We start from the raw sequence: 57,269 nt of genomic DNA, 5'->3' as shown, positions 1-57,269 counted from the left end.
GATATTGATCATACTGGACGATCAGCTCGGCGCCTGGGGCGATCTTGACATCGTCGAACTATAACCAGCGAGTCTGCCCGGCAAGACTCGGAGAAATATGCGAGGACACAATGAAAAAGAGGATCATTCTCCGCTTTAAGAAAGATACCATCGACAAGCCCATCGTCTACCGGCTCGTAAAGGATTTCAATCTCATTTTCAATATCCTGAGGGCGAACATATACCCGAAGGCGGAGTCCATCATGGTGATGGAGGTGGAAGGCACGGAGGCAAATTTCAAGAAAGCGGTGAAATACCTCAAAGACCTTGCTATCGACACGGAGCCCATGGAGCACGACATCAACCGCGACGAATCGCGGTGCGTTCATTGTGGACTGTGCACAAGCGTCTGCGCCCCCGAGGCCCTGTACATACGGGACAGGAAGGTCATGAAGGTGGAGTTCGACTATACACGCTGCGTCGCCTGTGAACTCTGCGTAAAGGTGTGCCCCGTCAAGGCCATGAATGTCTCCTTCGAGTGAGGCCGTGCCGACACCCAGAATATATTTGGACAACAACGCGACGACACCCATCCATCCCCGGGTGGCGGATGCCCTGAGACCCTTCCTGAACGGGCTCTTCGGCAATCCTTCAAGCCTCCATTTCGCCGGACGGGATGTCAAGCATTCCTATGAAGCGGCCCGTGAAGACATAGCCGCCATGATCGGCGCCAGGGTCGATGATATCATCATTACGAGCTGCGGCAGCGAGGCAGACAACCATGCAATCAAGGGCATCGCATACGCGGCAGGGAAAGGCCATATCATCACATCCACGGTGGAACACCCTGCCGTCCTCAATTGCTGCAGATACCTTGAGACCAGGGGATTTGCCGTAACCTATCTTCCCGTCGACGGGCACGGCCTCGTCGACCCCGGGGACGTAAAGGATTCCATCAGGAAGGACACCATCCTTATCTCCATCATGTACGCAAACAATGAAACAGGGACCGTGATGCCCATCGGCGACATCGCCGCCATCGCCCGTGGAAAGGGGATCCCTTTTCATTCCGACATGGTGCAGGCGCTGGGCAAGATCGATGTGGATATCGGGGCCCTTGGCGTCGACCTTGCCAGCTTCTCGGGACACAAGGTATACGCACCGAAAGGCGTCGGGGCTCTCTATGCGCGTGAAGGCCTTCCCCTGGACAGCCTCGTTCACGGCGGCCACCAGGAATCGGGAAGACGGGCGGGGACGGAGAATGTCATCGGCATCGTCGCCTTCGGCAAGGCCTGCGAGCTGGCCAGGAGGGAAATGGTTGAAAGGAAGGGGATGATTGAGAGACTGCGAGGGCGCCTTCTCGACGGCATCCTGGAACGTATCGACCATGTGCGCCTCAACGGGCATCCCCTGCTCAGGGTCCCCAACACCCTGAATCTCAGCTTCGAGTTCGTCGAATCGGAATCGCTTCTTCTTGCCCTCGATATGAAGGGTGTGGCTGTTTCATCGGGCTCCGCCTGTTCATCGGGCTCCTCGGAACCCTCTCACGTCCTCCTGGCAATGGGCATACCCGGACCTCTGTGCCAGAGCGCCCTTCGCTTCAGCCTGGGACGGGACAACACGGAAGCTGACGTTGATTATGTCCTCGACATCCTCCCGGGCATAGTCGCCAGACTGCGCGAGATGTCACCCTTCTACAAAGGGTAGAAGGAAGAACCGTTTCAGGTTTCAAGGTTCAGGTTTCAGCCAAAAAAACCCGATTCTTTTACCTGTAACGTGGAACCTGGAACATGAAACCAACCTTCTTCATCCATACCACCGGCTGCAGAGCTAATCAGTGGGACACGTCAGTCATCGCGGGGAACCTCGCAAGGGCGGGTTACGCGCCTGCACCCGTGGACAAGGCGGACCTTGTGGTGGTAAACGCCTGTACCGTCACGGAAGGGGCCGTCCGGGACATACGCCGTTTCATCAGCCGTTTGAGAAGAGATAACCCGGGGGCGAAGGTGGTCCTCGCAGGCTGTCATGGACAGGCCTATCCCGATCACAGCTTTGGGGCGGACCTTGTTCTCGGGCAGGCGGAGAAAGTGTCGGCAGACCGGTATGCGGATCTGGCGGGCACCTTTGTCAGTCCGCGAGAATCGCTGGTCATGGAAGATACGCCGGAAGAGCCAGCCATGGCGGGCAAAACGCGGTTCTTTTTCAAGATCCAGGACGGCTGTGACAGGTTTTGCAGCTACTGCATCGTGCCCTACGCAAGGGGCCTGCCGCGCAGCAGACCCCTTGCAGAGATACTGGGCACGATGGAGACCCTGGCACGAAAGGGAATACAGGAGGTCGTCCTGACGGGTATCGAGATATCCGCCTGGCGAGACCAGGAAAGAGGGATCGGCGTCACGGAGCTTATCCGCCTCCTCGAGGATGTTCCCACCCCTGTGCGCATACGCCTGAGTTCCGTTGACCCCCTCATGTTCAACGAGGCATTCATCGAAACCGCCGCCGCCTCGCGCAAGCTGGCGAAAAGCTTTCACATCCCTCTCCAGAGCGGCTCGGATGCGGTGCTGACCGCCATGCGGAGACCCTATCGCCAAAGCGACATCAGAAGGATCCTGGACAAGGTCCTGGAAAAAATGCCTGACGCCGGGATCGGCATGGACGTTATAGCAGGCTTTCCGGGAGAGGACGAGGCCCTTTTCGAAGAAACCCGGGCGTTCCTGGATTCATGCCCTGTCTACTACCTCCACGTCTTCCCCTTTTCCTTGAGGCCGGGGACGGCGGCGGCCGTCATGGGCGGCATGATCGCACAGGCGACAAAGAAACAGCGCGTCCGGGTTCTCAAGGAAATCGACGCGCACAAAAGGGAAACCTTTCACCGCCGCTTCGCCGGCAGCCGGGCATGGATCATACCCGAGGGCAAGCGCTATCTTGGCCGATACATGCGGGGATACACAAACAACTATATGCCTGTCCATATTCCCTACGACAAAGAGCTTGAAAACAAGATGGTGCCGGTCAGAATAGACAGGGTAGAGGGTCCGCTTGTCGTGGGAAAGGCACTATGTGAAGATAATGACCAATGACCAAATAAACGAACAATCACCAGACATGAGATCAAGCCAGGGAGGGTTCTCTTTCATTTGGTTATTGTAATTTCGGCCATTGACCATTATCCTGTATTGATCGTTATCCTGTGATCCGGTCATTGTTCGTTTATTTGGTCATTGGAATTTGGCAAATTGGTTATTAATCTTCTTCGAGGTTTGTGATGTCCGCTTTAGGTGTCTCGATTCTTTGGTTCGCCAAGATCCTCAATGGCGCGCTTACCATCTACTTCTGGGTTATCTTCGCGCGCGCCCTATTTTCCTGGATACGGCCTAATCCCTATAATCCCATAGTGCGGACCGTGTACAGGCTCGTTGATCCCGTTACGTACCGCATATCCAGGATCCTGCCCACCCGGTTCGGCATGGTCGATATCGCCCCCTTCTTTCTCATGCTCATCATCATCTTTCTCCAGGAGTTCCTGACGAGGGCCCTCCTTCACCTTGCGCTCAGAGCCTAGGGACGCACCATGAATGTGGAGATCAGGGTCATACCGAATGCAAGAAAAAGGTCGATAGCGCGCACGCAGGCCGGCATCACCGTCAGGCTCACGGCGCTGCCCCTCGAAGGCAGGGCAAACGAAGAGTTGGTACGGTATCTCTCGGACATCTTCAAGGTCAAAAGGTCTGCGATCAGAATCCTCCGCGGCGAGAAGGCCAGACGGAAGGTCCTTGAGATCCCCATCGACGAAAAACTCCTCCAGACCCTTTTGGGCGAGACGGTATAAAGAGAGGTGGAAGTGATGGGCCCTTTCCCCCCCTTTGCCCCAAAACAGTCGGTCTCCGGCCTCGTTCCAACAAAAAGGCAAGAGTTACAACAGGTTAATTTGCTTGACAAGAAAATACTAAACTCTTTATATTATCTATCTTCAAAAAGAAGGCGACCTGTGTTGATACGACTGACAGAAATAGAAGATGTACTGGTCGTGAAGGGTGAGATGGATACTGCGCGATTCCCGAAGACTGATGATGACGCACTCAAGCTGCTTGCGCCGGTGAGCTACGAGCTCACCGTTGCAAAGTTCGACGATACCGTTACCGTCGAAGGGTCGATCAATTGTGAGGCGTCGCTCGCATGTTCACGGTGTCTCGAAGAGTACAACCTCTCACTGTCACTTCAGATGGCCATCAAGCTCACCCCGAAAAGCACGCTTCCCGATGCGGCGGATATGGAGCTTCATAACGACGACCTCGACATTTACTACTACGAGGGAGAAGAGGTAGACCTCGATCCCTTCGTTTACGAGGAGGTCATGCTCAACATTCCGGTGAGACCCCTCTGCAGCGAAGAATGCAAAGGCATATGCGCAACCTGCGGCAGGAACAGGAATACGGAGCCCTGCGATTGTCCCGAGGCACCCTCGAGTCTCCTCGGCGAAAAACTAAAATCTTTCTTACATTAGACAAGGAGTAGATCATGGCTGTACCAAAACGAAAAACTGCGAAGGCAAGACGGGACAAGAGACGCACACACTACACGGCATCACCCGTAGCGGTGGTGGCATGCCCGAACTGCAAAGAACCCAAGCTTCCTCATGCTGTTTGCCCCAAGTGCGGAATGTACAAAGGAAAACAGTACATAGCGGTCGAGGAAGCCTAGCTCAAGGATGATACGGATTGCCGTTGATGGAATGGGTGGCGACTTTGCGCCCCAGGAGATCGTAAAAGGGGCACAGTCAATTTCCCGCGAAGGCCTCGCTTCCATTGTCCTTGTCGGCGACGAACAAAAGATGAAACCCTTTGTGACGGACCATGCAAACCTTGAGATGGTCCACGCGCCCCTTTGCGTGGGGATGAACGAGGCCCCCTCGAACGCCCTGAGGAAGAAGAAGGACTCTTCCATGAACAGGGCCTTTGAACTGCACAAGAACGGTGAGGTTCAGGCCGTCGTTTCGGCGGGGAATTCCGGCGCGGCGATGGCATTTGCCATCTTCACCCTCGGCCGCATCCCCGGCGTCGACCGACCCGCGATCGCCACGCTCCATCCGCGCATGGGTGAAGGAATCTCCATCCTCCTTGACGCCGGCGGCACGGTGGACTGCAAACCGACGCATCTGGCCCAGTTCGCACTGATGGGCAATGCCTTCGTGTCCTCAGTCCTTGGAATAGCCTCCCCCAGGGTCGGCATTCTCTCGAACGGCGAAGAGGAAACAAAGGGCAACGAACTGACCCGGGAGGCACATGCCCTTATCAAGGAATTCGGCATAAACTACCTGGGCTACGTCGAGGGCACCGATATGTACAACGGCAGAACCGACGTGGTGGTAAGCGATGGTTTTGTCGGCAACATCGCCCTGAAGATAAGCGAGGGGGTCGCAGACCTGATCTTTGAATTCTTCAGGGAAGGTATCAAAAGAAGCCTGAAGGCACGAATCGGCTATCTCCTTCTGAAAGATCTGTTCAAGGAATTCCAGAAGAAAGCGGACTATTCCGAAACCGGCGGGGCACCGCTTCTGGGCGTCGACGGGGTCTGCATCATATGTCATGGAAAATCGAACGAAAAGGCCATGCGCAACGCCATACTGCTGGCAAAGAAGTTCGTGGAGAAAGGTCTCAGGGAATCCATCAACGAGACCATGCAGGACTACCAATCGTTGCAGAAAGTAAAGGAGAGGTAAGATATGGATTATTTTCTATCTGAGGACCAGAAGAGCATACAGAAGCTGGCGCGCAGAATAGCAGAGGACAAGGTCGTTCCCGTTCGTGCTGAACTTGATGAAACGGGACAGTTCCCCTGGGAAATAATGAAGAACTGCGCGGAAACGGGCCTCTTCGGTGTCAGTATCCCCGAGGCATACGGCGGCATGGGAGGAGGATCCTTCGAGAACTGTATCGTCGTCGAGGAACTGAGCAAGGCCTGCCTTGGCGTATCGGTAAGCTATGCAGCAAGCCTCCTTGGCGCCTACCCTATCCTGCTCGGTGGATCGGAGGAGCAGAAACAGAAATACCTGTCCCAGATAGCAACGGGGTCGAAACTTGCCGCCTTCGGACTCACCGAGGCCAATGCGGGCAGCGATGCCCAGGGCATCAGGACCGAGGCGAAGAAAGACGGTGACTATTATATCATCAACGGGACGAAACAATGGATAACGAACGGCGGCGAGGCCGAGATCTATACCGTCGTCGCCATGACGGACCGCTCCAAGGGCGGCAGGGGTGCCACGGCCTTTATCCTCGAAAAAGGCATGGAAGGCTTCACTTTCGGCAAGAAAGAGAACAAGTTAGGCATACGGGCATCGGCCACCCGGGAGCTGGTATTTCAGGATTGCAAAGTTCCGAAGGAAAATGTTATAGGTAGAGAAGGTCTGGGTTTCATCCTGACGATGAGGACATTCGACAGGACCCGCCCAGGGATAGGGGCGCAGGCGGTAGGGGTTGCCCACGGCGCACTTGACGCAGCCATACAATACGCGCGTGAAAGGGAACAGTTCGACAGAAAGATCATTTCCTTTCAGGCAATACAGCATATGCTCGCCGATATGGCAATACACGTGGAGGCGGCACGCGCTCTGGTATATGCGGTGGCGCGGTACATCGACAGCAATCCCAAGGATTTTTCCAAGGTGTCGGCCATGAGCAAGGTCTTTCCGAGCGACGTGGCCATGAAGGTTGTCGTCGATGCTATACAGGTTTTCGGCGGATACGGCTACATGAAGGAATACCCCGTCGAGAAAATGATGCGCGATGCAAAGATACTCCAGATATACGAAGGCACGAACCAGATACAGAGGAACATCATCGGACTGGAGTTGATCAAGGGGTCGGCATCGAAGAAAAGGTCATGACGTGAGATACTGATCTCGCGAGGAAACAATTCATACACCCGGCGAGTGAGGATAGATGAAAAAGATAGGAATAGTATTTCCGGGACAGGGTTCCCAGTACATCGGCATGGGCAGGGACCTTTACGAGAGGTTCGACTATGTTCGCGACATGTTCGCCGCCGCCGACAGGGTCCTTGGGTTCTCCATAACAGATCTTTGTTTCAAGGGCCCCGAGGATGAACTGCGTCAAACGTACAACACGCAGCCGTCGCTCCTTCTTGTCGGCTATGTCGTGCATGAGGTGCTGAAAAGGGAGGCAGGTATCCAGCCGTTTCTCGTGGCCGGGCACAGTCTCGGCGAATATACGGCCCTGCTGGCAAGCGGCTTTTTCACTTTTGAAGAGGCCCTCACAATCACCAGGAGAAGAGGACTTCTCATGGAAGAGGCATGCCCGAAGGGTAAAGGCGGCATGGTGGCGCTCATCGGTGCCGATATGGAAAAGATCGGACCCGTCCTCAAAGAGATCTCCCACGATGATTACGTGGCAGTCCCCGCCAACCTCAATTCGGCGGAACAGGTTGTACTCTCCGGCGACGCCGGGGCATTGAAGGAGGCCGTTGAAAAATTGAAGGGGACGGGGTACAAAAAGGCCGTCTTTCTCAATGTATCCGGGCCGTTCCACTCTCCACTGATGCAGGAGGCCGCGGACCGCTTGAAGGGCGAGCTTGCGGCGCTAGGCCACGGCCGTCTTTCCGTTCCCGTAGTCTTTAACGTCGACGCAACCCCCGGAAAAGATGCGGGGGACGTGGACGATAAGCTTTATCGCCAGATGTTTTCCCCGGTGCTGTGGGAAAGATGCGTCAGAAAAATGGCCGATGAGGGCGTGGAGGTCTTTATCGAGGCGGGACCCCAGAAGGTTTTGTCGAACCTCGTAAAACGGATCGTTCCCGCCGTCCCCTGTGTGAATGTGGAAAAATTCGACGAGATAGAATCGGCAAAGGGGCTTTTAGCATGAACGGAACAGTGACCATCATCACAGGCGGCGCCCAGGGTATCGGCCGGGCCATTTCGGAACTCATAGCCGATAAAGGCGGCGATATCGCCATCTTCGATATAATCGACGCATCGGAAACCATCGAGGCCATTCGGTCGAAGGGACGGCGCTGTGAGTTCTATACTGTAGACGTCTCAGATCTCCAGGCGGTCCAGGGGGCCGTCGATCAGGTCGTAAAGGACCTGGGAAAGATAGACAACCTCGTGAATAACGCGGGCATCACCATAGACAAACTCCTGGTGCGCATGAAAGAGGAAGACTGGGACCGGGTAATCAGAGTGAACCTGAAGAGCGTCTTCAACTGCACGAAGGCAGTCGTCAGGCACATGCTCAAGTCGGGCGGCAGCATCGTCAACATCTCTTCCATCGCGGGCGTCATGGGAAACCCGGGGCAGGCCAACTACGCGGCCAGCAAGGCCGGCATCATCGGCTTCACCAAGAGCGTCGCCAAAGAATATGCGGAGCGCTCAATAAGGGTCAATGCCGTCGCTCCCGGATTTATCAGAACGAAGATGACGGACATTCTCGATGAAAAGACAAAGGAGTCGATGTACGGAGCGATTCCGCTCAAGCGTCTCGGTGAGCCTGAGGACATCGCAAACGCTGTATATTTTCTCCTTTCGAAATACGGCAGCTACGTAACGGGGGAGGTGGTAAATGTTAACGGCGGGTTGTACATGTAAAGAACACATGACCGAAGGTAGACCGTCAGGGACGGATACCTTGGCAGTCTTTAAGGAAGTTTTCAATAAAACAAGGAGGTGGCTTAATGTCAGTAACTGAGAAAGTAAAAAAGATGATTGTGGATCAGCTCGGGGTAAGCGAATCGGAAGTTATTCCGGAAGCTAAGTTCATCGATGACCTCGGCGCCGATTCTCTTGATATCGTTGAGCTTATTATGGCACTGGAAGACGAGTACAGCATTGAGATCCCCGATGAGGATGCAGAGAAGATGGAGACGGTGGGTGACGCGATCAGATACATAGAGAATCGCCTGGCAGGCAAATAACTCAAAGAGGTGCCGGTTTGAAAAGAAGGGTTGTTATCACCGGTGTCGGTCTTGTAACGCCGCTGGGCGTGGGGATAGACAATGTCTGGAAACGGATCCTCAACGGAGAATCCGGGATCGCACCGCTAACGAGATTTGACAGTACACAGCATGATACCAGGATAGCCGGCGAGGTGAAAGACTTCAAGGCCGAGGAGTATGTTTCGGTCAAGGAGATGAAGCGGATGGATCTGTTCATCCAGTATGCCCTCGCCGCTACAAAAATAGCAATGGGAGACTCCGGTCTCGACGTTTCCAAAGAGGACGCCGAGCGGATCGGGGTGGTTGTGGGCACGGGTCTCGGCGGACTGCCGACCCTTGAGAAGTATCATAGTATATACCTGGAAAGGGGACCGGGGCGGATCTCCCCCTTCTTCATTCCCATGCTCATAGCCAACGAGGCGCCGGGCCATATTGCCATCCAGTATGGTCTGAAAGGGCCCAACCTCAGCATTGTGACGGCCTGCGCCACCGGTGCACATTCGATCGGTGACGCATGCAGGATCATCCAATATGGCGATGCGGACATGATGGTGGGCGGCGGATGTGAAGCAAACCTCACTCCGTTGACCGTGGGCGGTTTTAATGCAATGAAGGCCCTTTCGACCCGGAACGACGAGCCCCAGAAGGCCTCGAGGCCATTCGAGAAGGACCGCGATGGTTTTGTCGTGTCCGAAGGCGCCGGCATCGTCATTCTCGAAGAGCTTGAGCACGCCCGCAAAAGGGGTGCGAAGATCTATGCGGAGCTTGTCGGATACGGATACAACGGGGACGCGCATCATATTACAGCCCCCTGCCCTGACGGCGACGGGTTCATCCGCTGCATCAATATGGCGTTGCGCGACGCAGCGCTTGCGCCGGATGCGGTGGACTACATCAATGCCCACGGAACATCCACGGACCTCAACGACCAGACCGAGACGCTGGCCATCAAAAAGGTTTTTGGGGAAAGGGCGTACAAACTACCCGTGAGTTCGACAAAGTCCATGACGGGCCATCTTCTCGGCGCCGCGGGTGCAATAGAGGCGATCTTCAGCGTTCTGGCGATCAGGGACCGGGTCTGCCCTCCTACGATCAACTACGAGACGCCCGACCCCGACTGCGACCTTGACTACGTTCCCAATGAGGCGCGAAACCAAGATATCAACGTGGTTCTCTCCAACTCCTTCGGGTTTGGCGGTACGAACTGCGTTCTCGTCCTGAGGAGGTTTGAAGGATGAAGATAGCGATCGGCTCGGACCATGCAGGCCTCGAACTGAAAGAATACATAAAGGGTATTCTCGCGACAGGGGAATATGACGTGACGGACGTGGGGACAGACTCTCCGGCATCCGTCGATTACCCCGATTTCGGGTTTGAGGTGGCGAGACGTGTTGCCTCCGGCGAAGCGGACAAGGGCATACTCTTCTGTGGAACGGGGATTGGGATGAGTATCACGGCGAACAAGGTCAAAGGCATCCGGGCCGCCCTTGTTTTCGATCTCTACACGGCCGCGCAAAGCCGGAAACACCTCGACGCCAACGTGCTCGTCCTCGGCGGAAGGATAACCGGAAAGGGTCTTGCCGAAGAGATCGTGAAGTCCTGGCTTGCCGCGGAATTCGAAGGGGGCCGGCACCTCGGCAGGATCATGAAGATAGAGGCTTTCGAAAAGAATACAGACAGGTAAGATATGAAACTTGACGGAAAAGATAAGAAGGTGTTCGAGCTGATAAGGCGCGAACTTGATCGCGAGGAATACAGCCTCATTCTCATTGCTTCCGAGAATTATGTCGACGAAGATGTCCTTGCCGCCCAGGGCTGTGTTCTCACGAACAAGTATGCCGAAGGATATCCGTCAAAGAGATATTACAGCGGCTGCACGTATCTCGATGAGATAGAAGCCATTGCCATAGAACGTGCCAGGAACCTTTTCGGCGTCGAACACGCCAACGTCCAGCCCCACTCAGGCTCGTCGGCGAACATGGCCGTCTTCTATGCCGCACTGGAGCGGGGTGACACGGTGCTCGGCATGGACATCGCCCATGGGGGCCACCTGACCCACGGCGCAAAACCAAGCTTCTCGGGCAAATGGTACCGAGCGGTATCGTACCCGGTGTCCGGCAAAAGCGAGATGCTCGATTATGACGAGATAAGAAGCATTGCCCGCAGGGAGAAACCGAAGCTCATCATAGCAGGTGCCAGCGCCTATTCGAAGATCATAGATTTTGAGAAGTTCAGACAGATCGCCGACGAAGTCGGGGCCTATCTGATGGCCGATATCGCCCACATCGCCGGCCTTGTCGCCGCCGGGCTCCATCCCAGTCCGACGGGACACGCCCATTTTGTCACGACAACCACCCACAAGACCCTTCGGGGCCCGAGAGGCGGACTTGTCATGTGCAACGCCGATCTGGCAAAAAAGATAGACTCAGCCGTTTTCCCCGGGATCCAGGGCGGACCCCTGATGCATGTCATCGCCGCCAAGGCGGTGGCCCTGCAGCAGGCCATGACGGAAGAATTCAAGGAATATCAGCGCCAGATAATCGCAAACGCAAAGCACATGGCAAAGTGCATGGCGGACCTCGGTTTCCGCATCGTATCGGGAGGCACCGACAACCACCTCTTCCTCGTTGACCTCACACCGAAGAACGTAACGGGGAACGAGGCCCAGATAGCCCTCGAGGCGAGCGGGATCATGGTCAACAAGAATCTCATCCCCTTCGATACGAAAAGCCCCAATGTAGCAAGCGGGATCAGGATAGGGACGCCCGCCGTCACTACCCGCGGTATGAAGGAAAAGGAGATGGAGGTCATCTGCGAAATGATCGACTCCGTCCTCAAACGGCCCGGCGACACGTCATTCATGGACAGCACACGCGCTCGGGTGCGGGAACTCTGCAGGGGCTTTCCCTTTTATTCGCGTATATACGATATATGAAGAACCATCGTCCTGACTGGGGTTCCTATTTCATGGAGATAGCGCGCATCGTTTCCATGAGGTCGACCTGTTTGCGCCGCAACGTCGGAGCCGTCATCGTGAAGGATAAGCGGATCCTTGCCACCGGGTACAACGGAGCTCCTTCGGGATTGAAGCATTGCATCGAGGTCTCCTGCCTGAGGGAACAGATGAAGATCGCCCCCGGGGAACGCCACGAACTGTGCCGGGGGCTCCACGCTGAACAGAATGCGATCATCCAGGCGGCGTATCACGGCGTGTCGATCTACGGCGCTCATCTCTACTGCACCCACCTGCCCTGCTCAATATGCATCAAAATGCTCATTAACGCGGGCATCAGCGAAGTATATTACGAGGACGGATATCCCGACGCGCTTTCTTTGAGCCTTATCGAGGAATCGGATATTCTGCTCAGAAAGATAGAGCGGGTAAAGGTCAAAGGGCCTTCCGCCCGAAAGGTCCCGCCGGCCTCCAGCGGCCGGCTCACAAAAAAGGTATCGTCGGGCAGCAAGTGAAGATGACCGGGGTGGTCCTGTGAAGTGTCCCTTCTGCAATTACGTGGAAAGCAAGGTCCTCGATTCGAGGATGAGCAAGGAGATGGACACGATCCGTCGGCGCCGCGAGTGCCTTAAATGCGCAAAGCGGTTCACAACTGCCGAAAGGGTAGAGGAGGGACTGCCTCTCGTTGTCAAAAAGGACGGGAGGCGGGAGATCTTTGACAGGGAAAAGATCCTCGGCGGATTGAAAAAGGCTTGCGAAAAGAGACCCATCAGCGTCACCAATCTCGAGAAGATCGTATCCAGGATCGAATACAATCTTCTTGAGAGGGGCGAGCGGGAGATGAAAGCGACGGAGATCGGAGAAATGGTCATGGACGAGCTCAAGGCCCTCGATGAAGTCGCCTATGTCCGCTTCGCTTCCGTTTACAGGCAGTTCCGTGATATAAATGAGTTCATGAGCGAGCTTACCCAGCTCCTTTTGAAGAAGAACGAAGAGTGACCTACCAGTGAAAGACGAAAATTACATGCGCATGGCGCTCACTCTCGCCAGAAAAGGCCTCGGAACAGTATCTCCCAACCCTATGGTCGGGGCCGTTCTCGTGAAGGGCGCCGCCATAGTCGGCAAGGGGTATCACAGGAAGGCCGGATCTCAACACGCCGAAGTGGGGGCTATCGAGGATGCAGGCGCAAATGCCGTCGGCGCGACGCTCTATATCAACCTCGAGCCCTGTGTCCATTATGGCAGGACGCCGCCCTGTGCGGACCAGATCATCGCCGCCGGGATCAAACGGGTCGTCGTGTCTATGCTTGACCCCAACCCCCTCGTCAACGGCAAGGGAGTAGAGATGCTCCGCAAGGCCGGCATCAGTGTCAAGGTGGGGATGCTCGAGGAACAGGCGCGTCGTCTCAACGAGGTATTCATAAGTTCCATTGAAAAGAGAAGGCCTTTCGTCACCATGAAAGCGGCGGTGAGCCTCGACGGCAAGATCGCCACCAAGACCTGTGATTCCCGGTGGATCTCGAACGAGGAATCGCGGCGCCAGGCAAACCTCCTTCGCTGCATCAACGACGGGGTGCTGGTGGGAATCAACACCGTTATTTCCGACAACCCGCTTCTCGTGCCAAGGCTTAAAAGACCCAAAAAGATCCCCGTGAGGATCATCCTCGACTCAAAGCTCCGGATCCCCCTTGCCTGTGATATCGTCAAGACATCGGAGAAATACAGAACGTGGGTCTTTACGAATGAAGATTCCCGCACCGACAAGGAGACAAAACTGACGGCCCTGGGCGTCGAGGTCATCAGGGTGCCGAAGGATGACAACGGGAGAGCGTCGGTAATATATATCTGTGAGGAGTTGTATCGCCGGGAAATAACGAGCGTTCTCGTCGAGGGGGGTGGAGAGGTCAACAGCACCCTTCTAAGGGAAGGGCTCGTGGACAAGGTGGTGCTTTTTTACGGTACCATCCTCATAGGCGGCAAGGGAGCATTGAATCTGGTGGGAGGCAAGGGGATCGACTTCCTCAAGGACGCCCACAGGATCGACGTCGCCACCCTGAAAAGGCTTAAAGAGAACATCTATATAGAGGGATATGTTCACAGGAATCATTGAAGACATTGGCACGATCGCAGCGATCGAGAAAAAAAGCGGCAGCTGGGTCTTTGTCATCAAGACCGCCTTCGAGCCGGGCAGCGTCAGCGAAGGTGACAGCGTCAGCGTCGACGGGGTGTGCCTGACGGCAACCACCATCGCAAGCCGGGCCTTCAGCGTCGACGCCTCCCTTGAGACCCTTCGCCTCACGACCCTGAGAGATAAAACTCCGGGACAGAAGGTGAATCTCGAGAGGGCAATGACCGCCAACGGACGCTTCGGGGGCCATCTCGTGACCGGCCACGTCGACGGCGTGGGGACGATCTCGGACATACGCAACGAGGGGGATTCCATCGGGATAACTATAGAAATTTCCCCGGCCATTGCACGCTCCATCGTAAAGAAAGGCTCCGTGGCGATCGATGGAATAAGCTTGACAGTAAACGAACAAAGTGATAATAAATTCACTGTCAATATTATTCCGTACACCGCTTCCCGGACCACCATTCTCGAAAAGAACCAGCGGGATAAAATGAATATTGAGACGGATATCATCGGAAAATACGTGGAAAGTTTCCTGGCGAAGCGGGAGGGTAAAGGGATCGACCTCGATTTCCTTTCCCGTCACGGGTTTGTAAAAGGAGATTAGCATATGGCAATCGCAAGCATTGAAGAAGTCCTTCAGGACATACGTGAAGGCAAGATGGTCATCATCGTCGATGACGAGGACAGAGAAAACGAGGGCGACGTCATGATCGCCTCAGAAAAGGTGACGCCCGAGGCGATCACCTTTATGGCTCGGTTCGCTTGCGGGCTCATCTGCTTGTCCCTTACCGAAGAGAGGGTGAAAGACCTCGATCTTCCGCTCATGGTTCAGGACAACACTTCTCCTTACAATACCGCTTTCACTGTTTCGATAGAGGCAAAAGAAGGGATAACCACGGGCATATCGGCCTTTGACAGGGCCCGCACCGTGCAGGTCGCAATAGACCCCAAGTCTACATCGAGCAACATAACCCGGCCGGGGCACATATTCCCTCTCGCGGCCCGCAGCGGCGGTGTCCTTGTGAGGGTCGGCCATACCGAGGCATCCGTCGACCTTGCCCGGCTTGCGGGACTCAATCCTTCAGGCGTCATATGCGAGGTCATGAACGAAAATGGCACGATGGCACGCATGCCCGATCTTGAGGTCTTCGCCGAGAAGCATGGTCTCAAGATTGTCACCATAGCCGACCTCATCAGGTACAAGACGAAGAACGAAAAGCTCGTGCGCCGTGTGGCGGAGACACGGATACCCACCCGTTTCGGCGGCGAGTTCACTCTCATCGCGTATGAGAATGACGTGGATAAGAAAACCCATCTGGCCCTGGTCAAGGGGGACATAAACCCTGACGAGGCGGTGCTTGTGCGTGTCCACTCCGAATGCTTCACGGGAGACGTTCTGGGCTCCATGCGCTGCGACTGCGGGGAGCAGCTCCAGAAGGCGCTCAAGATGATCGAGCATGAAAAGAAGGGCGTCTTCGTGTATATGCGCCAGGAAGGACGCGGCATCGGCCTTGCCAACAAGCTCAAGGCATACAGCCTTCAGGATTGCGGTCACGATACCGTCGAGGCCAACATTGCGCTGGGCTTCTCTCCCGACCTCAGGGATTACGGGATCGGCGCTCAGATCCTTAACGATATCGGCGTGCGCAAGATGCGTCTGCTCACAAACAACCCGAAGAAGATAAAGGGCCTTGAAGGGTATGGACTGACGGTTGTCGAACGGGTGTCCATTGAAATGGTGCCGACGAAGGACAACATCGCCTATCTCACGACCAAGCAGAAGAAGCTCGGTCATATACTAAATAACATATAAGGGGTGAACATGGTACGAGAGGGCAAGCTCAACGCAAAAGGCTTCAGGTTTGCAATCGTCGTAAGCAGGTTCAACAGCTTCATAACGGACCGGCTGGTGGAAGGTGCGCTCGACGCCCTCAAGAGACACGGGGCCGATGAGGGCAAGATCGATATCTACCGGGTTCCCGGCTCTTTTGAGATCCCTCTGGCGGCCAGGCTGCTGGCAAAAAAGAAGGACATCGACGCCGTCGTATGTCTTGGCGCCGTGATCAAGGGGGCAACACCTCATTTCCATTATGTCGCATCGGAAGTGACCAAGGGGATCGCCCAATCATCCCTCGAATTCGAAAAACCCATATCCTTCGGCATAATCACCAGCGACAGCATCGAACAGGCCATTGAACGGGCCGGGACGAAGGCCGGCAACAAGGGTTATGATGCCGCCATATCGGCCATCGAGATGGTAAACCTCATCAAGGAAAGCAACTTGTGCGCAGACGGAAAGCGAGAGAGCTAGCCCTCAGAATGCTCTACCAGGTGGAGACGGCCGGGGAAGACTCCGACCGGGCTCTCACCAAGTACTGCTCGTTATTTCCGTACCAGGAAGATATCGTCGTTTACGCGAGGCATCTGCTTGCCGGCATCGGCTCCCATCAGGAACAGATAGACGGGTTCATCCGGAAGGCCTGCGACCACTGGAGAATAGACCGCATCGCCTACGTGGACAAGAATGTCATGAGGATTGGTGTATTCGAAATGATATTCTCCGGTGACGTTCCCCCGAAGGTCGCCATCGACGAGGCCATCGAGATGGGCAAGAAATATGGCAGCGAAGACTCCCGGGAATTCATAAACGGCGTCCTGGACAGGATCCTGAAAGACTTCTATTCGGAAAACAAAGAGACAGTTTAAGGTTTCGGGAAAAAACGAAAAGAGAGTTCCAGACTTCACGTTTCAGGCAAAGACAAAAAAGAAATGTCTTCCTTCTTTTTCTTGAAACGTGAAACATGAAATGGCCTTCCTATGCATATCGTTATCGACGGATATAATTACATCAACCGCATCAATGCCTCCTCGGTGCAAAGAGGGGCGTCATTGGACCTCCTGCGCAGGGAGTTCCTGGAAAAATGCGCGCGCTACAAGAAGGCCAGGTCCGCCCGGATAACCGTCGTCTTCGACGCCTACGACACCCCGTCGACGGGAAGACACAGCGAGAATTACAGGGGGATAGAGGTCGTCTATTCCCGTGAGGGTGAGACGGCGGACGACGTCATCATCGGCTGGATCCGAAAAAGGCCGGCGGGCCTCATCGTTGTCAGTTCCGACCGGGCCATCATAGACGAGGCAAAGACAAAGGGGGTCGCATTCCTCACTTCCGTAAAACTTGCCGAAATGATGGCCATGCCCGCCTTCGAGGAAAAAGATGACGACTACGAGGAAGGCCGCCACGCCAAAAAAGGCAACCCCCGCAAACTCCCCAAAAAGATCCGCAAGGCAGTGAAGGCGATAGACAAATTGTGAATTGGAACACCCGAACACCCTTTATCTCTTGGGCGGTTCGATCCATTCCCCTTCATTCTTGTAAGGGATAATAGTTGCCATGATCTCTTTTTTCTTTTCCTTGAAACGTTGCTTCATGCCGCGCAGCCATTCACGGTGAAGGAGCATATGCTCGGGAGGCCCCAGAATGCCGCCCTCTCTCTTCTTCACGAAAACACCGCCGGGACCCATGGCGAAAACACCGTGGCAGACAGTGCAGACGAAGCCTTTCGGGACGACGCGGATGATCTCGCATCCGCAAAAAGGGCATCCCCCCATCCTTCTTCTCTTTACCGGAGAAAACAGGGCCTTGCCCAGGCGCCTGGCACGGGCAGCGTTGGCCTTGTTCATGAGCGCCTCGCCGGGAAGCGCCGCCTTGATGGAGAGACTTGCCTTGACAGACAGCCCGAGGAAGGCCGCAAGGGTCTCGAGCATCTGGGGCGCCATCCCGATCCGCCCCGGCATTCCGAAAAAATTGAGGAGAATTGCCGGTTTGCCATAGGTCTTCTCGAGGACATTGAAGAAGAGGAACCCCCTGTCAAGAATGCTCTTGATGATCGCGTTGGCGCCAAGATAGTAGACCGGGGAAGCAACAATGAGAGCGTCGGCATTGGCTACCTCGCCAAGGAGGAAGTCCATGTCGTCCTCCACGGGACACTTGCCGCCCGTCACACATCCATAGCAGGCCCTGCACCCTTCTATTCTCAACGACGTCAGCCTGATGAGTCTCAGCCTGTGCCCTTCCGGGATATTCCGGGACAACTCCTTGGCGAAGGTCTCGCAATTGCCGAGCGTCCTCGGTGAAGCAATGAGTGCGAGGACTGTCCGTGTTGTGGGATCCATAGTTCTTCCGTCCTTGATCTGGCCTCTGTCGTTTTCTTATTGCACACCACGCTGTCAAAAGCAAGTGGTAAAGAGGGGGGCGGGGATTATGAAACCTTTTGTGGTCTTGCGGCTTCAGCGCAATCTTTGTTTTCAAAATACAAGGTTTTTCCTGCCTTTTCCCTGCTCCCTTAACCCTGAGCCCTGAATCCTGACTCTGAATAGCTGACAATATTGAAAATTAAGGCATTTCTATGGTAGAATATGACCTATGTCGAAAAGCTCCGGTCAAGGACCCACAAACAAGAGCATCATCACGGCCCTGGTGATCATACTCCTCGGCCTCTTCATCTTCCAGGTATACAACAAACCGAAGAAAGAACTTGAAAGCGTAGCCTTCAGCGATTTTTCCGAGGCGCTGCGCGCCGACAGGGTCTCCTCCGTCCTCATGCAGGGAAGAAGCATTACAGGAACCTACAAAGACGGTAAAGAGTTCAAGACCTTCGCGCCCGACGACCCCGACCTTGTAAAAACGCTCCGGGAAAGGAATGTGAAGATCACCGCCAAGCCCGATGAGGAATCGGGACTCTGGCAATCCATCTTCATATCCTGGTTTCCCATGCTCCTCTTGATCGGCGTCTGGATCTTCTTCATGCGCCAGATGCAGGGTGGGGGCGGCAAGGCCATGGCCTTCGGCAAGAGCAAGGCGCGGCTCTTCACGGGCCGCGAGAACAAAGTGACCTTTCACGACGTGGCAGGCATCGACGAAGCGAAGGAAGAGCTCCAGGAGGTTATCGACTTTCTCGTGGATCCGAAGAAATTTACGAAGCTCGGCGGACGCATCCCCAAGGGAGTTCTTCTTGTAGGACCTCCCGGCACCGGCAAGACACTCCTTGCCCGCGCCATAGCGGGTGAGGCAGACGTCCCTTTCTTTACAATAAGCGGGTCCGATTTCGTCGAGATGTTCGTCGGTGTCGGCGCATCACGGGTTCGTGACCTCTTTAACCAGGCAAAGAAGAATGCCCCCTGCATCATCTTCATCGACGAGATCGACGCTGTCGGGAGACACCGCGGGGCAGGCCTCGGCGGCGGCCACGACGAGCGCGAGCAAACATTGAACCAGCTACTCGTGGAAATGGACGGTTTTGAGTCCAACGAAGGCGTCATCGTCATGTCCGCAACGAACAGGCCCGACGTCCTCGATCCGGCCCTGCTTCGCCCCGGCCGCTTTGACAGACAGATCGTCGTATCCACTCCGGATGTGAAAGGCAGGGAAGAGATCCTCAAGGTCCACACGCGCAAGACCCCCATCTCCGAGGACGTCGAACTTTCCATCATCGCCCGCGGAACACCGGGGTTTTCCGGCGCCGATCTTGCTAACCTTGTCAACGAGGCCGCCCTCCTTGCCGCGCGGCGGGACAAGACGGCCATCGAAATGGACGACTTCGAACACGCCAAGGACAAGGTTCTCATGGGCGTCGAGAGGCGCAGTATGATAATCCCCTACGAGGAAAGGAAACTCACCGCCTATCACGAAGCCGGCCACGCCCTCGTCGCAAATATGATCCCCGGAACGGACCCCATACACAAGGTCACCATCATTCCCCGGGGCAGGGCCCTCGGCCTCACCCAGCAGTTGCCCATAGATGAGCGCCATACCTATTCCAGGGATTATCTTCTCAAAAACATCTCCATCCTTCTCGGAGGGCGCGTGGCGGAAGAGCTTGTCATCGGCCAGCTCACCACGGGATCCGGCAACGATATCGAACGGGCAACGAAACTCGCCCGGAAGATGGTTTGCGAATGGGGCATGAGCGATAAACTGGGACCTCTTAACTACGGGAAGAACGAGGAGCATATTTTTCTGGGCAGGGAGATCGCCCGCCACCGGGATTTCAGCGAACAGACCGCACAGGGCATCGATGAGGAATTGAAGGATCTCATCGGCCGGTGCTACACGCAGGCCACGGACATTATTTCCAAGCATATCAGCTCCCTCCACGCCCTCGCGGCGGCACTTCTCGAAAAGGAGGTCCTCGACGGTCTGGAGGTCGAGGCTATCATCAGGAATACCGATGGCGCGGGCGCTCCGGTGTAATAGTGCCCCCGTCATCATGGGGATCCTCAACGTCACCCCCGACTCTTTCTCCGACGGGGGCAGACACCAAAGCCTGGAAGAGACACTCGACCACGCCAGACTGATGGTCGAGGAAGGCGCAGACATCATCGATGTCGGCGGCGAATCGACCCGGCCTTATTCAGAACCTGTAACCGAAAAAGAAGAGCTCCATCGTGTAATACCTGTTATAGAGAGACTCCAGGGCGTCCCCGGCGTACTCATATCCGTTGACACATATAAGGCGAACGTCGCCAGGGAAGCACTGAACGCCGGAGCCGATATGGTAAACGACATCAGCGGTCTCACCTATGACGACGCCATGGCCGGGATCATCGCGGAAAAGGATGCTTATGCCGTCATCATGCACATCAAGGGCACGCCGCGGAACATGCAGGAAAACCCCCATTATGATGATGTCATTGGAGAGATCAGGGGATTTCTGCATGACCGCATCGATTATGCGGTGCGAATGGGGATCGGGAAAGAGAAGGTCGTCATCGACCCTGGCATCGGTTTCGGAAAACGCCTGGAGGACAATCTGCGCATCCTCAAGATGCTGCGCGATTTCAAAGACCTGGGAAGCCCTGTCCTTATCGGCACCTCGATGAAGTCTTTCATAGGAAAGATAACCGACATGCCTCTTGAAGAAAGAGTGGAGGGAACCCTGGCGAGCCTCGCCGTGGCCCTTATGAACGGGGCGGACATACTGAGGGTCCATGACGTCAGGAGGGCCAAAAAGGTCCTCAAGATCGTAAAGGCGGTAATGGAAGCATGATACCCAACGTCAGATGGCAGGACATCATCGACATCATTATCGTTGCCTTCATCATCTACCGGATCTTCGTCCTTATAAAAGGGACCCGGGCGATACAGCTTCTTCTGGGTCTTGTCATCGTCATGTTCGTCTTTGCCACCGCGAAGAGACTGGAACTCTTCACCTTGAGCTGGATATTCAACAGCTTTATAGGCTCCATCGTCTTCGTGGTCATTGTCATCTTCCAGGATGACCTCAGGAGGCTTCTTCTGGCTCTTGGCAGGAGTCCCTTTTTCCGAAAGATAAGCTATGTCAAGGAGACCATGTTCCTCGATGAGCTGGCCAACGCCTGTCTGGTGATGAAGAAACGCACCATGGGCGCCCTCATTGTCATTGAACGGGAGGTTGGGCTGGAGGAGTTCATGGAAGCGGGGGTGCGTTTCGATGCCGAGGTGAACGCGGAACTCGTTGTCAGCATCTTTCAGTTCGCATCGCCGCTGCATGACGGCGCCCTGATAATCCGGGAAGGAAGGATCGTCTCGGCGGGCTGTGTGCTCCCCCTGACGACAGCGGATGAGATAGACAAAAGCCTGGGCACCCGCCACAGGGCGGCCATAGGTATCACCGAGGTCACCGATGCCGTTTCCATCGTCGTTTCCGAGGAGAGAGGCGTCATATCCTACACGCAGCATGGACAGATCCATGGAAATATCGGTACAGATGAACTCAAGAAAGTGCTCAAAGAGGTCTTGAGCTAAAAGAGAGACTCGAACAGCCATTATGAAGACTCTGCTCGAAAGATATCTGCTGAAGGATTGGAAGCTGAAGCTTCTGTCCCTGGTTCTCGCCATTATGCTCTGGTACACGGTATTTCAGATCGGCGAGCCGAAGAAGGACATAACCGTGCGCCTCACCGTTTCCAATCTCCCCAGGAACATGGTGATAACGAAAATGGATCCCGAAAGGGTCTTTCTTACCGTGAGCGGACGGGTTACGCTGCTCAAGGACATCAAGGATCGCGATGTGACCGCTCTGGTAAACCTGAACGGCATCAAAGAAGGCCAGACGGTCTTCGACCTGTCCAAGACCAACGTGGCTGCGCCGAAGGGGATAGACATCGTGGAGGTGCGTCCGGGAACCGTCAGTGTGGTCGTCGACAGGGTAATCGAAAAGAAGCTCAAGACCGTGCCAGTGCTGGATAGGAAATGGGTCGGCCGATACGAGATCATCCATGCCAGCCCCCAGTATGTCATTGCCGAAGGTCCTCGAAAGGTCCTCGAAAAGATCACGACCATAGAGACATTGCCTGCAAACGGCGACATGCACCGCAATGAGGAGACCCTCAATGTCGGGTTTGATACGGAGAGCTTCCCGGGGGTCAAGGTCAGGCCCGATTCGGTAAAGATCGTCCTGAAGCGCCTCACCGGCAAGGAGGGCCACTGGGAATGACGCGCCTCCATCAGCCGGGCAAACGGGATGCCCCGTCACACCGGTTTTTTTATCCAGAAATGATGCTTCGAGCCTGCGGGTGAAAACAGCCGGAGGTGCCAAATACAGATTTCGGAGGAACGACAATGCCTGAACTCATGGTAAACATAGATCACGTGGCCACTCTGCGGGAAGCACGGGGCATCCACTATCCCGATCCCGTTTTCGCGGCGGGTATCGCCGAGACGGCGGGAGCAACGGGGATCATCATACATCTTCGTGAAGACCGCAGGCATATCAAGGACCGCGACCTCAAGATCCTTCGCGATGTCGTGCACAGCAGGCTCAATCTCGAGATGGCGGCGACACCGGAAATGACGAAGATCGCCGCTTCGACGAAACCCGATATGATCACCCTCGTTCCGGAGAAACGCCAGGAGCTTACCACCGAAGGCGGTCTTGACGTGATCAAGTTCGCGTCGAAGATCGAAAAGGTGATCGCTGCAGTAAAAACAAAGGGCATCGCCGTGAGCCTCTTCATAGATCCCGTCGAATCGCAGATCAGGGCGGCGGCGGCGGCAGGGGCGGACATGATGGAGATACACACCGGCTCCTACGCCGGGGCGCGCACGCCTAAAATGAGGAAAAGGGAACTCGACAAGGTCATCCGTTCGGCAGTGCTCGGCAAAGAGCTCGGTCTCGGTGTCAATGCGGGCCACGGGCTCCATTATCATAACGTGCGCGACATCGCCGTAATCCCCGAAATAGACGATCTGAGCATCGGCCACAGCATAATAGCCCGCGCCATATTCACAGGCCTCGATAAAGCGGTAAGAGACATGATAGAACTGATGAAATAAGGCTTGAAACCTTTTTTGATTATGGTTGGCATTGATATCGTAGACATAGCCCGCATCAAGCGGGCGCTCGAGAGGCATGGGGAGAGGTTCCTCGTGAAGGTCTTCGCCCCTTCGGAGATTGCCTATGCCAGGAGCAGGAAACGCATGGAGGAATCCCTGGCGGGAAGGTTCGCTGCCAAGGAGGCTTTTATGAAGGCTCGGGGCAAACGGCTCTCCTTCAGAGATATCGAGGTGCACAGCGACGATGGAAAACCTTTCATCGTCTTTCAGGGCACCCGCTACGACGAGGTCAGCATCTCCCATGAGAGATCCTATGCTGTATCCGTCGTGATCTGTAAAGACTGACAAAGGGGGTCGACATATGAAGGTCCTTTCACCTCAGAAGATGGCGCGCTATGACGAATATTCCATCAAGACGTGGGGCATCCCCTCGGCCGTGCTCATGGAGAACGCCGGGAGAAACACATACCGTCTCATGAAGGAGCGTTACCTTGCCGGCGACGAGGTGATCGCCGTTGTTTGCGGCCGCGGCAACAATGGCGGCGACGGGTTCGTCATCGCCCGCTATGCCCTGATCGACGGTTTCAGGGTGCGTGTCTATCTCATCGGGGCGAAGACGGACCTGAAAGGCGACGCAGCGCTCAACATGAGGCTCTTTGAATCGCTCTCGGGAGAGGTGGTGGAATGCACGGCAAGACCCGCGCCGGTCAAGGCGGGCATCAGGGAAGCCCACCTCATCGTCGACGCCATCTTCGGTACGGGCCTGTCGAAACCCGTGGGCGGAATGGAAAAGACCGTCATCGATGAGATCAACACCTCGGGGAAGCCCGTCATCGCCGTCGACATCCCTTCCGGCATCGACGGCAACACGGGCAAACCCCTTGGAAGCGCCATTCGGGCCGTTCACACATTCACCTATGCCTACCCCAAGCCTGGCCAGATCCTCAGCCCCGGCGCCGATCATGCTGGCAGGCTCACCGTTATCGACATATCCATTCCTTCCTTCATCGAGAAGGAGGTAGGTTTCGACGGGGAAGTGACCGACGGCGAAATGCTCAGGGGCTTCCTGAGAGAGCGCCTCCCCTCGTCGCATAAAGGAAGCTTCGGACACACCGTCGTCATGGCCGGGTCACCGGGAAAGACGGGTGCCGCGCACATGGCGTCACTTGCCGCCCTCAGGATCGGCGCAGGGCTTGTCACGCTCATCATACCCCGGACGTTGAATGCCATCATGGAGACAAAGACGACGGAGGTGATGACGTACCCCGTTGCGGATGACGGCCAGGGCTTCTTTACCGCCGACTCCTTCGGCGAGATCGCCGACTTTATGGAAGACAAGGATGTGGTCATCATGGGTCCCGGCCTTTCACAGAATGAAGGGGTTATGGAACTGACCAGAAGGATATACCGGGAGATAGACAAACCCTTCATCATAGATGCCGACGGCATCAACGCCTTTCAGCGACACACGCCGCTCCTCAAAAAAGCAAAGAGGAAGGCCGTCCTGACGCCTCATCCAGGGGAGCTGGCGCGCCTCATCGGCAAGACCCCGAAAGAGGTGAACGATGACAGGATGGGTGCGGCGGGGTCCTGTGCCGCCAGGTGGGGGGTGAACATCCTTCTCAAGGGCGCAGCGAGCGTGCTCTCGACGGCAGACGGCCGGATGTTCCTGAACCCCACGGGGAACCCCTCGCTCGCAAAAGGGGGAAGCGGCGACATCCTGACGGGCTTTATCGGGGGACTTGTCTCCCAGGGCTACAGCCTTACCCAGAGCGCCCTTCTCGGAGCCTACCTTCATGGGTACATGGCGGATACCTGGGTGGAAAACCATTCCGATATGGACCTTCTCGCCCTCGACCTCGTGGTGGGATTGGGCGACGCAATACAGGAGATCCGTAATGGGACGGACAGAATATATATCGAAAGATCCCTCTGAAACGATAGACATCGGGGAAAAGATAGCCCTGAACGCACGGGCCGGCCAGGTCTACGCCATTTACGGCGATCTCGGAGCGGGAAAGACCCAGCTCGTTAAAGGCATGGCCCGGGGCCTTTCCGTCCCCGACTGGGAATACGTCGTAAGCCCCTCCTATACCATCATGAACGTATATGAGGGAAAGATCACCCTCTGTCATGCAGACCTTTACCGCCTCGAAGAAGGCGACCTTTCGGACCTCAACATGGAAGAGTTCCTTGCCGGAGGCATCGTCGCCGTCGAGTGGGCGCAAAGGTCTCGCTGGTGGGAAGGCGTGATAGAGGTCCACATAGAAATTACTGGAGAAATGGAACGAAAAATTGTTATTATCAAGCAGGAAACCGAGGGTGGAAGCCGGGAACGAAGCGGCGTGAAAGACCTGTAATTCCCCGCTTTATGCCATTCATTCTATATGGAGGATACGATGCTGGTTGTTCAAAAGTACGGCGGCACGTCAGTCAGGGACGTGCAGAGAATACAAAACGTTGCGAAGCGCGCCATCGAGTACAAGGGCCGCGGCATGGACGTCATCGTGGTCGTCTCCGCTATGTCCGGCGAGACGGACAAGCTTCTCAACCTGGCCCACGAAATAGCCAAATTCCCTGATGAAAGGGAAGTGGACGTGCTCATCTCCACCGGCGAACAGGTCACATCGGCCCTTCTCGCCATCACCCTGAAAGAAATGGGCCATAAGGCCATATCGCTTCTCGCGGACCAGATAAGGATCATCAGCGATTCAAGTTTCGGGATCGCCCGCATCGCCAGGGTTGAGGGCGCGAAGGTCATGAACGAGCTCAAGGAAGGCAACATCATCATCGTGCCCGGGTTCCAGGGGGTGGATGACAGCGGAAACATCACCACCCTGGGAAGGGGCGGTTCGGACACCACCGCCGTCGCCCTTGCGGCGGCTCTCAATGCCGACCTGTGCGAGATCTACACCGACGTGGACGGCGTCTACACCACAGACCCGAACATCTGTGAAAAAGCCAGGCGCCTTGATAAGATATCCTATGAAGAGATGCTGGAAATGGCGTCCCTGGGGGCAAAGGTGCTCCAGATAAGGTCCGTCGAACTCGCCCAGAAGTACAACGTCCCCATCCTCGTCAAATCATCCCTGGTCGAGGGCAAAGGAACACTTGTCTGCAAGGAGGACATGATCATGATGGAAAAGGTCGTAATTTCAGGTATCACCTACAATAAAAATGAAGCGAAGATCACCATCAACAAGGTTCCCGACAAGCCGGGCATCGCATCCAAGATCTTCAGCGCCCTCAGCGCGGCCAATATCGTCGTCGACATGATCGTCCAGAACGTCAGCCATGAGAACTACAACGACATAACCTTTACGGTGGTCAAGGCGGATGGGAAAAAGGCCTTCAAGATCACCGAGGAGATCGGTTCAAGCATAGGGGCAAAGGTTGCCGTGGACGAAGATATGGCCAAGGTTTCCATCGTCGGCCTGGGCATGCGTTCCCATTCCGGTGTCGCGTCCAAGATGTTCACCATCCTTGCCAATGAAGGGATCAATATAGAACTCATTTCCACATCGGAGATCAAGATATCCTGTGTCATCGAGAGCAAGTACGGCGAACTGGCGGTCAGAGCCCTCCACAAGAATTTTGAACTTGACGCCGAAGACATCAAGGAGGAGAGTTGAGGGTCGATTTTTACGACACCACCCTAAGGGATGGAGCGCAATCGGAAGATATCGCCTTCAGTCTCACTGATAAGCTGAGGATAACGGAAAAGCTCGATGACTTCGGCATCCACTACATCGAGGGGGGTTGGCCGGGCTCGAATCCCAAAGACCTGCAATACTTCAAGGAAGTGAGAAAGCTCTCCCTCAGGAATTCCCGCATCGTGGCCTTTTCGAGCACCATCAAGGCACATGCGCGACCCGCGACGGACCCTGTCATGAAGGCGCTTCTCGATGCCGGAACAGACACCGTGGCCATCGTGGGAAAGGCCTGGGACCTTCATGTCAGGGACGCCCTGCGTGTCGGCCTCGATACGAACCTCAAGATGATAGCGACGACGATCAGCCACCTCAAGAAGGTGGGCAAGACCGTTTTCTTTGACGCCGAGCATTTCTACGACGGATACAAACGCAATAAGGAATATGCTTTGGCAGTGATACGCACGGCGGGCGATGCCGGGGCCGACGTCATCGTCCTTTGCGATACTAACGGCGGCGCCATGCCTTTCGAGATCTTCGAGGTCACCCGGGCCGTGGGGAAGGGCACGGGAATAAGGCTGGGGATCCACACCCACAACGATACGGAAATGGCGGTAGCCAATTCGCTGATGGCTGTCAGGGCGGGATGCGATCTCGTGCAGGGCACCATCAACGGCTACGGGGAGCGCTGCGGAAACGCGAATCTTTGTTCCATCATCCCCAACATCATCCTTAAAATGGGACATACCGGCATCGACAGGGAAAGGGTCGTCCGCCTCAGGGAGCTTAGCCTCTTCGTCGACGAGATGGCCAATTTCATACCCGACAAGCACAGGCCCTACGTGGGGGTAAGCGCCTTCGCACACAAGGGGGGCATCCACGTCAGCGCCATCAGGAAGAACCCCGAAACCTACGAACATGTTAAGCCGGAGCTTGTCGGCAACTCCCAGCGCGTCCTTATTTCAGATCTCTCCGGCGAGAGCAGCATCCGTTACAAGGCAAAGGAATTCAACATCGACATCGATAAGGACCCGAAGGCTGTCAAGGATGTCGTCAAAAGGATAAAAGACCTGGAGATGCACGGATACCAGTTCGAAGGGGCCGAAGGCTCACTGGAGCTCCTCATCAAGAAGAAACTCGGCATCCACAGATCCTATTTCGAGCTTATCGGTTTCAGGATCATCGTCGAAAAGAAGGAGACCTCTCAACCCGTGACGGAAGCCACGATCCTGGTAAGGGTAGGCGACCGCGTGGAACACACGGCGGCGCTCGGCAAAGGCCCCGTCAACGCCCTGGACAATGCTCTCAGAAAGGCCCTCCATGCGTTCTATCCCGAGCTGAAGACGATGGATCTCGTCGACTACAAGGTCAGGGTCCTTTCCACGAGGGAGGGCACGGGCGCTCCCACGCGCGTCCTCATAGAAAGCAGCGACGGCAAACATACCTGGGGGACGGTGGGCGTATCGGAGAACATCATCGAGGCCAGCTGGCGGGCCCTCGTCGATTCGATCGATTACAAGCTTCTCATTGAAGAGGAGAAGAAACGGTGAAAAACCTCCTCAATATCACCGACGCCACAAAAGAGCTGAATATCCTGAGGTCGAAAAGGGGCTTCAAGAGACCCTTTGAGGTGGTGGGAAGCTACCGGCTCATTGACGACGGGCAGAGGCCGGAGGCAACGGTGATCATCCGGGCGGAAAGGCGCGAGATGCATGAGGCGTCCACAGGGGTGGGGCCTGTCGATGCCCTCGCGAACGTCCTCAAGAAATCCCTATCATCGATCTTCCCCGCAATCCAGGAGGTGAAACTGGTCGACTTCTCTTCCCGGATCCATGATTCGCGATCGGGGACATCGGCAGGCGTCGAGGTAAACATAATCTTTTCCGACGGAGAAGCGGTGTGGAGTGTCGTCGCCATCTCTGAGAACATCAATCGGGCCTCGTTCCTGGCCCTTATTGACGGATTTGAATACGCGATCCTTGCCAAAAAGGCAACAATAGCCTCACGGAACATATAGAGAGCGAAAGAGATTCATTCGGCAATGGCGCAAGAACCGAGAGGGTATGCCTGTGAGCGCAGAAGAGAAGCATGCGGTACGTGAAGAGCAAGACTCCTGCCGGCAGGAGGCCCAGGAATCTGAAAGGTCCCTCCGGGCCATTCTTTCTGCATCACCCATCGGGATCTGCCGGGTACGGGGCAGCATCTTCGAATGGGTAAACGACGCCATGTGCCGCATGACAGGCTATCCGATGGAAGACCTCCACGGAAAAGCGATCCGGGTTCTCTTCGAGCGGGAGACCGAATGCCTGCGGGCGGCTGGCGCCCTGCAATCCACAGGCTACGTGGAAACGACATTACGAAAAAAGGACGGGGCCATGATGGATATCCTCGCCCAGGCCGCATCCATCGACGAGACATCGCAGATCATCACCGTTACCGATATCACATACCGAGCCCGGGTAGAACGGGAGCAGGCAAAGATTGGCAAGCTCGAATCCCTCGGCGTGCTTGCGGGGGGTATTGCCCATGATTTCAACAATATCCTCACCATGATCCTCGGCAACATCTCCCTCGGAAAGATATACATGGAGAAGGATGCGGAAAGGGCAAGGGAAAAGCTCACCCTTGCCGAGCAGTCGATCACGCGGGCCAAGGAGTTGACCCAGCAGCTTCTCACCTTTTCCAGGGGAGGAGCGCCCATCACAAAGGTTTCATCGATAGCCGATAACCTCAGAGAGACCGCCCAGTTGGCATTGACCGGAACGGGCGTGACCTGCAGGTTCGATATTGCGGAAGACCTTTTCTCCGTTTCCATCGACGAGGGGCAGATAAACCAGGCCATCGGTCACATTGTCATCAATGCCCACCAGGCTATGCCTCAGGGCGGGACACTGCTCATCGGCGCGCAGAACGTGGTTCTCGAAAATGCCGCGCCGAACCTCGCCGCCGGCAGATACGTGCGCATAAACATCACCGACAACGGGATGGGCATCCCCGAGGAGCATCTCGACTGTATCTTCGACCCCTATTTCACCACCAAGCAGAAAGGCAGCGGCCTCGGGCTTGCCATCTGCTATTCCATCATAAGGAACCATCAGGGGAGCATCAGCGTTGAATCAACTCTGGGTGTGGGAAGCACCTTTCACATATATTTACCCGTATACGATGCACCATTTTCCGGGGAAAGGAGAAACAAACAAGACATGAGCGATGCGATCGGGGGAAACGTGCTTGTTATGGATGACGAGGAGGCAATACTGGAGATAATCGGCGACATCCTTGCGTACCACGGCTTTACGGTGGATTTCGCCCGGGACGGGGAGGAAGCGCTGTGCCTCTACCAGGAAAGAAAGTACGATGCCGTGATACTGGACCTGACAGTACCGGGCGGAATGGGGGGAAGGGAAGCGATGAAAGAGCTTCTCAGGGTAGACCCCATGGTACGCGCCATCGTATCGAGCGGCTACTCGAACGATCCTATCATGTCCGATTACAGGCAATATGGATTTAAGAATGTGATAGCCAAGCCCTATGACCTGGAGGAATTGGGCCAGGTGCTCCGGTCGGTGATATCGGGAAACTAGAAAAGATAGCAGCAAAATGTCATGTGTTTCAACAACCGGTTACGATCCTGTGGCCCGTCATGGAAGACCGAGTCTTTCGTTGGTAACCTTTTGGCGTGTCTTGCTTCGTTTCAGAAGCTCTATCGTTTCTCTGTAATGGGCGCTGATGGATTCGCTTGTCATCGACCTTAGCACCTCAAGGTCCCTGGCCCTGAACTCGCGGTCAAGATTCAGATAGGCTTTGTGGCCCGGACTGATCCAGAAATACAGGTACTCGTATGTGTCCTGCTCCGGTGTCGGTGATATCCTCCGGAGTATGCTGTTTTCCGGAACCTGTACATAGTGCGGGTTGTTGAAGCTCATGACATAGCCTTCCTGTGTGAGCCATTCAGGGTACTGATCAAGCACCTCGGCGGCGAGCTGGTTCTCGATCAACAGCCGCGCGCCTTTTTTTGTGCTTTCCAGCCCCATAACCCGCGCAAGGGTATCATCCTGGGGCAGCTTCTTTTCGTAGTTGTCGTAGGTAAGACGGGGCTCGAATTGCAGTTTCCCTTTTACGATAGCTCCCCTTAAAAGCAGGCCTTTGTAAAGCAGTCTCGCGTACACGGAATGCAGCTGTTCAAGGGCGGTATAAATATCGTCGCCATAGAACAACAGGCTGTCGCTGAACATTTCAACGGTGGCCATATCGTTTTGTCGACAGTATTCCGAAAGGCTTTCAAAGGTGATATCGTAAAATTGGTTCAGCTTTTCCTTTGCAACGCTGGGGTTGAGCCTGTAATAGCCGGAGATGCCCAGCAGGTCGCCGTAATACGTAAATTCCATCTGTGTTTTTCTCCTCTTTCCGGAGGGACATCTTTACCAGCGCAAGAGTTCGTCCTGGTTGTTCCGCCCTGAAGGGCGTCACAGGGTTCTAAGGTCGTAAGCCCACGTTTCCTCGTTTGCGTCCCCGATGGTCGCCTTCCTGAAACCGGCCTGCCTGAGATAAGAAAACAGGTTCGTTTTTTTTACCAGCCTGTGCACCGAATCCTTGCAAAAAAGCGGGGAAAGCAAAGTGATGTGCGTCTTGTCCGGGCCGCCCAGTTCTATTTCGATAGGCAGACCCTTGCTGATATAATACTGCTCGAATTCAACCATGATCATTTCGCGTTGTTTTATCATGAGTTGGTCCGCAACATGGGCACCCGGATTTTTGGCATGTCTGGCTGCGCGCGCCTGACGCCCGGGCTCCCGGGCAGGCCCACACTGCTTGGCCACCGCGCTTTCCGGTAAACTCTGATCCCCCTCGGCCGATCCGGCACTATCAGCATAAGGTTTTTTCATCATGCGCCTCCTGCATGCGTATACAGTTATATGACGCAAACCTACCCGTAAGGATCGATCGACTCTGGAATAAGGTTGTTCTGAATCCAGGGCTGGTATCTGTTGCGAACTGTATAAGCAGTAGAGAGTATACCACAAGGGGGCCCGGGATGACAGGAGCAAAAGCGGGAGGAAGCACGTACCCCCCCCATAAGAAGGAACGCCAGGAGGAATCTTGGAATTCACCTCCCCTATCACGGATCGCGGTGCAAAACAGTTGTCAGACATCGCGCCCGGATATCGAAGCGCAAATCATCGTTGTATATGTGATATAACGTTCCGGTTTGGCCCTGGGTGCTTCGGGGAAAACACTATGTCAGCGGACACCGGGGAAATACGAGCGTAATCCCTTTCTCACCGCTTCGTCCAGTTCCTTCAACCCCAACGGCTTAGGAATGACCTCGGCAAACCCGGCAGCCTTTATCTCTTCTGCCAGAGGCGGCTCGATGCATCCTGTATAGAGGAGAACCGGAAAACCTTGCCTTATGCGCCTGAAACGCACTGCAAGCTCGAGTCCTGTCAACTCAGGTGTAACAGGAGAGCCCCTTCGCATACTCCCGAGGGCGGCAAGCCCTGGTCGTGTCTGCCCCGGCATAGCGGGTTCAACGATAGCGAGGTCGAATTTGTCGGGATCCTGGGAAAAGGCTTTTAACCCCGCCAGGCTCGCCGTCTCAGCCTGCGCGCTATAGCCTAACTGTTCGAGCATCGAGGTGGTTGTTGCCACCGTATCCTCTCCGTTATCTACGACCAAAACATGGAATTTTCGTCCGGTGGCCATAATAGCTCTCTTTTCTGTTGGGAGCACCTGGCAGAAGCCCCTGGGTTCTGGTGACCTTCACGAAACAGCAGAGGAACAGTTCAACGCACGGTACTTCATGAGCAGTTGCAGCGGTGCTGAAACTAATTATAACACAAACCCTATGAGAATGGTATGAAAACGAAGGATTCCTCCCCGGTCAAGTCGTCCTTATTCGTTCGATAGCAACAGCGTGAAAAGAACGGGAAGTGAGGATTTGAAGTGCAGCTGCTAAACCCTGGAGGTCTTGAGAAAGAAAAGGCAGGCTGAGATAATCTCAGCCTGCCTTGTTTGGCTTAGCTTTTCACTACGTTTGATGCAGAGGGACCCTTCGGGCCGCTTACAACATCAAAGTCCACCGCCTCGCCTTCAGCGAGAGATTTAAAACCACTATCCTGGATGGAAGAATAGTGCACGAACACATCTACGCCGTCATCCTTCGTGATGAAACCAAAACCCTTTGACTCATTGAACCACTTCACTGTACCTTTTGACATATTTGCTACCTCTTTTATTAGATTTGAAGGATACGGACATATGTTGAGGGAATGCTACAAAGATGAATATCTTGCGCGGTTACTTCTAACAGATGCTTCCGAAACTTCTTGTAATCATTATTGCATAAAAATAATATAATTTCAATATATTTTATATAAAACACAGACACACCCTCTCCCCTGGTGACTAAACTCCCAGCTCAAATTGTCAATGGCATCCACGACCATCCCCGTCCCCACGGTTATCAAGAGAATGTCCTGTGCCACTCGTACAAAACGATGTCGTGGCGGCGGCGGTCCCAGTATCGTAATGACCTGCGGCGGAAGATCGTAAAATATGACGTTCGGCGGCAGGGGATGACCGACCGCCCATTTCCTGGACTGGCCTGCATAATAATTATGGATCGTCTCCCGTTCGTTCTATCATCCTTGACGGATCGAAGGAAAGTCATTCCCCCTTTACATTTGTCCAAAAACTCTTTTTGCTTTCTGCGGGATAAGGAACAATCAACCGATTCACTTGAAAACTCGACTCTTTTACACCATAATAGGGCTATGGATACAAGGAACTGGTATGTCGTCAGCACAAAAGCCAGAAACGAGGAACGTGCGGCATTGAACCTTGCCCAGGGCGGCATCGATGTGCTGGCCCCGAAACTCAAGTTCAAACGCTGGCGGGAGGGAAAGTTCACGGAGATCGTCGAACCCATGTTCCCCGGGTATATCTTCGTTAAGTTCCATCCCGTGGATGAGTTTCGGCTCGTCAAGTACACACGCGGCATAAAGACCATTGTCAATTTCAACGGCCGCATAATCCCCTTGCAGGACAGGCTCATCGATTTCATTCGGGAACGTCTTATTGAAGGCGTGGCGACGGTAGAGAAACAGAGCTTCCGCAAAGGAGAGCAGATCGTCATCCAGGAAGGTCCCTTCAAAGGGTTCAGCGGCATTTTCGAACAAGAACTTGACGGCAAGGAAAGGATTGCCATCCTCCTTGAAGGCGTCGACTATTGCGCGCGCATGGAAATAGACCGCGAACTGGTGGTAAAGGCATGATAAACAGGGGCACGCCATAGAGCTTCTCGGAAATACCCAGGGACTTAATCACCTCATAACAAGACGTCTCACCAGCCTCTACAAGAAACGTCTCGAACCCTCCGCGATCATCACGCCGGACCTCGCAAGACAACTCATGGACATATCGAAAGAGATGTCACGTCAGATCGGTCTTCTCATCAACCGCCGGGGCGTCATCGAATACGTCATAGTCGGCGATAACCGCCGCATCGAGATCCCCCCGCTTTCGACGGAGAGGACAGGGCGGGCCCGCTTCAGAGGGGTAAGGTTCATTCACACCCATTTAAAGGGCGAGCTTCTTTCCCGCGAGGACCTGACGGACCTCGCCCTCCTTCAGCTCGACCTCGTCGCCTGCATTACCGAGATGAGAGGGGAGAGGACAGAGGCGATCCATGTCGGGTATCTCGTACCCGAAAACAATGAGGGCAAGGCCTGGGATTTCATGGAACCCGGCCCGGTGTCGGAGTTCAACCTCGACTTCACCGAATTCATCACGGAACTGGAGAATGAATTTGTCAGGGAACGGGGCAAACTCTACATGACAAAGGAGAAACAGGACCGCTGCATCATCGTGAGCCTCGTCATGCCCCGCAGGGAAAAGAATGTCGATGATTACATCGCCGAGATGAAGGACCTCTGTTACTCGGCGGGGATCACCGTCCTCGATGTCGTGATACAGCGGCCCAAAGAGCTCCATCCCCGGTACCTGGTCGGAAGGGGAAAGGTCGAGGAGATCGTCATGAAGTGCCAGCAGCTCGGGGCGGACCTTCTCGTTTTCGACGAAGAATTGACGCCCGGCCAGATAAAGAACATATCGGGGATAACAGAGTTGAAGGTCATCGACCGCAACCAGCTTATCCTCGACATTTTTGCCGGCAGGGCCAACACCACGGAGTCGAAGATACAGGTGGAGCTTGCCCAGCTGCGCTACATTCTCCCTCGCCTCACCGAGAAGAGCACGACATTTTCGCGGCTCATGGGAGGGATCGGGGGCCGCGGCCCGGGCGAGCAGAAGCTGGAGGTGGACCGCCGCAGGATAAGGGACAGAATAGCCTTTCTGGAACGCAGGCTCACACAGATACGAAAGGTCCGGGACAAGAAAAGGGAGCGCAGACGCGCATCCTCCATCCCCATCGTCTCTATCGTGGGCTATACGAATTCCGGCAAATCGACACTCCTCAATCTTCTCACAAAAAGCACGGTGGAGGTCGAGGACAAGCCTTTCTCCACCCTCAACCCGACGACACGGATGGTCAAATATCCCGAGCGTAAGAGGATAATCCTCACCGATACCGTCGGCTTCATAACCCGCCTGCCCGAGGTGCTCCTTCGCGCCTTTATGGCGACACTCGAGGAACTCGAAGACGCCCATCTCCTCCTTCACCTTGTCGATATGAGCGCCCCCGATTTCGAAGACCGCATCTCCTCCGTGGAGAATGTCATTGATGGCCTGGGTCTTTCACACAAAAAAGCGCTCATCGTCTTCAACAAGATAGACAAGGCGGACCGTGCCCTTATTCCCAACGTGGAGAGACGGTACAATGCCGTCTCCATATCATCGTTGAAAAAGGAAGGCATTGACCGCCTGATCGCAGCGATCGAGACCGCGCTCGGCGACGAGAACCTTGCAGTGAATTGATTTTTTTCCCAATCTCATTTACATTAGATACAGTTCAAGGGTTCAACCGTTCAAGAGATCAACAGACTGTTGGCAAAGTCTTTCTTCGTCATTCCGGACTTGATCCGGAATCCAGCGGTTTTTCTGACATCATGTTCTTCCTGGATGTCACCTGGGCAAGTGAAGAAACCGGCTCTCGCCGGAACGACAACCGAGCGGGAACCGCTCAAAGATACGAAGCCTGTCAAAAGACTGTCAGGCGTTTCAGAAACCCCCTTATGGGGGGACAATATCAGAAAGCCATATCCGGGAGGATTTGATGGAAGGACACAACGGCACGACTGACAATACGGTTCAGGGGCGTTACCAGGTACTCGGCGAATACGCCGCCCAGGCATCGATGGACTCCATAGACGGCTTCATCGAATTCGCTTCTACCCACGCCCGGCAGCGCGGTTTCACCGACGACCGCGTGGAGGAGGTGCGCCGTGTTCTTACGGAGACCCTGACCAACATAGTCACTTTTACTTTCGACAACGAGCCGGGAGAGATAAAGCTCTCCTGTAACCTCGACAAGTTCGGAAAGTACGTCCTTGCCCTCGTTGATTCCGGCAAGCCATTCAACATGCTCCTCGAAGACGACCCGTTCATCGGCTCCCTCGGCCCGACCCCCGACACACCCCGGCCCACCACCAGAACGATGAAACGCTTCTCCAGCAACATCGAATACAAACGCCTCGAAAACAGGAACCACCTCATAATCACGCTGGCAAGGGATATGAAGAAGGGGAAAGAGTAAGGACAACTTCTAAGACGTTGTCTCACGCCCGTTCGCAGAGAACAATAAAAAAGAGAAGACGTCGCTTGCGCGAAATTACAATAAAAGAACGGGCGCAACGGCGAAGAATGCCCTATGAAAAATCCCGTTCTTCGCCGGCTTTTTCGATGCAGCCGACCATGCCCCGGACGTAGAGCCTGCCGACGGTTTCAAACAGGATGTATTTGGTCGTCAGGATCGGGATGCGCAGCTCTTCCGCAAGCTTTATGGTTTCCGGGAAGGGGCGCTTCCCGCGGACTATGACGATCGCGGCGGCATCGAGAACCTCCGCCGTGCGGACGACTTGATGATTGGCCAGCCCCGTCAATAAGAGACTTCCCGTTTTGCAGTAGACGAGAAGATCGCTCATCAGATCGGCGCAGGCACCCTTTTCCACCTCCATGTCGAGCTGGTCGTGGCCGACAACAACGTCTGCGTCCAGCACCTCTTTAACCTCTCGTAGCTTCATGTCATCAACACTCCGTGACAATATCATATGTTATATAGACATATCATATGCTAAGACCAACAACGCTTCAACCCTTCTGTTCACGGGGAAGAGGGGTACAGGAATCTGGAACCGTCTTTTTCCTTGGAACCTGGAACTTGAAACATGTAACCGTTTTCGTTCATGGATAAACCTGTCCGCTCGTGGTATATTGGTTTCGCATGTCGGCGGAATCGTTCTGTAAGAATCAGGCCAAGGGCCTCGTCATCGGACTGGCAGGCGGCACCTTCGGGGGCCTTGCCGGCCTTGGAGGGGGTGTTATCATGATACCCCTCATGGCCTGGCTTGCAGGGCTGAGCCAGCACGGGGCCCACGGCACGAGCCTTCTCGCAATCGTTTTCACCGGTCTTATCGGGGCCGTTACCTATTTCTTTCACGGCTCCGTGGACTGGCCGGCGGCACTTATCCTTGCCGCGTCTGCCATCGCCACGGCCCGTCTGGGAGCACTCTACGCCCATTCACTCCCCGAGAAAAAGCTGAGAAAGGCTTTCGGCTGGTTCCTCGTCTTTGTATCCCTTCTTCTCGTTTCCAAGGGCCTCATCATGGGGTCGTCCTACCACATCGGTCCCGTCGTGTACTACGTAGTCCTCTTTGCCACGGGTTTGTTCACGGGTTTTCTCTCGGGGATGATGGGCGTCGGAGGAGGAGGCATCATGATACCACCTCTCGTTATCCTCATCGGCATGCCGCAGCACCTGGCCCAGGGCACGTCGCTGCTGGCCATGGTTCCCGGAAGCGCCATGGGCGCCTTTACGCACTACAAACTCGGCAATGTGGCAAAACAGATCGCCCTGGGGCTCATGGCAGGTGCTGCCATCGGAGGCTATTTTGGCGCCACCTTTGCTCACCTCTTGCCCGAGCTCTACCTGAAATTCCTGTTTTCTATTGTTGGGCTATGGATGGGCATAAGGTATATAAGGAGCTGAAACGGTGTTTTCAGTCGCAGAGTTTGTTTTCCAGGATCTGGTCTGCGGTGAAGTCTTCGAGGCCCATGTAGTAGGCGGCGCTCTCGACTATCGCGTCGGAGGGAACGAGGCCTACTATCTCGCTGCCGATGACATTAACACCGTAGCGCCTTGCCTCCGTTCTGACCAGTTCAAGGGCCCGATAGAGGGGGGTCCTGGCATAATTCGTCATGTTCATTGAAACCTGGACAATGCCCCGCTGCTTCAGGTCGATGGGTATGGCCCGGCAGTAGCGCAGTCCCCCGCCCTGGTGACGTACCGCCCCGGCGATGGCGGCCGCAATGGCCATGCTGCCGGTATCAAGATTAACGTTGAACGCCACAAGAGGATTTCTGGCTCCAACGGCCACGACTCCGGCGGTGGGGTGTATCGCGGCATCCCCAAAATCGGGTTTCCATTTTGGATCTTTGAGCTTCTCCGACATGCCCTCGAATCCTCCCCTGCGAATATCGGGAAGATTCTTTCGTTCACGATCAACCGCCGATTCTTCATAGAGAAATACGGGCACGCGAAAGCTCCTCCAGATCTCTTTGGCAACTTCCACCGACAGCACGACGGCTTCTTCCATGGATATACCCCTGACGGGAATGAAGGGTATGACGTCAGCGGCACCCATGCGGGGATGTTCCCCCCTGTGCCTGCGCAGATCGATGGTCCTGACGGCCACCCCGACCGCGTCGATCACCGTCTTCTTTATTCGTGCCGGCTCACCGGCTGCGGTCACGACCAGGCGGTTGTGATCTTTGTCCTTATGATGGTCAAGAAGTCTGACCCCCTTGACGCCGCTGAAGCAATCAAGGATCCTCTCGATCTTTTTTTGATTGCGCCCCTCGCTGAAATTGGGTACCGTCTCAATGATCTTTTTCATAATGTGCGTTCATTGTAACCTTTAGCAGGCTGTTGATAAAGTGTTTTTTGCCGTCATCCCGGACGTGATCGGGAATCCAGCGGTCTTGCCAATCCCACGTTTCCCCCGGTTCCGCCCTTCGCCGGAACGACGCCAGGAAACGGATGGAACGGAAGAACTCCGGAAAAATGTCGGCCTTATTTGCCTCGTGGCAGAATGAAACAAAACAGCGCGGCAAGGACAAAAGATCTCAAACCAGTTCTCTTCATACAGCCCCCTGTGTTTATCGCGGTCGAATATACCTGCCTCAAATCTCATTGCAGCGAAAGGAAAACGGAAGTCAATGTGATTTTCATCCCACCGGATCCTGCTTCATCTTCAATCTCCAGTATCTCTCGCATGCAGTCGCTCACAGGCTATCCGTCCGGAGCAAAAAGGGGGAGGTTCCTCTAGCCTTCCTCGAAGATCTCCTGACGCATCTGCCGTTCCCGCTCGGCCACATATTCCGCGATGCTCTTCGCGACATCGTCGGATATCGAGCAAAACTCGACTCCGATCCGGGTCAGGTCCATGAGATGGACGACACTCCTGACAAAGGCCCGTGCGTGCATGTCTCCCAGAGTGGGGACGGTGATGGTCAGGTCGACGGCGTCACCCGATTTGAAACGGCTCACCGGTTCCGTCATCATGAATGATATGCCGCCGCCGCTTATATCCACGGGCTTCACGTCGATGGCGGCGCCGTTGGCAAAGACAAGACGCGCTGCTACAGGATATGCTCCCGATGGCTGGACCCTGACGTACTTCCGTCTCTCCCTTCTTGTGACCCTGTCGGGATACTGGATGGTCAGATGCATGCGGCGATGCTCGGCCAGTTCAATAGAAAGGATCTTTGTCCCAAAGGTGTAAAGCAAACTGTCACCGGCACAGGTGACCGTGGCCCGTCCCGTTTCCGGGTATTCCCCCGGCGCCAGGGCCGCCAGGATAACGAGAGACTTTTTCTCGCCTTCCCGGAAAACAAGCCGGCAATCGTCAAGTACGATGGTTTCGTCGATGACGACCTTCACGGGCATGTTCTGCCCCGTTATCTCCCGGATATATTGATCTACCTGGTGTTTTTCGCGGAGAACGATGAGACTTTTTTTGTCGTTCCTTCTCATGATATCACGTGGTCTTTGATCTCTATCCTGTCAATTCTCTTTCAAATCACCCCCATTTACAAGAGGAAAGTACAATTGACTTTCCTGATTCCTTTGTCTACGCTATGAGCAAAAGCGCGCCTATGAGCAAAAAGTATCTTTTTCTTCTCCTTCTTCTCGCGGCCCTGGGATCGCTCCCCTTTGGCGCAGGCGGCGGGGAGTTCGGCAAGGATGCCAACATCGGCCTTTGCTTCACACCTGGCGGCTCCTGCACCGACAGGATAATCCGGGAGATCGCATCGGCGCGCTCGGAGATACTCATCCAGGCCTATTCCTTCACATCCGCCCCCATTGCGAAGGCACTCGTCGACGCCCACAAGCGCGGCATCAAGGTCGTCGCCATCCTCGACAAGAGTCAGCGCACGGCAAAATACACCTCCGCCACATTCCTGGCGAACATGAGGATACCGACATACATCGATGGCAAACACGCGATCGCCCACAACAAGGTCATCATCATAGACGCCGCCACAACGATAACGGGCTCCTTCAATTTCACGAAGGCCGCCCAGGAGAAGAACGCCGAGAACCTTCTCATTATCAGGTCGGGAGAGATTGCCAGGGCCTACCGTGAAAACTGGCATGACCACCTAAAGCATTCGGAGCGATACGAACCGAGGTACTAGGTCCAGGTTTCAGGTTACGGCAGCAATGGAACGTGAAATACGGATCAGTCCCCTCCGGGGTGGGCCGGCTTGCTTTTTCCTGTAAAAACAGTATAATAGTGCACGTTTTCGCTTGCATTATGACGGAGGGACAGGTGGTATCATTAACGATAGACAATACTAAATGTACGGCGCGGGAGAACAGCACCATCATCGACGCGGCCCGTGAGAACGGCATAGACATACCCAGCCTGGGATACGATCCCCGGGTCAGTCCCCCGACCAACGTCGAGATCTCCATGGTGGAAGTCGTGGAGAACGGAAGGGCGCGGACAGTCGCGGCAACTGCCACGGCGATAGCTGAGGGGATGGTCGTCACGACCCGTTCACCCGGCCTTGAGAACTTCAGGAAGATATACCTCCAGGCGCTCCTGAGGAACCACTACGGGGATTGCCTCGCGCCATGCGTTGCGCGCTGCCCCGCACACATCGACATCCAGAAATATCTCTACCACGTTGCGAACGGAAACTTCGTCGAAGCACTGGCCGTCATCAGGGAAAACAACCCCTTCCCGTCGGTGTGCGGCAGGGTCTGCCCTCACCCCTGTGAGGCACACTGCCGCAGGAACGCCGTGGATTCACCCGTCAACATAAACGGGGTGAAGCGCTTCATCGGAGACTACGACAGCTACCAGGCCGTCGAGTATACGCCCGCCGTATCTCCCGATACGGGGCACAGCGTAGCCGTGATCGGCGCGGGACCCGCAGGGCTTACCTGCGCATATTTTCTGCGCTCCCTCGGACACAAGGTCACAGTATTAGAGAAACAGGAAGCCGGCGGCGGCATGCTCCGCTGGGGGATTCCCTATTACCGGCTCCCCGAGGACATCCTTGACCGGGAGATACGGGCCATTCTCAGCCTTGATATCGACATACAGTACAACAAGGAATTGGGAAAGGATTTTACCCTGCAGTCCCTGAAACGGGACGGATACGACGCCATATTCCTGGGGATAGGCGCACAGAAGACCTCCCGCATGGCCATACCCGGGGAAGATCTCCCCGGTGTTATGACGGGCCTTGACCTCCTTGCCCGCCTGGCAAGGAAGGAAACGCCGGACCTGGGTGACAGCGTTATGGTCTTCGGAGGCGGCAATACCGCCATGGACGCCGCCCGCAGCGCCATCAGGCTGGGATCGAAGAAGGTGGTCGTCGCCTATCGCCGGACGCGGGCCGAGATGCCCGCCGAGGACCTGGAGATAGAAGAGGCAATGGAAGAAGGCGTGGAGATGATGTTCCTCACCGCCCCCGTCTCCATCACAGGCGACAATGGTTCACTTTCCCTGCAATGTATGAAGATGGTTCTCGGAGAGCCCGATGTCAGCGGCCGACGCCGTCCCGTGCCCGTGGAAGGGTCCGAATTCAACCTCCTCTGTTCAACGATCGTCAGCGCCATCGGGCAGATCGTGGATAACGAGTGTATCGCCCGCGACGATCTTACAACGAAGCGCGGCACGGTCCTTACGAGTGCGGGCACGACAGAAACATCCATCCCCGGCGTCTTTTCCGGCGGCGACTGCGTGAGCGGTCCCGATATAGCCATCAACGCCATAGGCGCGGGCAAACGCGCGGCTATGCAGATGGATGAATACCTCCGCACGGGTAAATGCGCCCCCGTTCCTGAGCCATACAACTGCTCAAAGGGACACTGGCAGATGGTACCTCGTGAAGAGTATAAATGGGTGACCCCGTCGGGAAGGCTGGATATCCCCACCCTTTCTGCAGAAACGCGGAAGCTGAGCTTCCAGGAATCTACGCGGACATGGGAAGGGCAAAGCGCCATGCAGGAAGCATCCCGATGCCTGTCCTGCGGCTGCACGGAGCGCTACAGCTGCATCCTGAGAAGCCATGCGAGCGAATACGGCGTCGAGTTCGATCAGCCCACACCTGCCCGGCCCCTGCCCATCGACGACAACCACCCCTTCATAGTCCGGGACCCTGGCAAATGCATCCTTTGCGGGCTGTGTCTCAAGATATGCCGTGAAATGGAAGGCTCGTCGGCCCTGTCCTTCTATGAAACCAACAATGTCCTTACCATAGGGCCCAATGACCATCGCCCTCTCGACATGACCGTCTGCGTCGCCTGCGGCCATTGCGCTACGGCGTGTCCCACGGGCGCCCTCTCTTTCAAACCCGTCATTCCGCAGATCTACCGCGCCCTCCACGACCCCGACCTCACTGTCGTGGCGCAGATCGCCCCTGCTGTCAGGGCTACCTTCGGCCAACACTACGGCATAGACCCGGCCTCGGTCATGACCGTCCTCTCGGCGGGGCTCAAGCAAGTGGGGTTCAATTTCGTCTTCGACACGTGCTGGGCCGCGGACCTCACCATAATGGAAGAAGGAACGGAATTCTTGAGCCGCATAGCTGAAGGCGGCACCCTTCCGCAGATAACGTCCTGCTGCCCGGCATGGGTGAATTACTGCGAAAAGATGGCGCCCGACATCCTTCCCCATCTTTCCTCGTGCAGGTCCCCGCAACAGATGTTCGGCTCCGTGATGAAGCATTACTTCGCCCGGCAGTTCAGAGTCCCGCCCGAACGCCTCTTCTTCGTCTCGGTCATGCCCTGCAATGCGAAGAAGTATGAAGCGAGGAGACCCGAATTCAACCGTGAGGGCATCTCCGACGTCGACGCGGTGCTCACCACGACAGAGGTCATCACCATGTTCGAGGAGCGCGGGATGGACCCCAGAACCTTCAATCCCGTCCCGGTGGATGCATTCTTCGGAAAGGTAAGCGGCGCCGGGATCATCTTCGGCGCAAGCGGCGGCGTCGCCGAAGCGGCGCTGAGGCTGGCGGCCGAGAAGGTCATCGGCAAGAGGATGGAGGGCTTCACCTACGAGCAGGTGCGGGGACTGACAGGGGTCAAGGAAACCACCATCGGCCTCGGAGAAACAAAGGTGCGCCTCGCCGTCGTGAGCGGCCTGCAGAACGCCCAGGACCTCATTGACCGCATACGTTCCGGAGATGCCCCCTACGACCTCATTGAAGTAATGGCCTGCCCCGGGGGCTGCATCAACGGCTCGGGAAACCCGACCCCCAAACTGACGAGCGATCCCGAAGACAGGCTCGAGGTGCTCTACCGCCTTGATGAAGCCTCATCCATCAAGAAGAGCCAGGATAATCCCACCATTCAGGCGATCTATACGAATTGGCTCGGCAAGCCCGACGGGACCCTATCCCATCACAACCTCCACACCACCTACCGCCGCCGCTCCATGCGCGTGCAGGAATCCGTCGAGGAGCTTCTTCGGGACAATACCCCCATCGATGTGGGTGTCTGCCTGGGCACAAGCTGCTACCTGAAGGGGTCCTTTCATCTCCTTGAGGGACTTTCGGCGGAACTGCGTAAACGGGGCCTTTTGGATCGTTTCAGGATAAAGGCGCGTTTCTGCACCGACCAGTGTTCCGGTGGTCCCAACGTCGTGGTGGGAACAAACGTGATCAATCGCGTTGACCCCAATAACCCTGTCGCCTTCATCGACGCATATCTTATTCCGGCTCTCGGAGCGGCTGCAGGCAAAGACATCAAGCGCTAGGGACCGGCTTCCGGCATATGCATAAGGCCCGGCGCCCCGGGAAACGCTGCCTTCTCCGACACAATCATTCACATTGTATTGATATGGCGGGAGCGGTGCCAGGGACGCCCTCGCGTCCTCGTAAATTTCCGCGAAAATTGACGCCCTGAACGGGCATCCTTATATCCTCCTCCGTGCTCCTTCCCACAACCGCGGAACTCAATCTGGACGGATGGAATTTCATGGTCCGGTCATGGGCCCGGCCATCGTCGCAGACAATCTTATATTGACAGCATGGGGCACTCAATGCTACGTTTCTTAAGTTAGTAGCACGGCTGCAGCCTGGAAATCTGTCGGGCCCGCAGATGACGTCGGGGATAACGGTATAAAGACACCTGTCGACAGAGCGTGAAAGAAAGCCTAACCGGTGGTGGAGACAATTGGAGACCATATGATGAACAACAGCGGAAGAATTGCGATCAGTCTTGCTTTGCTCATTTTGCTGGCTGCCGCGCCCGCATGGGCCAAGGATACGGGGGGGGACAAGGAGGCGGGTCACATTGACGAAAAGAAGCTTGTTCTCGACAGGATCACAGTCACGGAGACCCGTTACGACAACCCGGTCACACCCGTCGATACCCGCTACGGCACCCGGTACAATGTGGTGACTGAAGAACAGATCGAGCAGCAGAACTCCTACGACTTTCAGTCGACCCTGCGTGATGTGCCGGGGGTTATGTCTCAGGGTAAAAACCTTATGGGCAGCCAGACCAGTCACAGTCTTTACATTCGCGGCCGGGGATCGAGCCACCCCAGTTCCGATATCGTTGTCCTTTTTGATGGGGTACCCCGCTTTGGCGGATTATTCGGCCAGGTGCTGGGCGATGGCATCGCCGTTTCCACGATCGGGGGGATGGAGATCTACAAGAGCCCGCAGCCGGCCCAGTTCGGCAGCGGTTATGCGGCAGTCAATGTTATGCCCAGGTATATGAAAAAGGAGGGGCAGGAGGCGGTGCTCGGCTTCAGCGGCGGGAGTTACGGTACATTTGACGAGAGCCTCTCCGCCGGTCTCAGGAAAGGACCATTGGACATCTACGCATCCCAGAGTTGGGCAGGCACGGACGGCAGCCGCGGCAATTCCGCTTCCCATCAACAGAACCTTTATGCCAATGCCGGTTACCAGATCACCAGGAACTGGAACATGCGATTTCTTATCAACCAGGTGAACGGCAAGACAGAGGCCCCCATGCCGGACAGCATACCTGATGCAGTCAACGGGGTAAGCTATCCGGGCGCAGAGCGTTACAAGACAGACACCTTGTTCGCCACGTTCACCCTCGGCCACGAATACGACCGTGCCAGCGGCTATATCAAGGGCTACTGGAACGACACCACCTTTGACCTGCTGCAGGAATTGAGTAACGGCAGCCCCTACGGCAACGGCACCGGCGGTCTCTGGTCGAGGCAGAAGGTCGCCCTCTACGGGGCCCGGGCAAAAGAGAAACTCCATCTGTGGCCCGGCGGCGAGGTTCTCGTCGGGACCGACCTTGATATGACAACACTCAAGAACACACAGCAGACATACAGCGGGCTGGCACCCAGCGGAGCGGGGGCGGCCGGTGTTAACGGCGGCAAGGCCAGACGGGTCTGGGATTTTCCCGACACAAGGCTCCTGTCTCCCTATATTGCCGCGAGCCATACATTCGGCCGACCGGAGAGCTTTCACATTACCCCTTCAGCGGGGCTGCGCTATTACAACCACGACGAATTCAAGGACAAGACGGCGCCCCAGGCCGGCCTGGTGATGGGATACGCCAATACCGACCTGAACATCAATTATTCCCGCGGCGTCAACTATCCCTCCCCGATCGTGCTGATGAACATGGTGCGCACCGACGCACCCGTCGCCAATGCACAGCAGTACTGGAAGAACATTAAGCCCGAAGTGGTGGACCACTACGAATTGGGCCTGACCCACTCGTGGCCGAAAATAGCCACGCTGGGTGCGACGGTCTTTCGTGACGAGGGAAAAGACCGGTTCCTGGCGTATATGGGCGGACCCGCCATCCCAACCCAATTCAATGATTATGTCGGCCATTACGAGATCGAGGGGCTGGAGTTGACCGGTACGGTGACCGCCGCAACAAACCTTGAATTCTTCGCCGCCGCCACCTGGTTGACAGCCGAGGCCAAGGGGGCCGATGGTGTGGAAACCAACCACATACCCTACACCCCCGGCTTCCAGTTCCAGACCGGGGCCAGGTGGACATTCCTGAGCAACTTCCAGATCTTCGCAGACATGCAGCACCTCAGAAATCTCTATCAGGGCACTTTCTCGCGGGGTGGCACCTTTAATACCCCTCGACTTACCGGCAAAGACAAACTCAACGACATCACCCTTGTCAATACGCGGTTGAGCTATCGTTTCGACTACACATCATTGAGGTTGAAGGACTCGAACATTTTCTTTGCCGTCAACAACATCTTCAACAAGGATTATGAATATGCCAGGGGCTATCCCATGCCGGGAACAACCTTTTTTGCGGGGTTCAGCCTGAAGTTCAATTAAACCTGCCTTTTTGAGGCAGATAAGGAGAGTACCGTGTTTGCGGAACGATCATCGATCGTGGTGAAACAACATATGCGGATGAGGAAAACGTGGCTCTGCCTTGTTGCGGTAATGGTCCTGGCATGCCTTTTAGCCGGATGTTCCGACGATCCCGGGAGAGCCAGCGTCCGGAGCCCGCGTATCATCGTGACGTCGGACACCATCCTGTCGGACATGGTTACCTCCCTGCTGCCTGCCCACCGCTATTCCGTCGCGGCCATACTTCCCGCGGGGCAATGCCCCGGACATTACGACGTAAAACTGAAGGATATCGAGAAAATGAAAACAGCAGCCCTGAATGTCTCCTTCACGGGCCTGTCCTTCATGGACAAGGCGGGGCTGGATGACAGGGTGCGCCTCGTTGTCGATGCGGGAAACCGCAACTGGATGGCACCCGATTCATACATATACGGCCTGGGGCTGCTTGCCGACAGACTTTCAGAGCGTTTCCCCGAAGACAAAGGTGAAATAGCCCGCCGGAAGGAAGATGCCATCCGCCGGGTAAGACAGGAAACGGGCACGCTCCTTCAAGAGATCAAGCAGGCGGGAATCTTCGGAAAACCCGTTATCGCATCCTCCATGCAAAAAGAACCCCTGGAGTGTATGGGTTTCCGTGTTGTGGGAGAATATGGCAGGCCCGAAGCAATGTCCGCGAAGGACGTTGTCGAACTGGCACGGATCGGGAGGGACCGCAGGGCCATTATGATCGTGGACAATCTCCAATCCGGGCCGGATGCCGGCAGGGGGATCGCCGAAACGCTTAAGGTCTCCCATGTTGTCCTCACGAATTTCCCGTCCGAAAAAGGATATCTCACCACACTGGGCGAGAACGTTAACATCCTTCTCGCCGCTGTGCGAAAATAGGGCGCAGCCCTTTGCAATGAATCCATTATGAACGAGCAATCAATAGCCCTTGACGGGGTAACGGTCAGAAAAACGAGGGTGCTCCTTCTTGACAATATCAGCCTTGTCGTGTCGCAGGGCGAGCTTGTCGGGATCATCGGCCCCAACGGCGCCGGCAAGACCACGCTCCTCAATGTCCTGGCGGGATTCGAGAAGTTCGAGGGAACGATCAGCCTCTTTGGGCGCCGCGAAACCCACAGGCGCTCTCGCGAGGCGCGGCTTCGCGTCGGCTACGTTCCGCAATTGTTCCCCATCGACCCTGCCTTTCCCATCCTTGCGGGGGAGACAGTCATGACAGGTGCGATAGGACGGACGGGCCTCTTTCGCTCCCCCGGCAGGCGAGAGAAAGACGAGGCCATGCGGCTCATGGAGATGATGCGCGTGGCCCATCTCGCTCACAGGCCCCTCGGGCAGTTATCTGGCGGCGAGCGACAGAAGGTGTCGCTGGCGCGCGCCATCCTTCAGGAACCCGATGTCCTCCTCATGGATGAGCCAACGGCAAACCTGGACATCGCCGTCCAGAAGGAGGTCCTCAACCTTATAGACGAGATCCACAAGGAGGGAAACCTGACGATCCTCTTCGTCACCCACGATTTCACCATGCTTCCCGCCGCGATGGACCGCGCCGTCCTCCTCGATCACGGAAAAAAGGCGTTCGATGGAAACATCGACACCGCCCTGTCGGGCGAAACCCTGAGCAGGTTGTTCCAGTATCCGCTGGAGATCTTCAAACGCAACGGCAGGAGATTCGTTTCCTATGATTGATGGCCTTATCGACGCACTCGCCTATCCGCCCATTCTGCGCGCCGCCATTGCCTGTGTGCTGTGCGGGGCAAGCTGCTCCGTTCTTTCCGTATTCGTCGTTCTCATGAAAATGCCGCTCATCGGCGTGGCCATGTCCCACGCCGCTTTCGCCGGTGCCGTGCTGGGCATGCTCCTTGACGTCAATCCCCTGTTGAGCGGGTTCATCATGTGCCTGATTGCGGCGGGAGTGCTCGGACCCCTATCGGACCGCACGGACCTTGCCCCCGAGAACGCGCTGGGCATTCTCTTTTCCTTTCTCATGGGAATTGCCTTTCTCGGTATGGGCATCCTCACCAGGACAAAGGCGGGCGCCCTCAACCTGATGTGGGGAAGCCTCCTGTCGCTGTCGCGCCTCGACATTACAGTGCTGACCCTCGTCACGCTGGTCCTCGTGCTTTTTGTACTGCTGTTCTTCAAGGAGATCCGTTCCGTCCTGTTCAACAGGCGCCTCGCGGCGGCGAGCGGCGTGCCGGAGAGGATGATCTATTACGCGCTCCTCTTCCTCACGGGGGCCGTGGTGTCGTCGAACCTTGCGACCGTGGGGGGCCTGCTCATCTTCGCCCTCCTCGTGCAGCCCGGAGCGACAGCCCTCCAACTCACATACAACATGAAACACTTCTTCCTTATTTCCGCGGCCTCCGGGATCGGTGCCTGTGTTTCCGGTCTCGCAGTGTCCTATATCTTCGATCTTCCCTCCGGCGCGTCGGTGGTCCTCACGGCTACGGTCATCTTTGCCGCCGCATACATCTTTTCACCAAAACGCCGCATGGCAAAACTCAAGGAAAGGAACCGCACCCCATGAACATGACCCCCGATGAGATGTATCGCAGACGCAAGGAATTCTTTAACGAACATGCCGAAGAGTGGCTTGACACATGGTACACAGACCGGGGCACCGGTATCTGCGACAAGCATGCCAGAGACTTCGAGCGCCTCTTTTCGCTCCTGCCGCTGAAGCCCTCAGACCACGTACTGGACGTAGGGTGCGGAACCGGCATACTGGTCCCCCTCATTCTCGAACGCATTACATCGACAGGCATCCTCTACGAACTGGATTTTGCGGAAAAGATGCTGGAAGTCAACCGTAATCTCCACGAGGAGAAAAACATTCGATTTGTCCTTGCGGACGCGGAGAATCCTTTGCTCGATGACAATTCCTGCGACGTAGTCATCTGTTTTTCCTGCTTCCCCCATTTTCATGAAAAGGAAAAAGCGCTGTCCGCGCTTACACGGGTTTTGAAACCTCGGGGCATTCTTGTTGTGTCCCACTTCGACTCATCGGAGGGGATCAACAGGCACCACGGGTCCTGTCATGCCGTCATGCATGACCATCTGCCCGATGAAAAGTCGATGCGCGACCTTCTCCGGGGGGCCGGCCTCAGCATCCACCGTTTCATAGACGAGCCCGGCTTCTACTTTATCTCTTCCTCAGGATAGGTTGAGCTCAATCAGGGGAATGTCCGGAGTCAGAAAAAAGCACATTCCCCCATCTTCCCTATCTTGCGGCCGGAACCGGGCTGTATTTGCGTGAACCAAGATAGATCTCAGCTCCGGAATCGGAGGTCAGATCATCGCTTCCGGCGGCTTGCTATCAAAATCAGTATCGGGGTTGCCACCACGCCGACTCCAAGGACAATGGAGATAATATCGAAATAATGCATATGTCACACCTCCTTCCCTCTGGCGACCGGTCTCCAACACCCCTGTCCCAACCCGGGACTCGTGCAGGCGAAGGAAACGGGAAGGGGATTCGCCGTCCGTCACGGCGGTCCCTGACTCGCGCCATACTCGATGATAAATGAAGGAAGGGACCCTTTCTACTAACCGGTTTATACAATAAGCCCGCCGACTATGTTAACCTGTTAACATTACGGAGCCCAGACAGGGGGTAGATTTAGAGAAGACCGGAATGAGAAAAAGAGGGGGGATATGGAACGCAAAGAAAACGCGCCTGATTCACCTTACCTGACCGACAATCTGAAGGATTATCCGTCTGAGTTGGCCTTGCTTTACGAAAACTCAACGAGGCGGTTGTACTCCGCAGGGGAGATGGTCTACATCCAGAGCGATGCGAGCAAACCCGAGTTCTATCTCATCGAAAGCGGCCGGGTCAAGATAGCGCTTCTGAGTAAAGACGGGTCCGAAAGGACCGTCATCATTCAGGAGAGAAACACGCTTTTCGGCTATGCCGCCGCCTTTGACGGTCATCCCCATTTCCAGACGGCCACCGCCCTGGAGCCGTCGCAATTGCGCGTGATCCCCGTCGAAACCTTTCTTGCGCTCAACGACAAGTATCCCAGGCTCTCCGCCGTCCTCATTGCCGCCTTCGCCAGGGTAACCAGGATGCTGATACTTCAGATCGAAAATGACTCTTTTATGGATGCCCGCCGCCGGGTCGCTCATATGCTCTGCAAACTGGCCTCGGAGGTGGGGCAGAGAACACCGAAAGGCATCCTCATCGCAAAAAAGGTAACTCAGGAAGATATTGGAAGCCTGACAGGTCTTTCAAGGGTTTCGGTCTCCCTCGCCCTCAACCACTTCGAAGAAGAGGACCTCCTCAGGAAAAAAAGGAATATGATCGAGATCTTCAATGTGGAAAAGCTGCAAAATGTCGCCGGCGGAACCGCAAAGATGGGGAGGCCCGGGGGACATTTCCAGGAAATTAAATGACTTTTCAACCAAGCCCGGATTTTCCTGGGTAAAACGGATAGGGCAGCTCTGGGGACATCCTGCGGTCCTGCCGTCGATTGATATTTTAAGGACTTCCCTCCCGATTCATAGATGGTGACATTTCCCTTCAAACCATGAGACGTCCCGGAAAAGGCTGATTGCGCCGAAGATGATGCGAGTGCGGCCTCATTCTGGCAAAGTCCGGTCCAGAATCTCGGCGATGTTGCACAATGCACCCGCTTCGTTGTATATCGATTGGTGGCTTGTTCGGACTTGTCTATGTAAAAAAACAGTATACTGCGATAAAATAGCGAAATTGACATGTGAGGAGCGCTCGGGCATGAAGAGGGAGTTTGAAGAAGAATCCATCATATTTGCCAGCATTGCCAAATGGTTCTTCCTTGCCACATTGACCGGGGCGGTCATCGGTCTTGCGTCGGCACTTTTTCTGAAAGTATTGAACTTTAGCATCCAAACCGGGGAAAGGTACCATTATTATTTTCTCTTGCTCCCCGCAGGTCTTCTTGTCAGCGTCCTTATCAGAAAAATGACAGGTGATGAATCGAGAGGCCTGGGCGCGGAGATCGAAGCGGTCCACAAGAAATCCGGCAAGATAAAGCCCCGTGCCGTCCTGCTGAAGCTTGTCGCCACTGTGGTGACGGTGGCGACGGGGGGTTCCGCGGGAAAAGAAGGGCCCTGCGCGGAAATAGGCGCCGGAATTTCGTCAATCCTCTCTGACGTCCTGAGGCTCAATAAGTATGATAGAAGGAAGCTCGTCATCTGCGGGATAAGCGCCGGGCTGGCGGCGGTTTTCGGCACCCCGATCTCAGGTGCCATCTACGGGATCGAAGTTCTCGCTGTCGGAAGCATCCTGTACGATGTGCTCATGCCTGCCTTTGTCGCCGGGATAACCGCCTATCATGTATCGTCCGCACTCGGGATCCAGTACTTCTCGTACAAGATCACCGTGGTGCCGGTTTTCGGTGAAGCATTCCTGCTCAAGGTAGTCGCGGCGGGCCTTTTTTTCGGTCTCTGCTCGTTCCTGCTGATCTACTCGCTGCGCATAGGGAGGAGTCTTGTTGACAGGATAAAGGTGGGCGAGTCCTTGAAAGCCGTAATGGGGGGTATTGTCCTTGTGGGCCTGGCATTTGCCGTATCTCCCCAATATCTTGGCCTTGGCCTGAAGACGACGGAAAATGTGCTGAGCGGCGCAGATATCATCTGGTACGCCTTCATAATGAAAATGATCTTTACAAGCGTCACGTTCAGCAGCGGCGGGTGCGGGGGTATCGTGACCCCGATATTCTTCATCGGCGCCGCGGCGGGATCGCTATTTGCAAAGGTCCTGGGGTTGGATCCGGCGACCTTCGCCGCCCTCGGCGCACTTTCGGTTATGGCGGGAGCGACAAATACCCCCATCGCGGCAAGCATTATGGCGCTGGAGCTCTTCGGAACAGCCATAGCGCCCTATGCGACAATTGCATGCGCAGTGAGTTTTTTGATGACAGGGCACCGAAGCGTATACCCCTATCAGTTGCTTGGCGTACAGAAATCGAGCATGCTGAAGGTGGATCTCGGAACTGAAATGGAGAACGTCCATGTCGAGATCGATGAAGAAATCGACAACATCGCCTCCCGTTGCCTGGCCCGCCTTAAGCATCTCCGGAAAATGCTGGTCTCGCGGAAGAAAAAGCGATGATGCAGCGAGACGACAGGCCTCACTCGCACGCGTTATTTAATCTTTTAAACGTCCCCTTTATGCTCCTTTTAATGACGCTTGAACCTGAGAAAGTTTGCGCACGTGTTGTTGGATCGGCTGCCGGCGTCGCATCCGCATTGGATACGCGTGTAGTCGTTGCATGTTGTGTATCCCCTGCGGTTACGCACTCCGTTCGTACTGATCAGCCTGCATGCGTGATTGGTCCATTCCCTCTGGCTCATGCCTACGAGCTTCACGAAAGACCCGTTTGGCATAACATAGTACGGACCGTCGGGCGTGATCAGGTCGTGAACGAAAGTCGGCTGCCAGCCGTTTCCACGACATGGTCCGGCATCCGCACTGGTTGAGGCAAGACCGATAAGACAGATAATCCCCAGGCAAAGCACAAACAACCTGATTTTCATTTGCAAACCCTCCTCGATGTCATTTCACGAACTCAGGTTAATCGATACCTGAACTCCCACAAACTACGCTAAGCCATCGATTATATCAACCACAAAGGATTTACTTCTGTAATCTGGACTACATTCCGTGCGCCACAGTGCTTTCAAGAGGAGCGTCATGGAATGGGGGCGCAGGTGATATGTTTCGTCCGGGACGCGGCGAGCCTGGCCCCAGGGGTTCCCCCATAAAGTGGAATTCCCCCGACCTTGACATAACCCTTTATGGCGGGTATGCTGTTTAAACCGGGCCATACTTAAGGGTCTTCTATGAATAAAAACAAGGTGGAAGACGTGGTGTTGCAAGCATGCCGATTTCGTTTCCGCGAAACGATTACGGAAGGCGCCCATGTTTTCATTACCATCAAGGAGGGCAAATGAAGAAGAACTATACCGTGCAGATGGCAATCATCATTGCGGCCGTTATTCTCTGCGGCGCTCTCGATGCCGAGGCAGTTCCGAATCCGGGAGCCATCTCCTGGAGGGGTTCACCGACTGCGTTTGTAACTTCCCTTTATGTCGGAGTGCTTGGCAGGCAGCCCGAAAGCCAGGCGGTGGTGAACGGGTGGGCCGCACAGGTGAACGCCACCCCTCATTCACGCTACCAGGTATTCTGGAGGTTTGTCAATTCGCCCGAATACCAGGGGAGCCGGTGGGCGAAACAGCGGAGAGAATACACCGTCTATCGAAAATACTACATCAAGAGTGATATTTACAAATACAGTGTGAGCAAGGGTCCATTGGGCGCCGACTATTATCCTCACGCCGGGCCATACACTTTCGGGGTAGCGATGGCCCTCAGAGGCTATTTCGAAGCATTTTTCACGCGCAGGTGACGGGGATTTCACTTCAAGATCCATAACGGGGGGGGATAACCCGGTCTGAGGGAATGTAAAAACTGAGGGATGTCCCCAAAGATACCCCCCCTCCATCTGGTCCCTGGGAGGGTGGACGGGGTCAATATCTTTGTTGTCGAATACCCAGCTTCCCTTCCAATTCCCGAATGCGACGGCGCATGCTTTCGTCATGCTCCATTGTCACGAATAAACAGAGCGCCGGCAGTATTTGGCGCAACACACCAGAAAAAAGCGGCTACAGGCGTTCCATCATACGACACCCGTATCGACCGTACAAACCAGGCCAGAGCAAGCGGAGGGAAGATCTTAAGCTGCCGCCTGAAGCCCGAATGACGAAGAAATTCGGCCACGAGGGCTGATCGTGAACAATTCTGGACAAGTACAACGGGTAGTTTTATAATAGATAGATAAAATCCATTTGTCGAAAGGAGGCACCTATGAAAGACGATGAAAACGGGAGATCTGGCAGCGATGTAGGGTCCGGCCTTAGCAGACGGAAGTTTTTGGCAGGGACGGGCATGGCGGTGGCAGGAGCACTGGCGACCGGTGCGTTGATGCCGGGCAGGGTTGAGGCGGTACCGCCGCCTAAGAAATGGGGCAAGACCACAGACGTCCTTATCGTCGGCACCGGGTATTCCGGACTGGCCGCGGCCATTGAGGCGCATGACGCCGGATCCAAGGTCACGATCATCGAAAAAGCGCGCGTGATAGGAGGGAATTCGGTAATTGCGAGTGGGATCTATAATTGTTCGGAACCCGACGTGCAGGCAAAGTACGGGATCAAGGACTCCCCCGAACTGCACTATCAACAGACGCTGGCGGCCGGCGATTTCAGGGGCGACCCCGAGAAGGTGAAATACATGACGGACCATGCCCTGGAAGGACGCAAGTGGCTCGAAAAACAGGGGGTCAAATTCGACGTAAAACCCTATACGGCTGTCGGCGCCCTCTGGGCCAGGAGCTTCGACCCCGTGGGCAAGGGCAGGGGCGGCTCGATCATACGGGCACTCAAAGCCCAGGTCGACAAAAGAAACATCCCTGTCATGATGAATGTAAAACTGAAGGCCATCGTCAGGCAGAAAACCCTTGACGGCAATGTCATGGGTGCGGTGGTCACCGAAAAAGGCAAAGATATATACATCAAGGCGGCAAAGGCCGTTATCCTGGCAACCGGTGGTTTCGGCGCCGACGTCGCTATGCGCTCCAAGTACGACCCCCGTCTCGGTCCCGATGTTCCGACCACGAACGTGCCCACCGCCACGGGAGAGGCCATTGTCATCGCCGAGAACGAAGGCGCCGACGTCCTCGGGATGGATTATATTCAAATGCTCATAGCCTGTAACTATTACACGAAGAAATACGGGTCTCTGACAAATCTCGGCGTCGATCATGCCCTTTTCGTCAACCTCGAAGGAAAAAGGTTCGTCGCCGAGGACCAGCGCCGCGATGTTATGGCCGAAGCCGTCCTGAAGCAGACAAAAAAGGTGCTGCTCTGGGTCGCCGACGATAAGTGCTCCAAGAGGTTCAAACCGAACATGATCGAGGAGATCATCAAGGACGGTCTCGCTTTCCGGGGAAACACGCCGGAAGAACTCGCGAAGGTCCTCAATGCAAAGCTTGGGGTCCCTGAAAAGGCCTTCATCGAATCCATCGCCAAATACAATGAAAGCGTAAAGAAGGGCAAAGACGAGGAGTTCGGCAAGAAACCTGCGAACCTTAAGCCCGTCAGTGTCGGTCCCTTCTATGCGAGTCCGACACAGGCCGGCGTGCATCACACAATGGGCGGCATCTACACGAAAGGGATCACCTGTCAGGTCATAGACCGTGAAAGCAAGGTCATCCCGCGGCTGTATGCGGCAGGCGAGGTCACCGGCGGCGTCCATGGCGCGAACAGGGTCGGAGGAAATGCGACGGTGGACTGCGTCGTCTTCGGAAGAAATGCCGGTATCAACGCGGCGAAGGAAAAACCCTGGGGCTGAGACTCTCAAGGGCCACGGATATACAGCACACACGGTAACGGTTAAGAAAGGGCGGGGCCATGCACCCTGCCCTTTCTTTTTCTCATGTAATCTTCGCTGGACTCCCTGCCCGGGTCGCCGCAAGTCTGGCGAAGAGAGCCATGTTCGTGCTGCGCCCCGCCAGAGGGGAGTACCAGCCCCCGTGTGGTTCGCATAACTGGTTGACTTTGGGCGGGGCATTCAGTTACATTAGTTATTATTCAAAAAGGAAACGTGAATATGTACAGGATAGCGAATATATTTTTCACATCAGGCTGAGAGGCATACAGGGAGCCCGGGCGGCTTCCCATTGTGACCGTGTTCGCGGTTTCTTCGCCTTAATCCATCAAAATGCCTCCTTAGGGATCCGGCGCGGATATCCGTGGCCGGATCTTTTATTTTCGGGAGGTTTTCATGTCAGATTACACACAAATGTGGTCCGATCTGGGCCTTGATCTCAAGGGCCATGATGCGCTTCTTTCCGTCCTCGGCAGTGCATACCAGGACATCTTCCTTTCCCAGAAGAACCGTCCCGAAGGGATGAAGTATTTCGACTTCGTCATGAGCGAGGTGCACGGCCTCAGGATCAAGGAACTCATGGACGCAAAAGCGCAGGGCCGCATCGTGGTGGGTTCCTATTGCGTCTTCGTGCCCGAGGAGCTCATCCTGGCGGTGGACGGGGTATCCGTCGGTCTCTGCGCGGGTGCGGAGTTCAACTTCGAGGGTGCCGAAGAGGTGATCCCCAGGAACCTCTGCCCACTGATCAAGTCAGCCTTCGGGTTCAAACGCGGACTTGTGTGCCCCTACCTCGAGGCGAGCGATATTGTCGTCGGCGAGAACACCTGCGACGGCAAGAA

At 55.4% G+C, this 57,269-nt stretch carries 61 protein-coding genes (1 of these 61 running past the window's edge); 52 read left to right on the top strand and 9 right to left on the bottom strand.

Translation table 11 applies throughout. The annotated features are described in order from the left end of the window. The 24 genes from PHC90_03985 to PHC90_03870 form a co-directional block, all read left to right on the top strand. Nucleotides 1-64 carry the 3' portion of a UPF0280 family protein gene (locus PHC90_03985; GenBank protein MDD3845502.1) on the top strand. It extends 659 nt beyond the left edge of the window, so 64 of the gene's 723 nt are visible here — the last part of the coding sequence; its start codon lies off the left edge, out of view; its stop codon occupies nt 62-64. Between the two features lie 46 nt (nt 65-110). Next, entirely contained in the window at nt 111-521 is a 411-nt protein-coding gene (locus tag PHC90_03980) for an NIL domain-containing protein (GenBank protein ID MDD3845501.1), read from the top strand. 4 nt (nt 522-525) lie between these two features. Next, the gene (gene nifS / locus PHC90_03975; GenBank protein ID MDD3845500.1) at nt 526-1,686 is read left to right on the top strand and encodes a cysteine desulfurase NifS; all 1,161 of its coding nucleotides are present in this window, start codon (nt 526-528) and stop codon (nt 1,684-1,686) included. A gap of 83 nt (nt 1,687-1,769) precedes the next feature. After that, nucleotides 1,770-3,059, top strand: a complete 1,290-nt coding sequence (locus PHC90_03970; protein ID MDD3845499.1) for a MiaB/RimO family radical SAM methylthiotransferase — start codon at nt 1,770-1,772, stop codon at nt 3,057-3,059. 185 nt (nt 3,060-3,244) lie between these two features. Further along, on the top strand, nt 3,245-3,541 hold the full coding sequence (locus PHC90_03965; GenBank protein ID MDD3845498.1) for a YggT family protein: 297 nt from the start codon (nt 3,245-3,247) through the stop codon (nt 3,539-3,541). Nucleotides 3,542-3,550: 9 nt separating this feature from the next. Continuing rightward, nucleotides 3,551-3,808, top strand: a complete 258-nt coding sequence (locus PHC90_03960) for a DUF167 domain-containing protein (GenBank protein MDD3845497.1) — start codon at nt 3,551-3,553, stop codon at nt 3,806-3,808. A gap of 162 nt (nt 3,809-3,970) precedes the next feature. Continuing rightward, nucleotides 3,971-4,483, top strand: a complete 513-nt coding sequence (locus PHC90_03955; protein MDD3845496.1) for a DUF177 domain-containing protein — start codon at nt 3,971-3,973, stop codon at nt 4,481-4,483. A gap of 14 nt (nt 4,484-4,497) precedes the next feature. After that, nucleotides 4,498-4,680, top strand: coding sequence for a 50S ribosomal protein L32 (gene rpmF, locus PHC90_03950; GenBank protein MDD3845495.1), 183 nt, complete (start codon nt 4,498-4,500; stop codon nt 4,678-4,680). Between the two features lie 7 nt (nt 4,681-4,687). After that, the gene (gene plsX / locus PHC90_03945) at nt 4,688-5,698 is read left to right on the top strand and encodes a phosphate acyltransferase PlsX (protein ID MDD3845494.1); all 1,011 of its coding nucleotides are present in this window, start codon (nt 4,688-4,690) and stop codon (nt 5,696-5,698) included. A gap of 3 nt (nt 5,699-5,701) precedes the next feature. Next, the gene (locus tag PHC90_03940; protein ID MDD3845493.1) at nt 5,702-6,865 is read left to right on the top strand and encodes an acyl-CoA dehydrogenase family protein; all 1,164 of its coding nucleotides are present in this window, start codon (nt 5,702-5,704) and stop codon (nt 6,863-6,865) included. A 55-nt stretch (nt 6,866-6,920) separates the two neighbouring features. Continuing rightward, nucleotides 6,921-7,859 (top strand): ACP S-malonyltransferase, encoded by a 939-nt coding sequence (gene fabD / locus PHC90_03935; protein ID MDD3845492.1) that lies wholly within the window; start codon nt 6,921-6,923, stop codon nt 7,857-7,859. Beyond that, nucleotides 7,856-8,581: a 3-oxoacyl-[acyl-carrier-protein] reductase gene (gene fabG, locus PHC90_03930; GenBank protein MDD3845491.1), complete on the top strand. Its 726-nt coding sequence runs from the start codon at nt 7,856-7,858 to the stop codon at nt 8,579-8,581. The genes fabD and fabG overlap by 4 nt, the downstream gene beginning before the upstream one ends. Nucleotides 8,582-8,667: 86 nt before the next feature. Beyond that, nucleotides 8,668-8,907, top strand: coding sequence for an acyl carrier protein (locus PHC90_03925; protein MDD3845490.1), 240 nt, complete (start codon nt 8,668-8,670; stop codon nt 8,905-8,907). A gap of 17 nt (nt 8,908-8,924) precedes the next feature. Continuing rightward, nucleotides 8,925-10,166 carry a beta-ketoacyl-ACP synthase II gene (fabF, locus tag PHC90_03920; protein ID MDD3845489.1) on the top strand — a complete coding sequence of 414 codons (1,242 nt, stop codon included), beginning with the start codon at nt 8,925-8,927 and terminating at the stop codon, nt 10,164-10,166. Next, nucleotides 10,163-10,612 (top strand): ribose 5-phosphate isomerase B, encoded by a 450-nt coding sequence (gene rpiB, locus PHC90_03915; protein ID MDD3845488.1) that lies wholly within the window; start codon nt 10,163-10,165, stop codon nt 10,610-10,612. Before fabF ends, rpiB begins: the two co-directional genes overlap by 4 nt. 3 nt (nt 10,613-10,615) lie before the next feature. Further along, nucleotides 10,616-11,863, top strand: a complete 1,248-nt coding sequence (locus PHC90_03910) for a serine hydroxymethyltransferase (protein MDD3845487.1) — start codon at nt 10,616-10,618, stop codon at nt 11,861-11,863. Continuing rightward, on the top strand, nt 11,860-12,396 hold the full coding sequence (locus PHC90_03905; GenBank protein ID MDD3845486.1) for a cytidine/deoxycytidylate deaminase family protein: 537 nt from the start codon (nt 11,860-11,862) through the stop codon (nt 12,394-12,396). The genes PHC90_03910 and PHC90_03905 overlap by 4 nt, the downstream gene beginning before the upstream one ends. 19 nt (nt 12,397-12,415) lie before the next feature. Continuing rightward, entirely contained in the window at nt 12,416-12,880 is a 465-nt protein-coding gene (nrdR, locus tag PHC90_03900) for a transcriptional regulator NrdR (GenBank protein MDD3845485.1), read from the top strand. Nucleotides 12,881-12,887: 7 nt separating this feature from the next. Beyond that, nucleotides 12,888-13,991 carry a bifunctional diaminohydroxyphosphoribosylaminopyrimidine deaminase/5-amino-6-(5-phosphoribosylamino)uracil reductase RibD gene (gene ribD, locus PHC90_03895; protein ID MDD3845484.1) on the top strand — a complete coding sequence of 368 codons (1,104 nt, stop codon included), beginning with the start codon at nt 12,888-12,890 and terminating at the stop codon, nt 13,989-13,991. Beyond that, nucleotides 13,972-14,619 (top strand): riboflavin synthase, encoded by a 648-nt coding sequence (locus PHC90_03890; protein MDD3845483.1) that lies wholly within the window; start codon nt 13,972-13,974, stop codon nt 14,617-14,619. The genes ribD and PHC90_03890 overlap by 20 nt, the downstream gene beginning before the upstream one ends. Nucleotides 14,620-14,622: 3 nt before the next feature. Then, the gene (locus PHC90_03885) at nt 14,623-15,828 is read left to right on the top strand and encodes a bifunctional 3,4-dihydroxy-2-butanone-4-phosphate synthase/GTP cyclohydrolase II (protein ID MDD3845482.1); all 1,206 of its coding nucleotides are present in this window, start codon (nt 14,623-14,625) and stop codon (nt 15,826-15,828) included. Between the two features lie 9 nt (nt 15,829-15,837). Beyond that, the gene (ribE, locus tag PHC90_03880) at nt 15,838-16,326 is read left to right on the top strand and encodes a 6,7-dimethyl-8-ribityllumazine synthase (GenBank protein ID MDD3845481.1); all 489 of its coding nucleotides are present in this window, start codon (nt 15,838-15,840) and stop codon (nt 16,324-16,326) included. Then, nucleotides 16,299-16,721 (top strand): transcription antitermination factor NusB, encoded by a 423-nt coding sequence (gene nusB, locus PHC90_03875; GenBank protein ID MDD3845480.1) that lies wholly within the window; start codon nt 16,299-16,301, stop codon nt 16,719-16,721. Before ribE ends, nusB begins: the two co-directional genes overlap by 28 nt. A gap of 111 nt (nt 16,722-16,832) precedes the next feature. Next, nucleotides 16,833-17,330, top strand: a complete 498-nt coding sequence (locus PHC90_03870) for an NYN domain-containing protein (GenBank protein MDD3845479.1) — start codon at nt 16,833-16,835, stop codon at nt 17,328-17,330. A gap of 21 nt (nt 17,331-17,351) precedes the next feature. Here PHC90_03870 and PHC90_03865 read toward each other — a convergent pair whose 3' ends face one another. Further along, entirely contained in the window at nt 17,352-18,191 is an 840-nt protein-coding gene (locus PHC90_03865) for a flavodoxin family protein (GenBank protein MDD3845478.1), read from the bottom strand. 250 nt (nt 18,192-18,441) lie between these two features. Here PHC90_03865 and ftsH point away from each other — a divergent pair, with 250 nt between their 5' ends. The 12 genes from ftsH (at nt 18,442) to PHC90_03805 (ending at nt 30,565) form a co-directional block, all read left to right on the top strand. Further along, nucleotides 18,442-20,268, top strand: coding sequence for an ATP-dependent zinc metalloprotease FtsH (gene ftsH, locus PHC90_03860; GenBank protein ID MDD3845477.1), 1,827 nt, complete (start codon nt 18,442-18,444; stop codon nt 20,266-20,268). After that, nucleotides 20,246-21,064 carry a dihydropteroate synthase gene (folP, locus tag PHC90_03855; protein ID MDD3845476.1) on the top strand — a complete coding sequence of 273 codons (819 nt, stop codon included), beginning with the start codon at nt 20,246-20,248 and terminating at the stop codon, nt 21,062-21,064. Before ftsH ends, folP begins: the two co-directional genes overlap by 23 nt. After that, the gene (gene cdaA, locus PHC90_03850) at nt 21,061-21,801 is read left to right on the top strand and encodes a diadenylate cyclase CdaA (protein ID MDD3845475.1); all 741 of its coding nucleotides are present in this window, start codon (nt 21,061-21,063) and stop codon (nt 21,799-21,801) included. Before folP ends, cdaA begins: the two co-directional genes overlap by 4 nt. A gap of 22 nt (nt 21,802-21,823) precedes the next feature. Beyond that, nucleotides 21,824-22,492 carry a CdaR family protein gene (locus PHC90_03845; protein ID MDD3845474.1) on the top strand — a complete coding sequence of 223 codons (669 nt, stop codon included), beginning with the start codon at nt 21,824-21,826 and terminating at the stop codon, nt 22,490-22,492. A gap of 125 nt (nt 22,493-22,617) precedes the next feature. Then, complete coding sequence (locus PHC90_03840) at nt 22,618-23,331, top strand: pyridoxine 5'-phosphate synthase (GenBank protein MDD3845473.1); 714 nt, start codon at nt 22,618-22,620, stop codon at nt 23,329-23,331. Nucleotides 23,332-23,352: 21 nt separating this feature from the next. Further along, nucleotides 23,353-23,676 carry a holo-ACP synthase gene (gene acpS / locus PHC90_03835; protein ID MDD3845472.1) on the top strand — a complete coding sequence of 108 codons (324 nt, stop codon included), beginning with the start codon at nt 23,353-23,355 and terminating at the stop codon, nt 23,674-23,676. Nucleotides 23,677-23,692: 16 nt separating this feature from the next. Then, nucleotides 23,693-25,267, top strand: coding sequence for an NAD(P)H-hydrate dehydratase (locus tag PHC90_03830; GenBank protein ID MDD3845471.1), 1,575 nt, complete (start codon nt 23,693-23,695; stop codon nt 25,265-25,267). Continuing rightward, nucleotides 25,230-25,691, top strand: coding sequence for a tRNA (adenosine(37)-N6)-threonylcarbamoyltransferase complex ATPase subunit type 1 TsaE (gene tsaE, locus PHC90_03825; GenBank protein ID MDD3845470.1), 462 nt, complete (start codon nt 25,230-25,232; stop codon nt 25,689-25,691). The genes PHC90_03830 and tsaE overlap by 38 nt, the downstream gene beginning before the upstream one ends. A 39-nt stretch (nt 25,692-25,730) precedes the next feature. Further along, nucleotides 25,731-26,963, top strand: a complete 1,233-nt coding sequence (locus PHC90_03820; GenBank protein MDD3845469.1) for an aspartate kinase — start codon at nt 25,731-25,733, stop codon at nt 26,961-26,963. Then, the gene (cimA, locus tag PHC90_03815; GenBank protein ID MDD3845468.1) at nt 26,960-28,531 is read left to right on the top strand and encodes a citramalate synthase; all 1,572 of its coding nucleotides are present in this window, start codon (nt 26,960-26,962) and stop codon (nt 28,529-28,531) included. The genes PHC90_03820 and cimA overlap by 4 nt, the downstream gene beginning before the upstream one ends. Then, nucleotides 28,528-28,998, top strand: coding sequence for an alpha-isopropylmalate synthase regulatory domain-containing protein (locus PHC90_03810; protein MDD3845467.1), 471 nt, complete (start codon nt 28,528-28,530; stop codon nt 28,996-28,998). The genes cimA and PHC90_03810 overlap by 4 nt, the downstream gene beginning before the upstream one ends. Before the next feature lie 52 nt (nt 28,999-29,050). Continuing rightward, nucleotides 29,051-30,565 carry a response regulator gene (locus tag PHC90_03805; protein ID MDD3845466.1) on the top strand — a complete coding sequence of 505 codons (1,515 nt, stop codon included), beginning with the start codon at nt 29,051-29,053 and terminating at the stop codon, nt 30,563-30,565. A 57-nt stretch (nt 30,566-30,622) separates the two neighbouring features. On the opposite strand, the gene PHC90_03800 is transcribed toward PHC90_03805, so the two are convergent. The 4 genes from PHC90_03800 to PHC90_03785 all read right to left on the bottom strand — a co-directional run bounded on the left by PHC90_03800 (nt 30,623) and on the right by PHC90_03785 (nt 33,199). Then, nucleotides 30,623-31,369: a hypothetical protein gene (locus PHC90_03800; protein MDD3845465.1), complete on the bottom strand. Its 747-nt coding sequence runs from the start codon at nt 31,367-31,369 to the stop codon at nt 30,623-30,625. Nucleotides 31,370-31,447: 78 nt separating this feature from the next. Continuing rightward, entirely contained in the window at nt 31,448-31,705 is a 258-nt protein-coding gene (locus tag PHC90_03795; protein ID MDD3845464.1) for a hypothetical protein, read from the bottom strand. 517 nt (nt 31,706-32,222) lie between these two features. Beyond that, complete coding sequence (locus PHC90_03790; GenBank protein MDD3845463.1) at nt 32,223-32,684, bottom strand: response regulator; 462 nt, start codon at nt 32,682-32,684, stop codon at nt 32,223-32,225. A 314-nt stretch (nt 32,685-32,998) separates the two neighbouring features. Next, nucleotides 32,999-33,199, bottom strand: a complete 201-nt coding sequence (locus tag PHC90_03785; GenBank protein ID MDD3845462.1) for a cold-shock protein — start codon at nt 33,197-33,199, stop codon at nt 32,999-33,001. Between the two features lie 555 nt (nt 33,200-33,754). Here PHC90_03785 and PHC90_03780 point away from each other — a divergent pair. The 3 genes from PHC90_03780 (at nt 33,755) to PHC90_03770 (ending at nt 36,693) form a co-directional block, all read left to right on the top strand. Beyond that, nucleotides 33,755-34,255 (top strand): transcription termination/antitermination NusG family protein, encoded by a 501-nt coding sequence (locus PHC90_03780; GenBank protein ID MDD3845461.1) that lies wholly within the window; start codon nt 33,755-33,757, stop codon nt 34,253-34,255. A gap of 136 nt (nt 34,256-34,391) precedes the next feature. Continuing rightward, nucleotides 34,392-35,915 (top strand): GTPase HflX, encoded by a 1,524-nt coding sequence (gene hflX, locus PHC90_03775; protein ID MDD3845460.1) that lies wholly within the window; start codon nt 34,392-34,394, stop codon nt 35,913-35,915. Between the two features lie 298 nt (nt 35,916-36,213). Then, nucleotides 36,214-36,693: an ATP-binding protein gene (locus tag PHC90_03770; protein MDD3845459.1), complete on the top strand. Its 480-nt coding sequence runs from the start codon at nt 36,214-36,216 to the stop codon at nt 36,691-36,693. 112 nt (nt 36,694-36,805) lie between these two features. Here the strand turns inward: PHC90_03770 and PHC90_03765 are convergent, their stop codons facing one another. Continuing rightward, nucleotides 36,806-37,180, bottom strand: coding sequence for a DRTGG domain-containing protein (locus tag PHC90_03765; protein ID MDD3845458.1), 375 nt, complete (start codon nt 37,178-37,180; stop codon nt 36,806-36,808). Between the two features lie 200 nt (nt 37,181-37,380). Here PHC90_03765 and PHC90_03760 point away from each other — a divergent pair, with 200 nt between their 5' ends. Next, nucleotides 37,381-38,145, top strand: coding sequence for a sulfite exporter TauE/SafE family protein (locus PHC90_03760; GenBank protein ID MDD3845457.1), 765 nt, complete (start codon nt 37,381-37,383; stop codon nt 38,143-38,145). Nucleotides 38,146-38,155: 10 nt separating this feature from the next. Here the strand turns inward: PHC90_03760 and ftcD are convergent, their stop codons facing one another. Both ftcD and PHC90_03750 read right to left on the bottom strand, forming a co-directional pair. Beyond that, complete coding sequence (gene ftcD, locus PHC90_03755) at nt 38,156-39,052, bottom strand: glutamate formimidoyltransferase (protein ID MDD3845456.1); 897 nt, start codon at nt 39,050-39,052, stop codon at nt 38,156-38,158. A gap of 428 nt (nt 39,053-39,480) precedes the next feature. Then, on the bottom strand, nt 39,481-40,191 hold the full coding sequence (locus tag PHC90_03750) for a PilZ domain-containing protein (protein MDD3845455.1): 711 nt from the start codon (nt 40,189-40,191) through the stop codon (nt 39,481-39,483). 122 nt (nt 40,192-40,313) lie between these two features. On the opposite strand from PHC90_03750, the gene PHC90_03745 reads away from it, so the two are divergent. From PHC90_03745 to PHC90_03705, 9 genes are all read left to right on the top strand, one after another. Beyond that, nucleotides 40,314-40,856, top strand: a complete 543-nt coding sequence (locus PHC90_03745) for a phospholipase D family protein (protein MDD3845454.1) — start codon at nt 40,314-40,316, stop codon at nt 40,854-40,856. Nucleotides 40,857-40,990: 134 nt separating this feature from the next. Beyond that, nucleotides 40,991-44,434 carry an NAD(P)-binding protein gene (locus PHC90_03740; protein ID MDD3845453.1) on the top strand — a complete coding sequence of 1,148 codons (3,444 nt, stop codon included), beginning with the start codon at nt 40,991-40,993 and terminating at the stop codon, nt 44,432-44,434. 430 nt (nt 44,435-44,864) lie between these two features. Next, a complete protein-coding gene (locus tag PHC90_03735) occupies nt 44,865-46,982 on the top strand; it encodes a TonB-dependent receptor plug domain-containing protein (GenBank protein ID MDD3845452.1) in 2,118 nt (705 codons plus the stop codon). Nucleotides 46,983-47,015: 33 nt separating this feature from the next. After that, nucleotides 47,016-47,885, top strand: a complete 870-nt coding sequence (locus PHC90_03730; GenBank protein ID MDD3845451.1) for a zinc ABC transporter substrate-binding protein — start codon at nt 47,016-47,018, stop codon at nt 47,883-47,885. Between the two features lie 27 nt (nt 47,886-47,912). Then, complete coding sequence (locus PHC90_03725) at nt 47,913-48,689, top strand: metal ABC transporter ATP-binding protein (GenBank protein MDD3845450.1); 777 nt, start codon at nt 47,913-47,915, stop codon at nt 48,687-48,689. Further along, nucleotides 48,682-49,530, top strand: a complete 849-nt coding sequence (locus PHC90_03720) for a metal ABC transporter permease (GenBank protein ID MDD3845449.1) — start codon at nt 48,682-48,684, stop codon at nt 49,528-49,530. Before PHC90_03725 ends, PHC90_03720 begins: the two co-directional genes overlap by 8 nt. Continuing rightward, nucleotides 49,527-50,165 (top strand): methyltransferase domain-containing protein, encoded by a 639-nt coding sequence (locus PHC90_03715; GenBank protein MDD3845448.1) that lies wholly within the window; start codon nt 49,527-49,529, stop codon nt 50,163-50,165. The genes PHC90_03720 and PHC90_03715 overlap by 4 nt, the downstream gene beginning before the upstream one ends. 492 nt (nt 50,166-50,657) lie before the next feature. Further along, the gene (locus PHC90_03710) at nt 50,658-51,398 is read left to right on the top strand and encodes a Crp/Fnr family transcriptional regulator (GenBank protein ID MDD3845447.1); all 741 of its coding nucleotides are present in this window, start codon (nt 50,658-50,660) and stop codon (nt 51,396-51,398) included. A 340-nt stretch (nt 51,399-51,738) separates the two neighbouring features. Continuing rightward, nucleotides 51,739-53,097, top strand: a complete 1,359-nt coding sequence (locus tag PHC90_03705; protein ID MDD3845446.1) for a chloride channel protein — start codon at nt 51,739-51,741, stop codon at nt 53,095-53,097. Nucleotides 53,098-53,165: 68 nt separating this feature from the next. Here PHC90_03705 and PHC90_03700 read toward each other — a convergent pair whose 3' ends face one another. Next, nucleotides 53,166-53,522, bottom strand: coding sequence for a hypothetical protein (locus PHC90_03700; protein ID MDD3845445.1), 357 nt, complete (start codon nt 53,520-53,522; stop codon nt 53,166-53,168). A 413-nt stretch (nt 53,523-53,935) separates the two neighbouring features. On the opposite strand from PHC90_03700, the gene PHC90_03695 reads away from it, so the two are divergent. The 3 genes from PHC90_03695 to PHC90_03685 form a co-directional block, all read left to right on the top strand. Further along, complete coding sequence (locus PHC90_03695; GenBank protein MDD3845444.1) at nt 53,936-54,394, top strand: DUF4214 domain-containing protein; 459 nt, start codon at nt 53,936-53,938, stop codon at nt 54,392-54,394. A gap of 458 nt (nt 54,395-54,852) precedes the next feature. Beyond that, on the top strand, nt 54,853-56,394 hold the full coding sequence (locus tag PHC90_03690; GenBank protein MDD3845443.1) for a flavocytochrome c: 1,542 nt from the start codon (nt 54,853-54,855) through the stop codon (nt 56,392-56,394). 432 nt (nt 56,395-56,826) lie between these two features. Next, on the top strand, nt 56,827-57,269 hold a 443-nt coding region (locus PHC90_03685), incomplete at its 3' end, for a 2-hydroxyacyl-CoA dehydratase (protein MDD3845442.1).

The sequence above is a fragment of the Syntrophorhabdaceae bacterium genome (assembly GCA_028698615.1).
Lineage (GTDB): Bacteria > Desulfobacterota > Syntrophorhabdia > Syntrophorhabdales > Syntrophorhabdaceae > Delta-02.
The sequence above is the reverse complement of the archived record's forward strand: the minus strand, read 5'-3'. Positions and strand labels throughout refer to the sequence as shown.

Coding starts and splice junctions, on each gene's coding strand:
- PHC90_03980 (MDD3845501.1), top strand. CDS start 111: ATGAAAAAGAGGATCATTCTCCGCTTTAAGAAAGATACCATCGACAAG.
- PHC90_03970 (MDD3845499.1), top strand. CDS start 1,770: ATGAAACCAACCTTCTTCATCCATACCACCGGCTGCAGAGCTAATCAG.
- PHC90_03965 (MDD3845498.1), top strand. CDS start 3,245: ATGTCCGCTTTAGGTGTCTCGATTCTTTGGTTCGCCAAGATCCTCAAT.
- PHC90_03960 (MDD3845497.1), top strand. CDS start 3,551: ATGAATGTGGAGATCAGGGTCATACCGAATGCAAGAAAAAGGTCGATA.
- rpmF (MDD3845495.1), top strand. CDS start 4,498: ATGGCTGTACCAAAACGAAAAACTGCGAAGGCAAGACGGGACAAGAGA.
- plsX (MDD3845494.1), top strand. CDS start 4,688: ATGATACGGATTGCCGTTGATGGAATGGGTGGCGACTTTGCGCCCCAG.
- PHC90_03940 (MDD3845493.1), top strand. CDS start 5,702: ATGGATTATTTTCTATCTGAGGACCAGAAGAGCATACAGAAGCTGGCG.
- fabD (MDD3845492.1), top strand. CDS start 6,921: ATGAAAAAGATAGGAATAGTATTTCCGGGACAGGGTTCCCAGTACATC.
- fabG (MDD3845491.1), top strand. CDS start 7,856: ATGAACGGAACAGTGACCATCATCACAGGCGGCGCCCAGGGTATCGGC.
- PHC90_03925 (MDD3845490.1), top strand. CDS start 8,668: ATGTCAGTAACTGAGAAAGTAAAAAAGATGATTGTGGATCAGCTCGGG.
- rpiB (MDD3845488.1), top strand. CDS start 10,163: ATGAAGATAGCGATCGGCTCGGACCATGCAGGCCTCGAACTGAAAGAA.
- PHC90_03910 (MDD3845487.1), top strand. CDS start 10,616: ATGAAACTTGACGGAAAAGATAAGAAGGTGTTCGAGCTGATAAGGCGC.
- PHC90_03905 (MDD3845486.1), top strand. CDS start 11,860: ATGAAGAACCATCGTCCTGACTGGGGTTCCTATTTCATGGAGATAGCG.
- PHC90_03890 (MDD3845483.1), top strand. CDS start 13,972: ATGTTCACAGGAATCATTGAAGACATTGGCACGATCGCAGCGATCGAG.
- PHC90_03885 (MDD3845482.1), top strand. CDS start 14,623: ATGGCAATCGCAAGCATTGAAGAAGTCCTTCAGGACATACGTGAAGGC.
- ribE (MDD3845481.1), top strand. CDS start 15,838: ATGGTACGAGAGGGCAAGCTCAACGCAAAAGGCTTCAGGTTTGCAATC.
- PHC90_03870 (MDD3845479.1), top strand. CDS start 16,833: ATGCATATCGTTATCGACGGATATAATTACATCAACCGCATCAATGCC.
- PHC90_03865 (MDD3845478.1), bottom strand. CDS start 18,191: ATGGATCCCACAACACGGACAGTCCTCGCACTCATTGCTTCACCGAGG.
- ftsH (MDD3845477.1), top strand. CDS start 18,442: ATGTCGAAAAGCTCCGGTCAAGGACCCACAAACAAGAGCATCATCACG.
- folP (MDD3845476.1), top strand. CDS start 20,246: ATGGCGCGGGCGCTCCGGTGTAATAGTGCCCCCGTCATCATGGGGATC.
- cdaA (MDD3845475.1), top strand. CDS start 21,061: ATGATACCCAACGTCAGATGGCAGGACATCATCGACATCATTATCGTT.
- PHC90_03845 (MDD3845474.1), top strand. CDS start 21,824: ATGAAGACTCTGCTCGAAAGATATCTGCTGAAGGATTGGAAGCTGAAG.
- PHC90_03840 (MDD3845473.1), top strand. CDS start 22,618: ATGCCTGAACTCATGGTAAACATAGATCACGTGGCCACTCTGCGGGAA.
- acpS (MDD3845472.1), top strand. CDS start 23,353: ATGGTTGGCATTGATATCGTAGACATAGCCCGCATCAAGCGGGCGCTC.
- PHC90_03830 (MDD3845471.1), top strand. CDS start 23,693: ATGAAGGTCCTTTCACCTCAGAAGATGGCGCGCTATGACGAATATTCC.
- tsaE (MDD3845470.1), top strand. CDS start 25,230: ATGGGACGGACAGAATATATATCGAAAGATCCCTCTGAAACGATAGAC.
- PHC90_03820 (MDD3845469.1), top strand. CDS start 25,731: ATGCTGGTTGTTCAAAAGTACGGCGGCACGTCAGTCAGGGACGTGCAG.
- PHC90_03800 (MDD3845465.1), bottom strand. CDS start 31,369: ATGGAATTTACGTATTACGGCGACCTGCTGGGCATCTCCGGCTATTAC.
- PHC90_03795 (MDD3845464.1), bottom strand. CDS start 31,705: ATGATAAAACAACGCGAAATGATCATGGTTGAATTCGAGCAGTATTAT.
- PHC90_03790 (MDD3845463.1), bottom strand. CDS start 32,684: ATGGCCACCGGACGAAAATTCCATGTTTTGGTCGTAGATAACGGAGAG.
- PHC90_03785 (MDD3845462.1), bottom strand. CDS start 33,199: ATGTCAAAAGGTACAGTGAAGTGGTTCAATGAGTCAAAGGGTTTTGGT.
- PHC90_03780 (MDD3845461.1), top strand. CDS start 33,755: ATGGATACAAGGAACTGGTATGTCGTCAGCACAAAAGCCAGAAACGAG.
- hflX (MDD3845460.1), top strand. CDS start 34,392: ATGGACATATCGAAAGAGATGTCACGTCAGATCGGTCTTCTCATCAAC.
- PHC90_03770 (MDD3845459.1), top strand. CDS start 36,214: ATGGAAGGACACAACGGCACGACTGACAATACGGTTCAGGGGCGTTAC.
- PHC90_03765 (MDD3845458.1), bottom strand. CDS start 37,180: ATGAAGCTACGAGAGGTTAAAGAGGTGCTGGACGCAGACGTTGTTGTC.
- PHC90_03760 (MDD3845457.1), top strand. CDS start 37,381: ATGTCGGCGGAATCGTTCTGTAAGAATCAGGCCAAGGGCCTCGTCATC.
- ftcD (MDD3845456.1), bottom strand. CDS start 39,052: ATGAAAAAGATCATTGAGACGGTACCCAATTTCAGCGAGGGGCGCAAT.
- PHC90_03750 (MDD3845455.1), bottom strand. CDS start 40,191: ATGAGAAGGAACGACAAAAAAAGTCTCATCGTTCTCCGCGAAAAACAC.
- PHC90_03745 (MDD3845454.1), top strand. CDS start 40,314: ATGAGCAAAAAGTATCTTTTTCTTCTCCTTCTTCTCGCGGCCCTGGGA.
- PHC90_03735 (MDD3845452.1), top strand. CDS start 44,865: ATGATGAACAACAGCGGAAGAATTGCGATCAGTCTTGCTTTGCTCATT.
- PHC90_03725 (MDD3845450.1), top strand. CDS start 47,913: ATGAACGAGCAATCAATAGCCCTTGACGGGGTAACGGTCAGAAAAACG.
- PHC90_03720 (MDD3845449.1), top strand. CDS start 48,682: ATGATTGATGGCCTTATCGACGCACTCGCCTATCCGCCCATTCTGCGC.
- PHC90_03715 (MDD3845448.1), top strand. CDS start 49,527: ATGAACATGACCCCCGATGAGATGTATCGCAGACGCAAGGAATTCTTT.
- PHC90_03710 (MDD3845447.1), top strand. CDS start 50,658: ATGGAACGCAAAGAAAACGCGCCTGATTCACCTTACCTGACCGACAAT.
- PHC90_03705 (MDD3845446.1), top strand. CDS start 51,739: ATGAAGAGGGAGTTTGAAGAAGAATCCATCATATTTGCCAGCATTGCC.
- PHC90_03700 (MDD3845445.1), bottom strand. CDS start 53,522: ATGAAAATCAGGTTGTTTGTGCTTTGCCTGGGGATTATCTGTCTTATC.
- PHC90_03695 (MDD3845444.1), top strand. CDS start 53,936: ATGAAGAAGAACTATACCGTGCAGATGGCAATCATCATTGCGGCCGTT.
- PHC90_03690 (MDD3845443.1), top strand. CDS start 54,853: ATGAAAGACGATGAAAACGGGAGATCTGGCAGCGATGTAGGGTCCGGC.